46 protein-coding genes (1 of these 46 cut by a window edge) are annotated in these 46402 nt (G+C 63.2%); 19 read left to right on the top strand and 27 right to left on the bottom strand.

The window, feature by feature from the left end; all coding sequences use genetic code 11:
- Positions 1–1260 carry the 3' portion of a bifunctional folylpolyglutamate synthase/dihydrofolate synthase gene (locus tag NKJ90_RS06505; protein WP_023761148.1) on the top strand. It extends 66 nt beyond the left edge of the window, so 1260 of the gene's 1326 nt are visible here — the last part of the coding sequence; the start codon falls outside the window, past its left edge; its stop codon occupies positions 1258–1260.
- 26 nt (positions 1261–1286) lie between these two features.
- The gene (locus NKJ90_RS06510) at positions 1287–1706 is read left to right on the top strand and encodes a VOC family protein (protein ID WP_023761147.1); all 420 of its coding nucleotides are present in this window, start codon (positions 1287–1289) and stop codon (positions 1704–1706) included.
- Positions 1707–1740: 34 nt separating this feature from the next.
- Here the strand turns inward: NKJ90_RS06510 and NKJ90_RS06515 are convergent, their stop codons facing one another.
- The 15 genes from NKJ90_RS06515 to NKJ90_RS06585 form a co-directional block, all read right to left on the bottom strand.
- Positions 1741–2154: a type II toxin-antitoxin system VapC family toxin gene (locus NKJ90_RS06515; RefSeq protein WP_023761146.1), complete on the bottom strand. Its 414-nt coding sequence runs from the start codon at positions 2152–2154 to the stop codon at positions 1741–1743.
- Positions 2151–2399, bottom strand: coding sequence for a hypothetical protein (locus NKJ90_RS06520; protein WP_023761145.1), 249 nt, complete (start codon positions 2397–2399; stop codon positions 2151–2153). The genes NKJ90_RS06515 and NKJ90_RS06520 overlap by 4 nt, the downstream gene beginning before the upstream one ends.
- A gap of 72 nt (positions 2400–2471) precedes the next feature.
- The gene (locus NKJ90_RS06525; protein ID WP_023761144.1) at positions 2472–2753 is read right to left on the bottom strand and encodes a cupin domain-containing protein; all 282 of its coding nucleotides are present in this window, start codon (positions 2751–2753) and stop codon (positions 2472–2474) included.
- 226 nt (positions 2754–2979) lie between these two features.
- Entirely contained in the window at positions 2980–3303 is a 324-nt protein-coding gene (gene trxA / locus NKJ90_RS06530) for a thioredoxin (RefSeq protein ID WP_023761143.1), read from the bottom strand.
- Positions 3304–3377: 74 nt separating this feature from the next.
- Complete coding sequence (gene addA, locus NKJ90_RS06535; protein ID WP_352485831.1) at positions 3378–6896, bottom strand: double-strand break repair helicase AddA; 3519 nt, start codon at positions 6894–6896, stop codon at positions 3378–3380.
- A complete protein-coding gene (gene addB, locus NKJ90_RS06540; protein WP_023761141.1) occupies positions 6893–10027 on the bottom strand; it encodes a double-strand break repair protein AddB in 3135 nt (1044 codons plus the stop codon). Before addB ends, addA begins: the two co-directional genes overlap by 4 nt.
- A complete protein-coding gene (locus tag NKJ90_RS06545) occupies positions 10024–10752 on the bottom strand; it encodes a nucleotidyltransferase family protein (protein ID WP_352485832.1) in 729 nt (242 codons plus the stop codon). Before NKJ90_RS06545 ends, addB begins: the two co-directional genes overlap by 4 nt.
- On the bottom strand, positions 10749–12260 hold the full coding sequence (tsaE, locus tag NKJ90_RS06550; protein WP_023761139.1) for a tRNA (adenosine(37)-N6)-threonylcarbamoyltransferase complex ATPase subunit type 1 TsaE: 1512 nt from the start codon (positions 12258–12260) through the stop codon (positions 10749–10751). Before tsaE ends, NKJ90_RS06545 begins: the two co-directional genes overlap by 4 nt.
- Before the next feature lie 8 nt (positions 12261–12268).
- On the bottom strand, positions 12269–14824 hold the full coding sequence (locus tag NKJ90_RS06555; protein WP_023761138.1) for an ATP-binding protein: 2556 nt from the start codon (positions 14822–14824) through the stop codon (positions 12269–12271).
- Positions 14825–15023: 199 nt separating this feature from the next.
- Positions 15024–16424, bottom strand: coding sequence for an adenosylhomocysteinase (ahcY, locus tag NKJ90_RS06560; RefSeq protein ID WP_023761137.1), 1401 nt, complete (start codon positions 16422–16424; stop codon positions 15024–15026).
- A gap of 176 nt (positions 16425–16600) precedes the next feature.
- A complete protein-coding gene (locus tag NKJ90_RS06565) occupies positions 16601–16912 on the bottom strand; it encodes an HPr family phosphocarrier protein (protein ID WP_023761136.1) in 312 nt (103 codons plus the stop codon).
- Positions 16909–17310 carry a PTS sugar transporter subunit IIA gene (locus NKJ90_RS06570; protein ID WP_023761135.1) on the bottom strand — a complete coding sequence of 134 codons (402 nt, stop codon included), beginning with the start codon at positions 17308–17310 and terminating at the stop codon, positions 16909–16911. Before NKJ90_RS06570 ends, NKJ90_RS06565 begins: the two co-directional genes overlap by 4 nt.
- A gap of 164 nt (positions 17311–17474) precedes the next feature.
- Positions 17475–17939: an HPr kinase/phosphorylase gene (locus NKJ90_RS06575; protein WP_023761133.1), complete on the bottom strand. Its 465-nt coding sequence runs from the start codon at positions 17937–17939 to the stop codon at positions 17475–17477.
- Between the two features lie 149 nt (positions 17940–18088).
- Complete coding sequence (locus NKJ90_RS06580) at positions 18089–19873, bottom strand: sensor histidine kinase (RefSeq protein WP_352485833.1); 1785 nt, start codon at positions 19871–19873, stop codon at positions 18089–18091.
- Between the two features lie 141 nt (positions 19874–20014).
- Positions 20015–20716 (bottom strand): response regulator transcription factor, encoded by a 702-nt coding sequence (locus NKJ90_RS06585; RefSeq protein ID WP_013528337.1) that lies wholly within the window; start codon positions 20714–20716, stop codon positions 20015–20017.
- Between the two features lie 343 nt (positions 20717–21059).
- Between NKJ90_RS06585 and NKJ90_RS06590 the strand changes: the two genes are divergently transcribed.
- The 3 genes from NKJ90_RS06590 (at position 21060) to NKJ90_RS06600 (ending at position 23964) form a co-directional block, all read left to right on the top strand.
- Positions 21060–22670 carry a phosphoenolpyruvate carboxykinase gene (locus NKJ90_RS06590; RefSeq protein WP_023761131.1) on the top strand — a complete coding sequence of 537 codons (1611 nt, stop codon included), beginning with the start codon at positions 21060–21062 and terminating at the stop codon, positions 22668–22670.
- 85 nt (positions 22671–22755) lie between these two features.
- Positions 22756–23193: an alternative ribosome rescue aminoacyl-tRNA hydrolase ArfB gene (arfB, locus tag NKJ90_RS06595; protein ID WP_023761130.1), complete on the top strand. Its 438-nt coding sequence runs from the start codon at positions 22756–22758 to the stop codon at positions 23191–23193.
- Positions 23194–23334: 141 nt separating this feature from the next.
- Positions 23335–23964, top strand: coding sequence for an alpha-ketoglutarate-dependent dioxygenase AlkB family protein (locus NKJ90_RS06600; protein ID WP_352485835.1), 630 nt, complete (start codon positions 23335–23337; stop codon positions 23962–23964).
- On the opposite strand, the gene coaA is transcribed toward NKJ90_RS06600, so the two are convergent.
- The 9 genes from coaA to hisB form a co-directional block, all read right to left on the bottom strand.
- The gene (gene coaA, locus NKJ90_RS06605) at positions 23951–24910 is read right to left on the bottom strand and encodes a type I pantothenate kinase (RefSeq protein ID WP_023761128.1); all 960 of its coding nucleotides are present in this window, start codon (positions 24908–24910) and stop codon (positions 23951–23953) included. The genes NKJ90_RS06600 and coaA overlap by 14 nt on opposite strands.
- Before the next feature lie 23 nt (positions 24911–24933).
- Positions 24934–25257 carry a phosphoribosyl-ATP diphosphatase gene (locus NKJ90_RS06610; protein WP_023761127.1) on the bottom strand — a complete coding sequence of 108 codons (324 nt, stop codon included), beginning with the start codon at positions 25255–25257 and terminating at the stop codon, positions 24934–24936.
- A 73-nt stretch (positions 25258–25330) separates the two neighbouring features.
- A complete protein-coding gene (gene hisF, locus NKJ90_RS06615; RefSeq protein WP_023761126.1) occupies positions 25331–26125 on the bottom strand; it encodes an imidazole glycerol phosphate synthase subunit HisF in 795 nt (264 codons plus the stop codon).
- Complete coding sequence (locus tag NKJ90_RS06620; RefSeq protein WP_352485837.1) at positions 26122–26958, bottom strand: arginase family protein; 837 nt, start codon at positions 26956–26958, stop codon at positions 26122–26124. The genes hisF and NKJ90_RS06620 overlap by 4 nt, the downstream gene beginning before the upstream one ends.
- Positions 26955–27704, bottom strand: coding sequence for a 1-(5-phosphoribosyl)-5-[(5-phosphoribosylamino)methylideneamino]imidazole-4-carboxamide isomerase (hisA, locus tag NKJ90_RS06625; protein ID WP_023761124.1), 750 nt, complete (start codon positions 27702–27704; stop codon positions 26955–26957). The genes NKJ90_RS06620 and hisA overlap by 4 nt, the downstream gene beginning before the upstream one ends.
- 4 nt (positions 27705–27708) lie before the next feature.
- Entirely contained in the window at positions 27709–27999 is a 291-nt protein-coding gene (locus NKJ90_RS06630; RefSeq protein ID WP_023761123.1) for a DUF1330 domain-containing protein, read from the bottom strand.
- Positions 28000–28005: 6 nt separating this feature from the next.
- On the bottom strand, positions 28006–28656 hold the full coding sequence (hisH, locus tag NKJ90_RS06635) for an imidazole glycerol phosphate synthase subunit HisH (RefSeq protein ID WP_352485839.1): 651 nt from the start codon (positions 28654–28656) through the stop codon (positions 28006–28008).
- Between the two features lies 1 nt (position 28657).
- Positions 28658–29134, bottom strand: coding sequence for a DUF2628 domain-containing protein (locus NKJ90_RS06640; RefSeq protein ID WP_023761121.1), 477 nt, complete (start codon positions 29132–29134; stop codon positions 28658–28660).
- Positions 29135–29138: 4 nt separating this feature from the next.
- Positions 29139–29738 (bottom strand): imidazoleglycerol-phosphate dehydratase HisB, encoded by a 600-nt coding sequence (gene hisB / locus NKJ90_RS06645; protein WP_023761120.1) that lies wholly within the window; start codon positions 29736–29738, stop codon positions 29139–29141.
- Between the two features lie 213 nt (positions 29739–29951).
- On the opposite strand from hisB, the gene hslV reads away from it, so the two are divergent.
- The 6 genes from hslV (at position 29952) to NKJ90_RS06675 (ending at position 35382) form a co-directional block, all read left to right on the top strand.
- A complete protein-coding gene (gene hslV, locus NKJ90_RS06650) occupies positions 29952–30503 on the top strand; it encodes an ATP-dependent protease subunit HslV (RefSeq protein ID WP_023761119.1) in 552 nt (183 codons plus the stop codon).
- A gap of 53 nt (positions 30504–30556) precedes the next feature.
- A complete protein-coding gene (locus NKJ90_RS06655) occupies positions 30557–31069 on the top strand; it encodes a GNAT family N-acetyltransferase (protein ID WP_023761118.1) in 513 nt (170 codons plus the stop codon).
- Positions 31066–32220, top strand: a complete 1155-nt coding sequence (locus NKJ90_RS06660) for a hypothetical protein (RefSeq protein WP_023761117.1) — start codon at positions 31066–31068, stop codon at positions 32218–32220. Before NKJ90_RS06655 ends, NKJ90_RS06660 begins: the two co-directional genes overlap by 4 nt.
- A gap of 49 nt (positions 32221–32269) precedes the next feature.
- On the top strand, positions 32270–32869 hold the full coding sequence (locus NKJ90_RS06665; protein ID WP_023761116.1) for a DUF2585 domain-containing protein: 600 nt from the start codon (positions 32270–32272) through the stop codon (positions 32867–32869).
- 4 nt (positions 32870–32873) lie between these two features.
- A complete protein-coding gene (gene hslU, locus NKJ90_RS06670; protein ID WP_023761115.1) occupies positions 32874–34187 on the top strand; it encodes an ATP-dependent protease ATPase subunit HslU in 1314 nt (437 codons plus the stop codon).
- A 235-nt stretch (positions 34188–34422) separates the two neighbouring features.
- Positions 34423–35382: a DUF1402 family protein gene (locus NKJ90_RS06675; protein ID WP_023761114.1), complete on the top strand. Its 960-nt coding sequence runs from the start codon at positions 34423–34425 to the stop codon at positions 35380–35382.
- 27 nt (positions 35383–35409) lie between these two features.
- Here NKJ90_RS06675 and NKJ90_RS06680 read toward each other — a convergent pair whose 3' ends face one another.
- From NKJ90_RS06680 to NKJ90_RS06690, 3 genes are read right to left on the bottom strand one after another with little or no spacing between them, the layout of a single operon-like run.
- Positions 35410–36648, bottom strand: coding sequence for an NAD(P)/FAD-dependent oxidoreductase (locus tag NKJ90_RS06680; RefSeq protein ID WP_031260720.1), 1239 nt, complete (start codon positions 36646–36648; stop codon positions 35410–35412).
- Positions 36645–36959: a MocE family 2Fe-2S type ferredoxin gene (locus NKJ90_RS06685; RefSeq protein ID WP_023761112.1), complete on the bottom strand. Its 315-nt coding sequence runs from the start codon at positions 36957–36959 to the stop codon at positions 36645–36647. The genes NKJ90_RS06680 and NKJ90_RS06685 overlap by 4 nt, the downstream gene beginning before the upstream one ends.
- Before the next feature lie 52 nt (positions 36960–37011).
- Positions 37012–38103, bottom strand: coding sequence for a fatty acid desaturase family protein (locus NKJ90_RS06690; RefSeq protein WP_023761111.1), 1092 nt, complete (start codon positions 38101–38103; stop codon positions 37012–37014).
- A 168-nt stretch (positions 38104–38271) separates the two neighbouring features.
- On the opposite strand from NKJ90_RS06690, the gene NKJ90_RS06695 reads away from it, so the two are divergent.
- The 8 genes from NKJ90_RS06695 to NKJ90_RS06730 all read left to right on the top strand — a co-directional run bounded on the left by NKJ90_RS06695 (position 38272) and on the right by NKJ90_RS06730 (position 46158).
- A complete protein-coding gene (locus NKJ90_RS06695) occupies positions 38272–39303 on the top strand; it encodes a LacI family DNA-binding transcriptional regulator (protein WP_023761110.1) in 1032 nt (343 codons plus the stop codon).
- Positions 39304–39598: 295 nt separating this feature from the next.
- The gene (locus NKJ90_RS06700; protein ID WP_023761108.1) at positions 39599–40540 is read left to right on the top strand and encodes a sugar ABC transporter substrate-binding protein; all 942 of its coding nucleotides are present in this window, start codon (positions 39599–39601) and stop codon (positions 40538–40540) included.
- A 101-nt stretch (positions 40541–40641) separates the two neighbouring features.
- Positions 40642–41718 carry an ABC transporter permease gene (locus tag NKJ90_RS06705; RefSeq protein WP_023761107.1) on the top strand — a complete coding sequence of 359 codons (1077 nt, stop codon included), beginning with the start codon at positions 40642–40644 and terminating at the stop codon, positions 41716–41718.
- Positions 41719–41720: 2 nt separating this feature from the next.
- A complete protein-coding gene (locus NKJ90_RS06710) occupies positions 41721–42488 on the top strand; it encodes an ATP-binding cassette domain-containing protein (protein ID WP_023761106.1) in 768 nt (255 codons plus the stop codon).
- A gap of 168 nt (positions 42489–42656) precedes the next feature.
- Entirely contained in the window at positions 42657–43652 is a 996-nt protein-coding gene (gene iolG, locus NKJ90_RS06715; protein ID WP_023761105.1) for an inositol 2-dehydrogenase, read from the top strand.
- 37 nt (positions 43653–43689) lie between these two features.
- Complete coding sequence (locus NKJ90_RS06720) at positions 43690–44484, top strand: SDR family oxidoreductase (RefSeq protein ID WP_023761104.1); 795 nt, start codon at positions 43690–43692, stop codon at positions 44482–44484.
- Between the two features lie 91 nt (positions 44485–44575).
- Positions 44576–44830, top strand: a complete 255-nt coding sequence (locus tag NKJ90_RS06725; RefSeq protein ID WP_031260719.1) for a type II toxin-antitoxin system prevent-host-death family antitoxin — start codon at positions 44576–44578, stop codon at positions 44828–44830.
- Between the two features lie 236 nt (positions 44831–45066).
- A complete protein-coding gene (locus NKJ90_RS06730; RefSeq protein ID WP_023761103.1) occupies positions 45067–46158 on the top strand; it encodes a 3-deoxy-7-phosphoheptulonate synthase in 1092 nt (363 codons plus the stop codon).
- The last annotated feature ends 244 nt before the right edge of the window (positions 46159–46402 follow it).

Genomic DNA, 46402 nt, shown 5'->3' on the forward strand with positions numbered 1-46402 from the left:
CTTTCGCTCGACCGCATTTCGCGGCTGCTGGAGCGGCTTGACAACCCGCAGGACCGGCTGCCGCCGGTCATCCACATCGCCGGCACCAATGGCAAGGGTTCGTGCGCCGCGTTTTCGCGCGCCCTGCTCGAGGCAGCGGACTACCGCGTCCATGTCCACACCTCGCCGCATCTGGTCAATTGGCATGAGCGCTACCGGCTGGCCGCCGATGGCGGCGGCAGGCTGGTCGAGGACAGGGTGTTCGCCGATGCCATAGCGCGCGTCGCCAGGGCCAACGAAGGTGAGACGATTACCGTCTTCGAGATCCTCACCGCTGTCACCTTCCTCCTGTTTTCCGAACACCAGGCCGATGCCGCCATCATCGAGGTCGGGCTCGGCGGCCGTTTCGACGCCACCAATGTCGTCAAGGAGCCGGCCGTATCGGTGATCATGCCGGTGTCGCTCGATCACGAGGCCTATCTCGGCGACCGTGTCGAACTGATCGCCGCCGAAAAGGCCGGGATCATCAAGCCTGGCTGCCCGGTGGTCATCGGCGCACAGGAAAGCGAGACAGCACTGCAGGTGCTGATCGAAACCGCCGATCGGCTTGAGTGCCCGACCTTCGTCTACGGCCAGGATTTCCTCGCCTATGAAGAAAACGGCCGCATGGTCTACCAGGACGAGGACGGGTTGATGGACCTGCCGCCGCCACGGCTGCCGGGGCGCCACCAGTTCGCCAATGCGGCGGCGGCGATCGCCGCGGTCAAGGCGGCCGGTTTCGAGATCAGCCATCGCGCCGCCGAAAAGGCGATGATCAATGTCGCTTGGCCCGGCCGCATGCAGAAGCTGGCGCAGGGCCGGCTGGCGGAACTGGCACCGAAGGGTGCCGACATCTGGCTGGACGGCGGCCACAATCCGGGCGCCGGCATGGTGGTTGCCGAAGCGCTAGCCGAGCAGGAAGAAAAGAACCCGCGTCCGCTCTTGCTCATTTCCGGCATGATCAACACCAAGGACCAGAGCGGCTATTTCCGGGCTTTCAAAGGCCTTGCCCGGCATGTCTACACGGTGCCGGTGAGCCTCAGCGAGGCCGGCGTGCCGAACGACGAACTGGCGATCCGCGCGACGGAAGCGGGACTGACGGCCGAGCCGGTGAGTTCGGTTGCCAATGCGCTGATGCTGCTGCGCGACACCTGGGACGGCCCGCCGCCGCGCATCCTGATCGGCGGTTCATTGTACCTGGCTGGCGCGGTGCTGGCCGAGAACGGCACGCCGCCGACCTGAGGCCAGACCTTCGAGAGGAGCCAGTCATGATCAAGGTCAGGCAGCTCGCCCATGTCTGCATCTTCGCGCATGACCTGGAAGCGACGCGAAGCTTCTATCGCGACGTGCTCGGCCTCGACACCCAGTTCAATTTCCTGCGCGACGGCAAGATTTTCGGGTTCTACCTCAATTGCGGCGGCAGCAGCCATGTCGAGGTGTTTCAGAAGGACGGCACTGCTTATAGCGAGCACAACCAGATCAACCACTTTTGCCTTGAGGTTGAAAACATCGACGCGGCGATCGCCCATATCAAATCGAAAGGCGTCGATGTCACGGATAAGAAGCACGCCTGCGACGACACGTTTCAAGCCTGGATACGCGATCCCAACGGCGTGAAGATCGAGCTGTTCGAATATACCGAAAAAAGTGCGCAATTCGTCGGCGGCGATCGCATCGCCGACTGGTAGAGCATTCCGCCTTTTCCGTGAACGGTGAGACGCCCTAGAAATCCCAAGGTGAGATCAGCTCAAGGTTGGCCGGGCCGAAGTCGTTCAGGTTACGCGTTGCCAGCTGACCGCCATTCACGCGCACTATCGCTGCAATCATGCCATCGGGTGCCGACATGCCCCGGCCACGGCGCGTCGCCGTTCCCATAATCTCGCCATAAGCCAGAGCCGCCTCCTCCGTCAGCCCAAAAATGCGACCGGCAAAGCGATGGCGCCATTGGGAGAGACCTTGCTCCAGGCGATCGGCACGCTCGTCAGGTCGTATCTTTTGGATGCCGAAAGCGATTTCGGCAATCGCCACCGTAGGAAGCGCCAGTTCGGCATCGTTGCGGACCAGCCAAGCCATGACAGCCACGTCAGGCGCCTTTCTAAGGCTCTCTGAAATCACATTGGTGTCGACGAAAATCAAAGCTCCGGCCCTGTATGGACCTTGCGGCTTTCCCGGATGATTTCTTCCAGATCGATGTCGACGCCAACGCTTGCCGTCAGGCGAGAGTAGAAGGCGGATGCCGGTTCTCGCCCGGCCTCCCGAATCTCATAGGATTCAAGCGCGCGTTCGACGATATCAGCTATTGAGCGGTTTTCGCGACGAGCGAGTCGATGCGCAAGATCACGTGCTTTTGCGCTGCGGACGGAAAGCTGGGGTTCGGCCATTTCAAACTCCCTTTTGAGAAAGATATAGCCTTTTTTGCTCCTGCCATCAAGATGGCAGCTGATGGCAGTCCATCACTTCAGCTCGATCTCGATGAAGGCGTATTCACCGTCATTGGCGTTGATGACGTCGTGCTCGACGCCCTCCTTGCGGAAATAGGGCGCGCCCTTCTTCATCTCGGCGAAGGATTCGCCGTCCTTGGTCAACAGCTTTACCTTGCCGTCCATCAGCGGCACGACGACATAGTCGTGGCCGTGGCGGTGCCAGCCGGTGTTCTCGCCCGGCGCGAAGCGGTATTCGGTGACGATGACGCGTTCATTGTCGATGAAGACGGTGGCCTTGGCGGATCCGGTCATTGGGTTCTCCTATCTCCCTCAAGCAGATGACATGGAGTGGCCGGACGCGAGGGCCAGAGCGTGGCAGCGCATGACCCAGAAAATCGGAATCGATTTTCTGAAAGGATCATGCGCCAATCAAACTGCTACAGCGTCCTTTGCGCGTCCGAGGACGCGCGGCGCTGTAGACGACGCCAACAAAAAGCCCGGCGCGAGGCCGGGCTTGATATCAGGAATTTCAGATGGATCAGGCGAGGCTGCCATTGATCCAGTGCGACAGCGCGGTCTTGGGCGCCGCACCGACCTTCATGTCGGCCACTTCGCCGCCCTTGAAGATCATCAGCGTCGGGATCGAGCGCACGCCGAACTGCGCGGCAAGCTCGGGATTCTCGTCGATGTTCAGCTTGGCAATCTTGATCTTGGCGCCAAGTTCGGTGGCGATATCCTCAAGCGCCGGCGCGATCATCTTGCAGGGACCGCACCATTCCGCCCAGAAATCGACGACGACCGGTACGCTGGCGTTAAGCACATCGGCCTGGAAATTGCTCTTGTCGACCTTGACGGTGGTCATGCGGAAATCCTTTCGAAATTTTTCGTCGCACCAAATGTGGTGGTGATCGCGCCCTTCTTCAAGCAGGTGTTGTGTCACGCTCCCGTGAGTCGAGCAAGGGCGTCATCCATGGCGCCCGCCGGCAGCTCGATCAGCCGCGGCGCCTCGGTGAACAGCAAGGCCGCCTGGACCGCGCGACCGGGATAAAGCGGTTGCAGCAGGGCACGATAGAGCGCCAGCTGCAGGACATAGGCCGGCGGCACCTCGGCCAGAGAGGCGGGTGCCGGCCGGTTGGTCTTGTAGTCGACGATCGACACACTGTCCGGCGTCACCGCCAGCCGGTCGATCTTGCCGGAAATCGAGCGCTTTTTGCCCTTGACCTCCAGGCTGCCCATGATCGCGACTTCGGCACGCGACGACGGCGCAAACAGCGGACCGAAGCTGGCGTCGGCAAGGATGGCGGTCACCGAAGCCAGGCCCTTCTCCCGCTCCGACGGAGGCCATTCCGCACCCGTTCGTGCGAGGTAGCGTTCCGCCGCGCCCTGGCGCTCGTGCTCGGCAATGCCAGGCAGCATCTGCAGCAGCTTGTGCAGGGCAAGCCCGCGCAGCACGGCAAAACCTGGCTCCGCATCGGCATCGATAACCGGCGACGCCTTGTCGATCACGGCTTCCTTGCCTTCGTCGATCAGCGCCGCGGCGCCGGATGGCGACAGGGGACGCGGCAAGTCCTCGAACGGCGGCAAGGGCCGGAACAGGCCCGACGGCAAAGGCTCGAAAGCGTCGGCCTGCCGTGCCTGCTCGCTGGATACCAGTGCGACCGGCGGCAGCTTCGTGACATGGAAACGATGCGCCGGCTCGCCGCCGGCGGGATGCGGATGCTGCTGGCTCTCCGGAGCGCCGACCAGTGCACGGCTGACGATCGAGTGCCAGGTGCCGGCGTTCGGCGCCCGCTTGCCGTGATAGCCGCAGACGATCAGCCGGTCCTCGGCACGGGTCATGCCGACATAGAGCAGCCGGCGGTATTCGTCGTCGGCAAGTTCCCGTGCCCGCGCTGCCGCTGCTTTGGAAAAGCCGTTGGCGACGTCGCTGGCCGAGCGCCAGAGATAGCCCTTGCCATCCCAGGTGGCGCCGGAGCCGTCAAAGGGCATCAGGCGCGGCAGATGCTGGTCGCTGAACGGGGCGGAACCGCCATCGACCAGGAACACGACCGGCGCCTCCAGGCCCTTGGCGGCATGCACGGTCATGACCCGGACCTCGTCGCGGGTCTGGTCCATCTCACGCTTGATCTCGGGACCGGCGTTTTCCAGTGTCGACAGGAAGGCTTCCAGCCCAGGCAGGCCGGTTCGCTCCTCGGCGAGGCAGAAACTCAGGAACTCGTCGAGAATGTCACCGGCCTCAGGCCCGAGCCGCGCGATCATCTTTTTGCGCACGCCATCGCGCGCCAGCAGCCCGGCATAGAACTCGAACACCGGCTTGAAGGCGGCCTCATTTGTCCAGATGTCCAATTGCGCGACGATCTTTGTCAGTCGCTCGCTTTCGCCGGCACGCTGGCGCAGCGATGCGAGCAACGACAGCCCAGCTGCCCTCTGCGCAGCGAGCGTGAACAGCTCCTCCTCGGGCAAATCGAAGATCGGACTGCGCAGCACGGCGGCGAGCGACAGATCGTCCTGCGGCTGGATCAGGAGATGGCCAAGCGCGATCAGGTCCTTGACGGCGATATGGCCGGGCAGGCTCAGCCGGTCGGCGCCGGCGACCGGGATGTCGCGGCGTTTGAGCGCCCGGGTCAGCGCATGGACGAAGCGGTCACGCTTGCGCACCAGCACTAGCACGTCGCCAGGCCGCAGCCGCTTGCCGCGGCCTTCGATGATCTCACTGGTGCCGATCCAGCCGGCAATGGTGGCGGCGACGTTCTCGGCCACGCGCACCGCCGGCGCATGCGCATGGTCGATGGCTTGCGTCCAATCGTCGGGCTCGTCGACGACGTCGGCGCCGACCGATGGCCAGACCTCGACATAGCCCGGCGCATCGGTGCGGATCGCCTTGTGGCTCAGCGGATCGGGATCGTGACTGATGCCGCGCCGCACCAGGGGATCTGCGAAGACGCGGTCGACGGCGGCCAGAACATCGTCGGTCGAGCGGAACGACCAGGTCAGCTTGAGATCGGCGAAGGACGCCTCGGCGTCGCGCACCCTGCCAGCAAACAACAGCCGGCTGTCGGCGAAGGAATCCGGCGCCGCACCCTGGAAGGAATAGATCGACTGCTTCTCGTCACCGACGGCAAAGACCGTGCGATGGACCCTGTCGCGGGCGCCGAAGCCGGCAAAGAACTCTTCCGCCAGCCGCTTCACAACCTCCCATTGATCCGGGCTGGTGTCCTGTGCCTCGTCGAGCAGGATGTGGTCGATGCCCTGGTCGAGCTTGTATTGCACCCAGGGGCCGGCATCGGGCCGCGCCAGAAGGTTGACGGTGCGGGTGATCAGGTCGTTGAAGTCGAGAAAGCCGCGGCTGCGCTTCAGCACTTCGTAGCGGGCGATCAGCCAGTCGGCGATGGTCAGCGCGGCAACCGTGCCTTCCAGCATCCGGAACAGGGCCAGCCGATCGACGGTTTCAACGATCGTACTGGCTGCTGAGAGATAGCGCTCCGCCAGATCCGGCAGTCGGTCGACCAGCGCCTTCTTGAAGGCTTTTGCCGGGTCGTAGGCGTCGCCATCGGTCTTGAGGAAGGCTCTTGCGAGCAATTGCAGGCGGCGAATGGGATCGTTCTCGGCGAAGGCCTGGCGCGCATAGGGGAGGATGTTGTTCAGCACCGTCCTGGCATCGGCGGCATCGGCGGCCTGGGCAAAGCCGGCAAAATAATCGGGCAGGAAGCCCGGCAACGGCCAGACCGATGCCGCTATTCCTTCGGCGGTCTGACCGCGGCGGAAATGGAATTCGTCGACCAATGCCTGGAAGCGCGTGCCGTCGCGTCCGACCGCGTCGATGAAATTGCGCAAGCCGTCGCGCTTGCGCACGATCTCGCCTAGCAAGGCATCGAGCCCGGCCTCACCGCCACGGTCGAGGATGGTGGCAAAGGCCTCGGCCAGATCCCGGTCGCCGGCGGCAGTGCCGGAAATCATGTCGCGGCGCGCCGCGGCAAACAGCGAAGCCTCCATCTGGCCATCGAGCATCTCGAAATGGGCCGGGATGTTGGCCTCCAGAGGGAACTGGTGCAGCACGGATTCGCAGAAGGCGTGAATGGTCTGGATCTTCAGGCCGCCGGGCGTTTCCAGCGCCTCGGCGAAAAGGCGCCGCGCCCGGCGCATGGTCTCTGGATCCGGCCGCCGGCCTTCCAGCGCCTCGACCTTTGCCGCCAGATCCGCGTCACCAAGCGTCGTCCATTCCGACAGTGTCGAGAAAACCCGATTGGACATGTTGGCGGCGGCGGCGCGCGTGTAGGTCAGGCACAGTATCTTCGACGGATCGGTGCCGCGCAGCAGCAGCCGGATGACGCGCTGGGCCAACACATGGGTCTTGCCGGAGCCGGCGTTCGCCGACACCCAGGCGGAATTCTGAGGGTCGGCGGCGCGGGCCTGGCTGGTCGCGGTGTCGCTCGGGATGGGATAGGCCTTTTTCATGCCTCCCCTCCCTCGTCACCGGCGTCGCCGCCGGCCGACCATTCCAGCACGCGGGCAAGATGGTCGTAATCGCCATCGGTCTCGCCCTCGCGAAACGGCAGCGCGCGCGACAGGTAACCGGTCGCCGGGTCGGCATAGTGGATCAACAGCTTTTCCAGCCGCGCCCAGGCCTCTTCGGCAAGATCGGCTGCGGTGCGCGGCTGGCGGTTGTGTTCGAGGATGGATTCTTCGAACACTTCGCCATTCGGCTTCAACCTGATGAAGGCCAGTTGCGACGGTTCACGCGCGCCCAAATCCTTGAAGGCTCCGCGCCTGAGCAGCGCGCCCTCCAGCGCCAGTTGCGGCGCCAGCAGCGTGTGCGCCTGCGCCTTGGACGGCGAGGATCCGGTCTTGTAGTCCAGTATGTCGGCTATGCCGCCAGCCAGCAGGTCGACACGGTCGGCATAGCCGGACAGCGTCACGCCGGACTGGCCAACGACGGTCTTTCCGGCGCGCTCCTCGGCATGCCGCCGGATCACCGCGCCGGCGCGCGTGCGTTCCCACTCGATGATGTTGGTGGCAAGTTTTTCGAAACGCGGCCACCACACCGCTTCGACATCGGCTGGAAGGGCTGCATCGGCAAAACAGGCACGGCCCGCTGATATGAGGCCGGCGAGCGCATCGGGAGCACGTGGATCGGCGACGCGTGCCGCGAACAGGTGCAGGATGGCATGGAACAGCGTGCCGCGCTCGGCCGCACCGGGGTCGCGGATGACCGGATCGAGCGGCACCAGGCCGAGGATTCGTCTTGCGTAGACGGCATAGGGATCACGGCGCAGTGTCTCGATCTCGGTGACCGAGAAATGGCCAGGGCGCACTGACAAGGGCGGCCTCGGCTGCGGCCGCGGCGCGAAATCCTGTCTTGGACCGGAGTCGAGTGCGCGCGCCCAGGTGAGCAGTTCGTCACCACGGCGGCGCAGCGCTGCCGCCTGGTCGTTGCCGATGAACGTGAGCAGGCGCTGCAACCAGCGCGACGGCACCGCCGGTGCATCGCCGGCACGCGCCGAGCGGGCCAGCAGCACCTTCTTCGCGCCCATGGCCATCTGGAAATCATGCGCGGCAAGGCCGATGCGCCGTTCCGGCGGTTCGAGATCGATGCCAGTCTTCATCAGCCGCGACATGAAGCGGTCGCTCTCGGGCTTGCGCGGCCATACGCCCTCGTTCAGCCCGCCGATGACCAGCGTGTCGACAGTCTGCAAGCGTGCTTCCAGCGCGCCCCAGATAGCGATGTTCCTGTCGGTGCCTTGCGCCGGCTTGACCGTTTCTGGCGCGATCAGCGCCGCCATCACGTCTGGCCATTCGCTCGCCGCGAAGGACAGCGATGCGGAAGCCGCGACCAACCCGCGCAGCAGTTCGGCAAGCTTTTCGCCGGCGTCACCGGCATAGAGTTCGCCAAGGCCGCCATCGGCGGTGCGGCCGAGATTTTCGAGTGCGACGACGCTGGCTGTGACCAGCGCGGCAAGGTCGGCGTCATCCTGGCCCCGGAAAGCCGCAAGTGGCGCCAGTGCTTGCGTGAGACGGTCCAGCAAATTCCGTGCGCTTTCGATGGCGCGCACGGTCAACCGGGAAAACCAGAAGGGCGGCCGGCTGCCGCTGCCCAGGCCGGTGAGGCGAGCCTCGAATAGTTCCGGCAACGAAACGATGTCGGGACGGCCTGTGCCGCCGCGCAGCGCCACCAGTTCGACCAGTTCCGCAGCATGGCGCACATCAGCCCGTTCGAGGCCGAGGCCAAGCAGCGGATGCTTGAGCAGCGACAGCAGGCCTACCGGATCGCCTGGCCGGAACACCGCTTCGAGCGCCAGCCGGAGCAGGCTGGCCGGCGGGGTGTTGGCGAGCGAGGTGCCGCCGGAATCGTCTGCGACGACGCCGAAGCGCTGGAGCTCGACCGAGACGCGCCGCGCCAGCGCGCGGTCGCCGGTGACGAGAGCGGCCTTTTGGCCTGATACTTCGACCGCGCGCTTGAGCGCCACGGCAATGGCCACGGCTTCGTCGCGTTCGCTGGCTGCTTCGAGCAAGGTCACGCCGGCGAATGCCCCGGCGATATCGGACGTCGAAAAGCCATTGCGCGTCTCGGCCCAAAATTCGGTGGTCTCAGCCGGCCGCAGGGCTTCGCCGACAAGGGCGGCGCGAAGCGCGAGCCGTGGCACGGGCGCGCCGATCTCCTCGACATCGCCGCGCAACACCCCGATCTTGGCGATCAGCCTGGCCAGGCCATATTGCGGATGGCCTAGCACGGCCGGACGCGCACCCGGCGCGGCGATTGCCTGGAAGGACGCTTCGTCCAGCGTCCGGTCGAGGCCTGGCAGCACGATGGCGCCGCCGGGCAAGCGGGCGATCGCCGCAAGCAGCTCAGCGGTGGCCGGAATGGAGCCGGTCGAGCCGGCGGCGATGACCGGTCCAGCGGGCGGATTGCGCTGCAGCCGCGCCGCCTCGGCGCGGATCAGCGCGCTGCGATGCGCGGCTGGATTGGAGCGATCGCTTTCCGCGAGGAATTTCGGCCAGGCGTCGGTGACGATGCCGAGGAATTCAAGCGTCACCTGCCACCATCCGGCAAGATTGCCGGTCACCAGGTCGGTGAGCTTGGCCCAGTCCGTGCCTTCCGTCTCGATCTCGTCCATCAGCCTTGCCAGATCGCGCGCCAGCCAGATCGCATCGGCGGTGGAGGCCGGGATGACGATCTCCTCGGCGAAGAGCGCGGCGACATGCGCCGGCAGCCGGCGTTTCCAGGCGCGCACCAGCGGCGTCAGCAGCAACAGGCGCTCAGTCGCGGCTATCGGCGGTGCGAGATCGATCGCCGCCGCTGCCTCGGTTTCGAACGCGGCCTCATCCTCATCGAACTCGCCGAGTGGCCGGACAACCGGCAGGATCGCCGAACCGCCGCCGCCGCGTGCCGCCAGGCTGTCGACGAAGACACCCCGCAGCGCGCGCGCGGCGCGGCGCGTCGGCACATAGATGGTGACATCGGCCAAAGCGAGCGGATCGCCGTCGAAGCGAAAGCCAGGAACAAGGCGGCCGGCAAGCAGCGCTTCGGCAAGCGTCGGTAGAAACGGCGCCCCGGGGGGGATCGAGAAAACGCGGCTTGAGCCGCTCATTGAGACTCGATTAGCGCGCCGGCGACCGCCGCTTCGGCGAGCGCAATGGCATCAGGCGTACCGACGGTGATCCACTGGCCGTGCATGGGCATGCCGAACAGTCGGCCGGCGGCGATGCTCGAATCGAAATAGGCGTTGAGCGAGTGCGGCCCGGCCGCTGCTTGCCTGAATAGGCGCGGATGGACGATCGCCGCTCCGGCATAGATCAGACCCGCCGGATCGCCTTTCGAGCGCTGCAAGGCTCCATCCGGCGCCACCAGGAAGTCGGTGCTGCCGTAGTGTCCGGTCGCCTGATTAAGATCCGCCAGCATCAGCAGAATATCCATTTTCGCCGCGTCCCATGCAAGGGCGAGGCGCTTGAGATTGAGTGGACCGTCGTCGATCCAGAAGGTGTCCGCGTTGAGGATGTAGAAGGGCTGCTCGCCCAATTCCGGCAACGCCTTGATGATGCCGCCGGCGGAATCGAGAAGTCTTTCGCTCTCATCGGAGATAACAATCTTCGGCGACTGGCGCGCCGCGACATGGGCGACGATCTGGTCGGGAAAATAGTGAACGTTGACCACCGCCTTGGCGACACCGGCGGCGGCCAGGCTGTCGAGGCTCCAGTCGAGCAGCGTCTTGCCGGCGATCCTGACCAGCGGCTTGGGAATGGTGTCGGTGATCGGCCGCATGCGTTTGCCGAGCCCGGCGGCAAGTACGATGGCAGTGTCCGGTTTTGCTGTCACAGCGCTCGCTCCTCCAGCAAACCGTTGGCGTTGTAGAAATCGCGCATGCTTGCCAGCGCCGGATGAGACAAGGCCCGGCGCAGATAATCGCGAATGCGCGGGAGATGCTTCAGATAATAGGGTTTGCCGTCGCGCTTTTCGAGACGGACGAAGATGCCGAGGATCTTGGAGTTCCGCTGCGCCGCCATGATTGCGTAGGATTCCAGGAAACTTGCCTCGTCGAAAGCGCCGGCTGCGTGGCGCGCCGTGATGTAGGCATCGAGCGTCTCTCTCTCGATCTCGGGCGACATCGTGACGCGCGCGTCCATGGCGAGCGAGGCGACGTCATAGGCGGACGGGCCGATCAGCGCATCCTGGAAATCGACGATGCCCAGCCGGTCATGACCGAAAAGATCGCCGCGCCAGATGATGTTGGGCGAATGGAAGTCGCGCAGCATCAGTGTGACTTCGCGGCCGTGCAGCCGGTCGAGAAGCGCATTCCACTCCCTGTGGTAGCCGGCGCGCAAGCTGTCGCTTGCCGGGCTGCCCGATAGCGCCGGCACGTACCAATCGACCAGCAGATCGACTTCGATCATCATGGCATCACGGTCGAAAGGCGGCACGTCGTGGAAGCCGCCGTGCCCTGTTTCCAGGCGCTGCGGCCAGGCTCTGCCATGCATCATGGCCAGCAGTTCGGCTGCCGCCGCATAGCGCTCGGCCAGCGGCTGGCCATCGCTGCCGAGAAACCCTTCCGAACCAAGATGTTCGAGCAGCAGGAATCCCTGCTCCTGGTCCTCGGCATGGATTTCCGGAACGGTGACGCCGCCGGCCTTCAAGGCGCGGTCGATGGCGACGAAGGCGGAGACCGACTGGGCGGTATGAGCGATCTCGGCATAGGGTCTGCCGTCGCGCACGGGTGGGCCGAGCACCAGCCGGGGGGAATTCATCAGCACTCGCGGCTTCCGGTCCGGCAGCGAAACGATCTCGTAGGAGCGGGCCGAAGCATCGCCAATGAAATGGCGGCGCTGCGCTTGCCCCCAGCCGGCGTTCACGAGAAAGTCGCGCATGGCCAGCGATCGTGCCGCCCGATCGAAGGCAGCGCCCTGCCCCGACAATCTCGCCAACCGGCCGTCGCCATGCTGGACGAGCTCGATCAGGACCGTGGTTTTCGGCAGATAATCTTCCGCCCGTTCCGGCCATTCGACCAAAGCGGCGCCTTGGGTCAGGGCTTCGTCGAAGCCGAGCTCATCGATCTCGGCCGCCGAGGACAGGCGGTAGAGATCGAAATGATGGACCGGGATGCGCGTGTCGTAGCTCTGCACCAGCGTGAAGGTCGGGCTCGGAACATCGAGACCGGCATCGTCGGCCAAGGTCCTGATCAAGGCCCGCGCCAACGTCGACTTGCCGGCGCCGAGATCGCCCTTGAGGGCAAGCACATCACCCGGGCGCAGCGACAGGGCAAGATCTTCGCCCAGCCGTGCTGTCTGTGTCTCGTCGGCGAGCAAACGCTCCAGCACCAATCCCGTCATCGAGCGTGCTACTCGGCCGCGGCGCGGATGCCCGGCATGTCGGGAAAGGTGCAGATGACGGTCGTGCCCTTGTCCTTGCCGGTTTCGATGCGAACGCTGCCTCCATGCAGCTCGACAAAGCTTTTGACGATCGACAGGCCGAGACCGGCACCGCGCCGGCGGCCGCCATTGGCGCGCGGCTCGAAGCGGCGAAACACAGAATCGAGCAGGTCCGGCGGCATGCCGGGGCCGTCGTCATGAACCGAGAATTCCACCCCGTCCGCCAGATTGCGGCAAGTGAGCCGGATGGTGCTGGCTTCCGGCGCGTAGTTGGCGGCGTTGCTAAGCAGATTGTAGAGGATCTGGCGGACGCGGATTTCGTCGCCGTGGAACGTCTTCGGCGCAGCACTGGCGTCGACCTCAAGCCTGATCGAATGCTCTTCCAGCCGGTCGGCGACCAGTTCGGCCGCGGCCGCAATGGTGCGATCGACGTGCACCTCGGAAATGTCGAGCTGCATGATGCCGGCGTCCACCGTGGCCAAATCGAGGATGTCGTTGACGATGGTGAGCAGCACCGAGGACGACGAGCTGACATGCTCGACATATTCGCGCTGTTTCTGCGTCAGCGGACCGGTCGTGGGCTGCGACAGCAGTTCGGTGAAGCCGATGATGTTGGTCAGCGGTGAGCGCAGTTCATAGGAGACGTGCTGGACGAATTCGTTCTTGAGCTGGTCGGATTTTTGCAGCGCCTCGTTCTTGTCCTTCAGCGCCCTTTCGACATTAACGCTGTCGGTAACGTCGACGAAGGTCATCATCACCTGCCCGTTGGGTAACGGGATCATGGCGTAGCTCAGCACATTGCCGTTGTTGAGTTCGGTCTGGCCATGGCGGTCGCGGCGCTCGTCGTCGAAGCCGGTGATGGCGGCGACGAAGCCTGGCCAGGGACTGTCCGCCGCCTGCCGGTCGCAAAGGTCGCGGACCGTGGAGACGTGGACATTTGGCTTGGCCGCTTCGCCGCTCAAACCCCAGAGTGTGGCAAAGGCGGGATTCGACAGCCGAAGCCTGCCGTCGGGGCCGAACACCGCCACGCCTTCGGCAAGATTGTCGAGCGTCTCGCCCTGGACCCGCACCGCTGTCTGGTAGCGGCTTTCGAGGTCCATCTTCTCGGTCAGGTTCTCGAACACCCAGGTCACGCCACCCTTGGGCTGCGGGTTGGCGACGACGCGGATGGTCTTGCCGTCCGGCAGATGCCACCAATGCTCCTGCGATTCCACGGCACGATAGGCGCCGAGCAAACCTTCCTTCCAGCGGCGCCATTCCGGTTGCTCGGCGATCTTGCCCTCGCTGCGCAGCCGGTCGAGCAGCAGCGCATTGTCGGGAGCGCTGTGCAGGAAACCACTGTCGAGGCCCCATAGCTTCTGAAAGGCCTGATTGAAGAACCGCAGCTTCTCGTCGGTGTCGAAAATGGCGACCGCCGTATTGAGCTGATCGAGCGTGTCGGCGTGGCTCCTGACGGTCCGCTCGTATTCGCCGCGAACCGTCTCGATAGCGCTGGTGTCGCAAGCAAGGCCGGCCGAGCCATCGCTGCCGGCGAAATCGGTGACCGCAAACACACGGCGATCACCTTCGATCACGGTGGAAAGCGACTGTTCGAAGACCGGATGTGTCTTGTGCTGGGCGGCAATCGTGTCGCGTGCCTGGCCGCCGAGGAACTCTTTTGCCTCCCGAACCGCGGTTTCGGCATTTTCGGATTCGACCGCATTGGCATAGGCCCGGTTGACCCACTTCAGCCGCCCATCCGCGCTGCGAAGCCAGGCCGGCATGTTCAGCGCGTCGAGCAGGCCGATCATCGTATCATGGTCGGCGGCCAGCCGCTGGTTCTCGATCTTCAGCCTGGCCTGGCTGCGCTGCGTCTCCGAAAGCGAGATAAAACGTACGAGCACATGCGCCGCGCTCTTGCGGCCATGCACTTCGAGCGGAGCGCCGGCCTGCGATTCGATGACGAGGTCGAAGGGTTTGGCTTTTTCGCGCAATCCCGCAACGGCATGTTCAAGTGCTGCCGCCGAACGCGGCATCAGCCAGCGGCCGAAAGCAAGAAAAGCGGCCCGGTCCTCCGGAGCGCCGCTTTCGACGGGCAATGTGCCGATGAGTTCCGGCTTCTTGTTTTCCGCGGCCCAGACGACCACGCGCTGGTCGCGCAGATTGAGCAGCGCCTCCGAGCGGCGGAGCGCCGCGTTGATATCGGCGAGGCGGCTCCTGAGCTCGACATTTTCCGCCGAGGTGCGGGCTCTTTCGCGGATGAGAACGATGGCCGAGAGAAGGGCAGCGCCCGTCACCCCGACAAACACGGCAAGCTGCATCACCTCTACGGCGCTCATCGACAATCCGGCGACGGCGGAACCAGCGGTCTCGGCATGCGCGACAGCACCTGCCAAAGGGCCGGCAAGCGCGGAGGTGGCAAGGAAGATCGACGCACGGACGCGCCAGGACACGCCCCCGCTTTGCAAGGCGGAGCCAGTGATCCTCGAATCGTCATGGCCGCCGGAAACGGCCCGTCCCGCTCTGTGCGGGTGTTGCCCCGGCATGTCTTGGTCCTCTCCGCCGCCTGAATGCAAGACCGCCCTGATGCACACCTCTCTTGAACCCCTCTCGGGCTGGAAGCGTCGCGAATCACCTGACAATAAACCCTCGCCGAATCGTCGTGAAGGCGATTGCGCGCAAAAATAAAGCCGGGCGAAAAGTCAATCGCCCGGCCTCAATATCTGGTAGCAATTTTAGATTTGGTTAATAGCGGTAGTGTTCCGGCTTGAACGGACCCTGCGGCGTGACGCCGATATAGGCCGCCTGCTCACCGGACAATTCGGTAAGACGGGCGCCAAGCTTGTCGAGATGCAGGCGCGCGACCTTTTCATCGAGATGCTTGGGCAGGACATAGACCTGGTTCTCGTACTGGCCGGGCTTGGTGTACAGCTCGATCTGGGCCAGCACCTGGTTGGTGAAGGATGCCGACATGACGAAGCTCGGGTGGCCGGTGGCGTTACCGAGATTGAGCAGGCGGCCTTCGGACAGAAGGATCATCCGCTTGCCGTCCGGGAAGGTGATCATGTCCACCTGCGGCTTGACGTTGGTCCATTTCAGGTTGCGCAGCGCGGCCACCTGGATCTCATTGTCGAAGTGGCCGATGTTGCCGACGATCACCATGTCCTTCATCGAGCGCATGTGGTCGAGGGTGACGACGTCCTTGTTGCCGGTGGTGGTGATGACGATGTCGGCGGTGGGTGCCGCGTCTTCCAGCGTGACGACTTCAAAACCATCCATCGCCGCCTGCAGGGCGCAGATAGGATCGACCTCGGTAACCTTGACGCGGGCGCCGGCGCCCTTGAGCGAGGCCGACGAGCCCTTGCCGACGTCGCCGTAACCGCAGACGACGGCTACCTTGCCGGCCATCATCGTGTCGGTGCCGCGACGGATGCCGTCGACGAGCGATTCCTTGCAGCCGTATTTGTTGTCGAATTTCGACTTGGTGACCGAGTCGTTGACGTTGATGGCGGGGAAGGGCAGCAGGCCCTTCTTCTGCAGCTGGTAAAGCCGGTTGACGCCGGTCGTCGTCTCTTCGGTGACGCCACGGATCGCCGCCTTCTGCTTGGTGAAGAAGCCGGGCGAGGCCTTCAGGCGCTTCTTGACCTGCGCGTAGAAGTATTCCTCTTCCTCGCTCTGCGGGTTGGACAGCACGTCCTCGCCGGCCTCGGCGCGGGCGCCGATCAGGATGTACATGGTGGCGTCGCCGCCATCATCGAGGATCATGTTGGAGAGGCCGCCGTCGGCCCACTGGAAAATCTTGTCGGTATAGTCCCAGTACTGCTCGAGCGACTCGCCCTTGACGGCGAACACCGGGATACCGGCCTCGGCGATGGCCGCGGCCGCGTGATCCTGGGTCGAGAAGATATTGCAGGAGGCCCAGCGGAGATCGGCGCCGAGCGCCTTCAGCGTCTCGATCAGGACCGCGGTCTGGATGGTCATGTGCAGCGAGCCGGTGATGCGCGCGCCCTTGAGCGGCTGCTTGTCGCCGAATTCCTCGCGGCTGGCCATCAGGCCCGGCATTTCGGTCTCGGCGATCTCGATTTCCTTGCGACCCCAGCCGGCAAGCGAGATGTCGGCGACCACATAGTCCTTGCTACCCGTCATGGCAGTGCTCCGAAGTTTTGTGCTGCGAATTGGTTGCGGATGCGCCCACGCCGGCAGGCGCGTCGAAGGGCGCGAATTGCCGGTCTGACTAGCAGATCGGCACCGAGACGACAATGGGATATAAAGAAATCTTTATTCGTGCATGTCTCTCGGACATGCGTTCGCAGTGTGGCGGATCAGCTTTCCTCGCCGAAGCGGGACGCCACCAGCTGCTCCAGAGCGTCGATGACCTGCCGCGCCTGCGGCCCGCTGGCGGTGACGCGGATCGAGTAGCCGGGGCTTGCCGCCAGCATCATCAGGCCCATGATCGAGGTGCCGCCGACCTTGACGCCGTCCTTCTCGACATGCACCGAGGCGTCGAAACCGCTGGCCAGCTGGACGAATTTCGCCGAGGCGCGGGCGTGCAGGCCGCGCTGGTTGATGATGGGGAAGTCCCTCGTGATGGTATCTTTGGCGATCTGATCTTTTTCCGGGGACAGCGCGTTCATTTGCTGCTCAGAAGCTGACTGGCGACGTTGATATATTTGCGGCCGGCCGCCTGCGCCTCATCGAGCGCCGCCGCCATATTGTCGCCCTTGCGGATCGAGGAGAGCTTGATCAGCATCGGCAGGTTCATGCCGGCGATCACCTCCGTGCGGCCGGACTCCATCACCGAGATGGCAAGGTTGGAGGGCGTGCCGCCGAACATGTCGGTCAGCACGATGACCCCCGCCCCGGTGTCGACACGGGCAACAGCGTCGACGATATCGCGGCGACGCTGCTCCATATCGTCATCGGCGCCGATCGCCACGGTTTCGAAATTGTCTTGTGGCCCGACGACATGTTCCACGGCATGTCGAAACTCGGCGGCCAGTTGACCGTGCGTTACAAGCACGAGTCCGATCATTCTTTGGTGGCTCCCGTCATCGCCGCTTCACAGGCGCATTTTATGCTCGCCAGCCATTCCAGGCGGCGGGAGCGCTATCTTGTCGACGCACGGCCCGTTGACAAGCCCAAAATTGCGCAGGTCCATGCCATTTTGACGCATTGCAGCAAAAAAGCCGGGGCGGATCATAGAAAAGGCGCGATCGACAGCCGCGCCATCACGGCGGGCAGTGCCGTGGCGGCGTTACGCTCGGCAAGGTCGATACGCGGCACCGGGCAGCCTGCGACAGGCTCGCTGATTTCCTCCTCCTGGAAACGGGCCATCTCTGCCTTTGGCACCAGCCTCACATGCAGGTCGATCACTCCGCCCGGCTCGAACGGCAGCGGTCGCGGCAAGAACCCAGGCACTTCGGCGAGACCGGCGATGGTCGCCGGCACGCGACAGACCAGCCGCCCGGCGCGGGCGGCGGCAAGCAGCCTGTCGTCGCCGATCAGCCGCGAGAACAGTCCGCGCGCGCGGCAATGGTCCAGGAGTGTCAGCGCCAACGTCGTCTTACCGGCGCCGGACGGCCCGGTGATAAGGACGCCGCGCTCGCCGATCAGGATCGCGGTTCCGTGAATGTTTTCTGGCTGCGCAACTGGATCAGGCACGATCTTGCACGATCATGTTTTTGGATGAAGCATGATGATCTTGTCCGAAAACCGTTTTCCACTTTGCTGGATCATGCCTGTTGGATGAAGCATGATCTCTGGACGAACGGAACCGTTCGTCCGAGAAAACCGGTTTCCACTTTTCGGGATCATGCTTCGGCCGGCAGCGTCACGACAAAGCGCGCGCCCTTGATCTCGCCGGGTTTGGTGCCGGGGATGTTCTCGGCGGTCAAGGTGCCGCCATGGGCCTCGACGATCTGCCTGGATATCGACAGGCCAAGGCCTGAATTCTGGCCGAACGCCTCGCCGGCCGGCCGGTCGGTGTAGAACCGTTCGAAGATGCGGTCGATGTTGTCGGCGCGGATGCCGGGACCATTGTCGTCGACCGTGATGATGTTGAACTTGCCGGCGCGTGCCAACGACAGGCCGATGTGACCATGGTCCTCGGGAACGAAGGAGCGAGCGTTCTCGATCAGGTTGGTGATCACCTGGCCGATGCGCAGGTCATGCCCGACGACGAAATAGCCTTTGACGCCCTGCGGCAGTTTGGCGATCTTGAACTCGATCTCGACCGCCTTCTTGTTGCGCGTGGCTTCACGCGAAACGACGACGAGATCGGTGATAAATTTCTTCAAGTCGACGGTCCCGGCATCTTCGCGCGCGAGCTCCGCATCAAGACGGGAGGCATCGGAAATATCGGTGATGAGCCGGTCCAGCCGCCTGACATCGTGCTGGATCACGTCCATCAGCCTGCCGCGCGAATCGTCGTTCTTGGCCAGCGGCAAGGTTTCCACCGCGCTGCGCAGCGACGTCAGCGGGTTCTTCAATTCATGCGACACGTCGGCCGCAAAGCTTTCGATCGCCTCGATGCGGGCGTAGAGAGCCTTGGTCATGTCGCGTATCGCGATCGAGAGATTGCCGATCTCGTCCTGGCGGTCGGAAAAGTCGGGGATTTCCTCACGGCTCTTGACGCCGCGCCGCACCCGCACCGCCGCCGCCGACAGCCGGCGCAGCGGATTGGCTATGGTGGAGGCGAGCAGCATCGACAGGATGGCGGTGACCAAGGCCGCGATGCCGAAGACGCGCAGGATCGCCTTGCGCTCTGCGGCGACGATCTTGTCGATGTCGCCGCCTTCAGTCGACAGCATCAGAACGCCGAGAACCGCTCGGAAGCGCTGGATGGGCACCGCCACGGAAACGATCTGCTCACCCTGTTCCGATATGCGCACGATGGTCGACGGGCTGCCGGTGAGCGCCTTGACCACCTCCGGGAAGGCGGCGCCATTGCCGCCCGGCTGCTCGTGATAGACCGGCAGCTCGGTGTTGCGGAAGAAGTCGAAGACGAATTTCTGGATGCGCTCGAGCAGATCGGGCTGTTCCTCTTCCACCGGCGGCAGGTCGTAGCGCAGGATTTGGCCGCGCGAATAGAGATGGCGTGAATCGAGCAGCAGATTGGCGTCGCGGTCATAGATGCGGGCGCGGGTCCGGGTCGGCGAGATCAGCCTTCTCAGCACCGGCGCGACACGTTCCGGGTTGATCGGGAAGTCGAGATTGTCGAGTTGGTCGGAGCCCGGTCCAAGGCTTTCGCCGGCCTGCAGCTCAAGCAGCTTTTCCGGGTCGATGCTGATCGAATCCGTCTCGACCGTCGCCGACGCCGCGATCGCGCCGGCGATGATCTCGCCCTGCGTCATCAGGCTTTCGACGCGGGCGTCGATCAGCCCGTCGCGGAAGGTGTTGAGATAGAGAATGCCGGTCACCAGGACGGCAAGGCCGGCAAGGTTGAGGAAGAGGATACGTCGCGTCAGGCTGGAAAAGATATGATGGCCGAGGAAGCGGCGCATCGGGACCGTGATCTTCGACACGAAGGACGGCATGATCCGCGACGGCCGCCTCGAGGCGCCCGCCGGTCTGCTTCGCTGTGCCTCGACTGCCATCGAATAGCAGCTCCCGCCTAGTCTCTAGTTAGATGCATGTCGTCATCCCAAACCGGGACCACTTTTGGGCGACATGAAATACCTTGCTCTGGTGCATGTCGTCACCCCAAAAACCGGGACCACTTTTGGGCGACATGCACCTTACGCCTCGCGGAACCGGTATCCGACTCCGTAAAGGGTTTCGATCATCTCGAAGTCGTCGTCGACGGCCTTGAATTTCTTGCGCAGCCGCTTGATGTGGCTGTCGATGGTGCGGTCGTCGACATAGACCTGTTCATCATAGGCCGAATCCATCAGCGCATCACGGCTTTTTACGACGCCGGGACGCTGCGCCAGCGAATGCAGGATCAGGAACTCGGTGACGGTGAGCGTCACCGGCTCGCCCTTCCAGGTGCAGGTGTGGCGCTCCTGGTCCATGACGAGCTGACCGCGTTCGAGCGAGCGGGCTTGCTGGCTGGGTGTCTTGGCGGCGGCCTCGCGGGCACTGGCACGGCGCAGCACGGCGCGCACCCGCTCGACCAGCAGACGCTGCGAGAACGGTTTGCGGATGAAATCGTCGGCGCCCATCTTGAGGCCGAACAATTCATCGATCTCGTCGTCCTTGGAGGTCAGGAAGATCACCGGGAGGTCGGACTTCTGGCGCATCCGGCGCAGCAGTTCCATGCCGTCCATGCGCGGCATCTTGATGTCGAGGATGGCAAGGTTAGGCGGGCGTGCCGCCAATCCCTCCAGCGCTGACGCACCATCCGTATAGGTCTCGACGCGATACCCCTCGGATTCGAGCGCGATCGACACCGATGTCAGAATGTTGCGGTCGTCATCGACAAGCGCGATTGTTGCCATTTCAAGCGGCTCCCTCATGAGCTGTCCCTTCTTTCGTAGAGAAGGGGCTTTTGCAGGACAAATTAGGTACAAAATGTGGCATACGCCTTGCCCGCTGTCACGCGCGGCATGCCGGCGGCCACAATCCTACCTCGATATGGATTGGACGAACGTACATCGCCAATCCTTTGGGCAACCGCCGAACTTTTTGCACATATAAACGATTTAAACAACTTTCAAAATTTTTAAATCGATTAATGATTTGATATCATTCGGCTTTTCTGTTTCTGAGCATTTCAGTCCGCGGTGCGGGCTTGTCGGAAACACGCCGGCAAAGATGCGGCAAATCCAAGAAGGGACACCCATGTCGGAAGTCGGCAAACGCAATCCTGCCTGCGCTATCGATCATATCGGCCTGAAAACCACCGGCGTGGTGCGCTATAATTTCGGTGCGGCAGCCCTTTATGAGGAATCGATCCGACGCGGCGAAGCCAGGCTGACCGCGCACGGCGCGCTGCTCGCCGAGACCGGCCAGCACACCGGCCGCTCGCCCAAGGATAAATTCGTCGTCCGCGACGGCGCCACCGAGCCGCACATCTGGTGGGACAACAACAAGGCGATCTCGCCGGCCCAGTTCGACGCGTTGCTTGCCGATTTCCAGGCGCACGCCGCCGACAAGGATATTTACGTCCAGGATCTGGTTGGCGGCGCCGATGAAGAGCTGAAGCTGCCCACCAGGGTCATCACCGAGTTTGCATGGCACTCGCTGTTCATCCGCAATCTGCTCATCCGGCCGAATGCCGCCGAGCTCGAGCATTTCGTACCGGACATGACCATCATCGACCTGCCGTCCTTCCGTGCCGATCCAGCCCGCCACGGCAGCCGTACCGAAACGGTGATCGCCGTCGACCTCACGCGCAAGATCGTGCTGATCGGCGGCACCTCCTATGCCGGCGAGATGAAGAAGTCGGTGTTCACCATGCTCAACTATCTGCTGCCGGCGAAAGGCGTGATGCCGATGCATTGCTCTGCCAATGAGGGCGCGGCCGGCGATGCAGCCATCTTCTTCGGCCTGTCGGGCACCGGCAAGACGACGCTCTCGGCCGATCCCTCGCGCACGCTGATCGGCGACGACGAGCATGGCTGGGGGCCGCATGGCATCTTCAATTTCGAAGGCGGCTGCTACGCCAAGACGATCAAGCTGTCGTCGGAAGCCGAGCCGGAAATATTTGCCACCACGCAGCGCTTCGGCACCGTGCTGGAAAATGTCGTGCTCGATGTCGACGGCGTGCCGGATTTCAACGACGGGAGGCTCACCGAAAACACGCGCTGCGCCTATCCGCTGGACTTCATCCCCAACGCCAGCAAGACGGGACGCGCCAACCACCCCAACAACATCATCATGCTGACCGCCGACGCCTTCGGCGTGATGCCGCCGATCGCGCGGCTGAGCCCGGCGCAGGCGATGTATCATTTCCTCTCCGGTTACACCGCCAAGGTGGCCGGAACCGAAAAGGGCGTGACCGAGCCCGAGGCGACGTTTTCCACCTGTTTCGGCGCGCCGTTCATGCCGCGCCATCCATCCGAATACGGCAACCTGCTGCGCGAGCTGATCGCCCGCCATGGCGCCGATTGCTGGCTGGTCAACACCGGCTGGACCGGCGGCGCCTACGGTACCGGCAAGCGCATGCCGATCAAGGCGACGCGGGCCTTGCTTGCCGCCGCACTCGACGGCTCGCTGAAGACGGCCGAGTTCCGCACCGACCCTCATTTCGGTTTCGAGGTGCCGGTGGCGGTTCGCGGCGTCGACAGCGCCATTCTCGACCCGCGCTCGACCTGGGCTGACAAGGCCGGCTATGACCTGCAGGCGGCAAGACTGGTCGGCATGTTCGCCGTCAACTTCGAGAAATTCGAACGCCATGTCGACGCCGTGGTGCTGGGCGCCGCGCCGCGCATGCAGGAAGCGGCGGAGTAACCACGCCATCGGACTAAGCCGTCGTTGAAAGGCCCGGTCTCGATCGGGCCTTTTCTTTTTTGATCCGCCGCGCCATGACTGCGGCATGGCGAGCGACGACAACATCATCATTGCCGACGATGCGGTGATCTACCCGGGCGACCTGCACGAGGACTTCATCCGTTCGTCCGGTCCAGGCGGCCAGAACGTCAACAAGGTGGCGACGGCGGTGCAGCTGCGCTTCGATGCGGCCAACGCAACGGGCCTGTCGGAGCGCGTGCGCGAGCGCACGATCAAGCTTGCCGGCCAGCGTGCCACCAAGGACGGCGTCATCGTCATCGAGGCAGGCCGCTTCCGCACCCAGGAACAGAACCGGGCGGACGCACGGGCACGACTCACGGCGCTGGTCGCCAAGGCCGCCGAACCGCCACCGCCGCCGCGCAAGAAGACGCGGCCGTCGAAGGGTGCGGTGGAGCGGCGGCTGAAGAGCAAGGCCGGACGCGGCACGATCAAGAAACTGCGCGGCCGGGTGGAGAATGATTAAGCACTACACACCCAATGGCGAGCACACAAAACAACTTCCAATTTCGAACCGCAAATGACATGAGCGGCGACTTTCAGGTCGCCGTTTTCATTTGGCGATGGCATGCTTGACTTTTGACGAACGGATCTAGCGACCAAGCCTATGCTCGTCCTGCCCAAAGGCGTCCGCCACATGCCAGCTTACCTGTCACGCAGCGTGCAGGAAGCGCTGGTCGATGAGGTGAGAAGCATCGTGCAGCAGGCGCCGCTATTCGTGCCAGCCATGCCGCGCACCGGCAAGGAGATGAGCGTGCGCATGACCAATTGCGGCCCGCTCGGCTGGGTTACCGACAAGGAGCAAGGCTACCGCTACCAGCCGACGCATCCAGTGACCGGAGCGCCATGGCCGCCAATCCCGAACAGCCTGCTCGAGCTGTGGCGGCAGGTCTCGGGCTATCCGCATCCGCCGGAAGCGTGCCTGGTCAATTTCTACACTCCAGAGGCAAAGATGGGCCTGCACCAGGACCGCGACGAGGCCGATTTTTCGGCGCCGGTGGTTTCCGTCTCGCTCGGCGACGATTGCCTGTTCAGGGTTGGCCAAGTGACGCGCGAGGGCGGCACAAAGTCGTTTCGACTGAAAAGCGGCGATGTCGTGGTGCTCGGCGGCGAAGGCCGCCTGTGCTTCCACGGCGTCGACCGGATCTATCCCTCGACTTCGGCGCTGCTGAAAAATGGCGGCCGCATCAATCTGACGCTGAGGCGGGTGACGAAGCCGGCCGTCACAGCTTCCTGAGCGCCACTTCCTCGACCCGGTGGTCGGCGCCCTTGCGCAGGATGAGGTCGGCGCGGGCCCGCGTCGGCAGGATGTTCTCGCGCAGGTTCTTCAGGTTGATGTTGGTCCACAGACCTTCGGCGATGGCGCGCGCCGAACCCTCCGAGAGCTGCGAATAGCGGTGAAAGAAGGACTCCGGGTTGCGGAAAGCGGTCTCACGCAGCCGCATGAAGCGGGAGATGTACCAATTGTGGATCAGCTTCTCGTCGGCATCGATATAGATGGCGAAGTCGAAGAAATCCGACAGGAAGGGCACGATCTTGCCGTCCTGCGGCAGCTTGCCGGGCTGCAGGACATTGATACCTTCGAAGATCAGGATGTCAGGCCGATCGATGGTGACGAACTCGCCGGGAATGACGTCATAGGTCAGATGCGAATAGACCGGCGCGCGGACATCGGGCAGCGCCGACTTGATCCCCGAGAGGAAGCGCAGCAGCGCGCCGACATCGTAGCTGTCCGGAAATCCCTTGCGTTCCATCAGGTTCTCGCGGCGCAGGACCTCGTTGGGAAGCAGGAAGCCGTCGGTGGTGATAAGGTCGACCTTGGGGCTCGACGGCCAACGCGCCAACAGCTCCTTCAACACGCGCGCCGTGGTCGATTTGCCGACCGCGACGGAACCGGCAATGCCGATGATAAAAGGCGTCTTGACGATGTCCACCGCGTTGAAAAAGGCCTGGCGTTGCCTGAACAGCAGCTGGCTCGCCTCGACATGCGCGGACAAGAGCCGCGACAACGACAGATAGATGCGCTTGACCTCTTCGAGGTCGATCGGGTCGTTGAGCGAGCGCAGGCGGCGGAATTCGTCCGCGCTTAGCGTCAATGGCGTGTCGGCGCGGAATTGCGACCATTGCTCGGCGGAGAAGAAGCGAAAGGGGGAATATTTCTCGGTTGGCGCGAGCTGATCCATCGAGATACCTGCCTTCCTCGCGGTCAGCCCTTGGGCCGTGACGCCTTCTCGGCGATGCCCGAATGCCCGGTGCGGCGTTCGAGTTCCCTAAGCACGTCGCTCAGCGGAACCCCGGAGAGGCCGAGAACGACGAGCCAATGATATACAAGATCGGCGCTTTCCGAAACGAGGGCCTGTTTATCGCCCTTGACGGCGGCAATGACGGTCTCGACCGCTTCTTCGCCAAGCTTCTGCGCCGCCTTGTCGATGCCGCGCGCAAACAGGTTTGCAGTCCAGGAGTCCGGATCACCGGAATGGGCGCGTTCCCCAACGATTTTTTCCAGATCGGATAGCGAAAACTCGGTCATGACCGTCATCTATCTGCTTGTTTCAGCATGATCTTTTTGCCGAAAACCGGTTCCCACTTTTCGGGATCATGCTTTAGGACCGATTGCCAAGCGAGTCCAGCCGCATCGGCAGCCCCGCAGCGGCCATATGCGCCTTGGCCTGCGCTATCGTATAGGTGCCGAAATGGAAGATGGAGGCCGCCAGCACCGCGCCGGCATGGCCATCGCGAATGCCTTCGACCATGTGATCGAGCGTGCCGACACCGCCGGAAGCGATGACCGGCGCCCGCACCGCGTCGGCAATGGCGCGGGTCAGCGCGATGTCGTAGCCGGCCTTGGTGCCGTCCCGATCCATCGAGGTCAGCAGGATCTCGCCGGCGCCGCGATCGACCATTTTTCGCGCGAACTCGACCGCATCGATGCCGGTCTTCTCTCGCCCGCCATGGGTGAAGATCTCCCAGCGATCGGCCTCGCCGGCGCCCGACACTTTCTTGGCATCGATGGCGACGACGATGCACTGGTTGCCGAACTTGTCGGCCGCCTCGGCGACGAAATCCGGGTTCTTCACCGCCGCCGTGTTGATCGACACCTTGTCGGCGCCGGCCAGCAGCAGCTTCCTGATATCGGCGACCTGGCGCACGCCGCCGCCGACGGTCAGCGGCATGAAGCATTGTTCGGCGGTGCGTGCGATGACGTCGAAGATAGTCTCGCGATTGTCCGACGAAGCGGTGATGTCGAGAAAGCAGAGCTCGTCGGCGCCGGCGGCGTCATAGGCTTTGGCCGCCTCGACCGGATCGCCGGCGTCGATCAGATCGACGAAGTTGACGCCCTTGACGACGCGACCGTTCTTGACGTCGAGGCAGGGGATGACACGGGCTTTCAGCATCAGCGGCCCTCTATCGTGGCGATGAGATCGTTGAGCAACTGACCGACCAGCGGCGGGACATCGCCCTGCGCGTCGAAGGCCGGATCATAGGCGGAAACAGTGATGCCGACGACCGGCACAGCAAGTGCCGCGGCGCAAGCCGCGTCGCGCAACTGTTCCGGGCTCGGCCCGCCGGAACTGACGTAGCGGTTGGCCTGCAGCTGCTTGGGGTCATGCACGTCGAGGTCGAGATGCATGTGCACGCGTCTGGCACCGGCGACCTTCAGTCTTTCGGTCGCCTGGGCCACTCCCGGACATTCCGTCCGGATGATCGGCAATGTCTCGAGGAGCTGCTTTTCCGCGGCATCGAGATCGCGTGCGTTGATGAGCACGCAGCGGGACGGATCGATCGGCTTGAAGCCGGGAATGGCCGCCGCCATCGGGCGCCAGCACAGGCCCAGAACAGTGGCCAGCGCCATGCCGTCGAGAAAGCCATACATGGATGTCTCGGGCGTGTTGAGGTCACCATGCTGGTCGGCCCAGATGATCGCATCGGCGTCCTCACCGGCGACCGCGCCAGCGCTGGTCAGGCAGTTTCCGGCAAGAACGATGGGAAAACGACCGGCGTCACGGGCAAAGCGAACCTCGGCGGCAACCGCGTTGCAGACGGCAAAGCCGGTGGCGATCTCGCGCTCCTGAATGTCTCCGACCTTGCCGATGTCTTCCACGGCAACATCGTGGCCAGCTATGGTCAGCGCGTCCACGAGACCGCCCGATATCAGCGAATCCGGACCTTGGCCCATGCCGCCATGGTAGTGGCCGCTGTCATAAGAGGCCAGAATGATGGAGATTTTCACGACCGCGTCTCCGCCGCAGGCCGGCCTTTCAGGATCGCCAGCGCCTCGGTCGGATCGATGCGGCCATCATAGAGCGCGCGGCCGGAGATCGCGCCCTCGAGCTTTTTCGCGTCGGGCATGGTCATGCGCACGATGTCCGCGATCGAGGCGAGGCCGCCGGAAGCGATGACCGGGATCGACACGGCGTCGGCAAGGTCGATGGTGGCATCCCAGTTGATGCCGGTCAGAACGCCGTCGCGGTCGATGTCGGTGTAGATGATGGCGGCGACGCCGGCGCCCTCGAACTTCTTCGCCAGTTCGATGACGCCGAGGCTCGACGCCTCGGCCCAGCCTTCCACGGCAACCTTGCCGCCCTTGGCATCGATGCCGACGGCCACCTTGCCGGGGAAAGCCATGCAGGCCTGCTTGACCAGGCCGGGGTCACGCACCGCCACCGTGCCGAGGATGACGCGGGCCAGCCCGCGATCGAGCCAGTCCTCGATCTGCGCCAGCGTGCGGATGCCGCCGCCGAGCTGGACCGGATTCTTCGTCGCCTTGAGGATGGCGCCGACCGCCGCGCTGTTGACGCTCTGGCCCTGGAACGCGCCATTGAGGTCGACGACGTGCAGCCATTCGAAGCCCTGTTTTTCGAAGGCCTTGGCCTGGGCCGCCGGATCGTCATTGTAGATGGTCGCGGTGGCCATGTCGCCGTGCTTGAGGCGCACGCATTGGCCGTCCTTGAGGTCGATGGCTGGGAAAAGGATCATCCGTTCAGGCGCCTTCAACGATGACGAAATGGCCTGATGAGGCGGCAAGCCGAAACTTCGAGGCGTGCTGATACTCCGGCGAATGATAGCATTCGACCGCCTTGTCGTAGGACTCGAACTCGACCAGCACGTGACGGTTGCCGGTCGGTCCTTCGGGGCTCTCGTAACGACCGGCCCGCACTGGGAATTTCGCGCCGTATTTCGCGAAGGCGACGGCATTCGCCTCGATGTACTGCTTGTACACATCGGGATCGCGGACATCGATCATCGCCATCCAGTAGCCCTTCTTACTCATGGTGTTTCAGGGCCTCCAGCGTAGGAAATTCGTGATCAGTGCCAGGCCCAGCGCCTGGCTCTTTTCAGGATGGAACTGCGTACCGACGAGATTGTCACGGGCGACCGTGGCCGTCACCGGGCCGCCATAGTCGGCGACCGCCAGGACCTCGTCCGCTTGGCGCGCATCAAGATGGTAGGAATGGACGAAATAGGCATGCAGCCCGTCCGGCCCGGTCGGAATGCCGGCAAACAGCGGATGCCGGCGTTTGAGGTCGATCGTGTTCCAGCCGATCTGCGGGATCTTCAATGCCGGATCGGCCGGCCTGATCTCCTTGACGTCGCCTGATATCCAGCCGAAGCCGTTGGTGACAATCTTTTCCAAGCCGCGCTGCGACATCAGCTGCATGCCGACGCAGATGCCCAGGAAAGGCCGGCCCTTGGCAATCGCGACCTCCTCGACCGCCTCCCACATGCCTTCGACGGCATGCAAGCCAGCCGCGCAGTCGGCATAAGCGCCGACGCCGGGCAGGACGATGCGATCGGCCGTGCGCACCCTCTCCGCATCGGCGGTCAGGTCGATGTCCGCGGATATGGCGGCTTCACGCGCGGCGCGCTCGAAAGCCTTGGTGGCAGAGCGCAGATTGCCCGAGCCGTAATCGATGATGGCAACGCGCATGTCAGCGTCTTCCCGGAATATGGGTCAGCCCCAGCGCGATGCCCGGCTGCGATGGCCGCGCCAGGGCAGCGTCCGGGACCATGCGCGGTCCCGGTGCGGGCTGATCGGAAAGCGCTTCCGCCTCGAGCGCATAGCGCGTGTCGGCGTCATCGAGCCATCCGGCCTCGACCACGCCCCATTCGTGCCAGCCGCGCCGGCGAAGTGCCGATATGCGCAGCCCCTGCCCTTCCAGTCCGACATACAGCGAAACCAGCAGCGACAGCAGCGATGCGGCCGGGCCAAGGCCGAGCTTTTGGCCAAGCATAGAAAGCAGGCCCATGACCACGAAGGCAAGGGCTGCCTCGATCCACAGCCGATGCCAGGCGAACCAGAGTGGCGGCACCAGAAAACCCAGCCAGGTGAAGCCGTCGCGGACAAAGGCCGTTGTATCGGCCCTCTCGCTGCGGCCGGGCGGTTCCATGACGACATAGGCGGTCATGACGCTATCCCTTCAAAGATCCCTTGGTGGAGGGTACCGCGTCCGGCTGGCGCGGGTCGCGTTCAAGTGCCGTGCGCAGCGCACGCGCCACCGCCTTGAAGCAGGTCTCGGCGATGTGGTGGTTGTTGGCGCCGTAATGATTGGTGACATGCAGCGTGATGCCGGCATTCTGCGCCAGCGCCTGGAAGAACTCGCGCACCAGTTCGGTGTCGAACGTGCCGATCTTAGGCGACGAGAAGGAAACGTTCCAGACCAGGAAGGGACGGCCGGACACGTCGATCGCCGCACGCGTCAGCGTCTCGTCCATGGCAAGGTCGATCGAGGCATAGCGCATGATGCCGCGCCGTTCGCCGAGTGCCTTGGCCAGCGCCTGGCCGAGCGCGATGCCGGTATCCTCGACCGTGTGGTGGTCGTCGATGTGCAGGTCGCCCTTGGCCTTGACCGTCATGTCGATCAGCGAGTGGCGGGAAAGCTGGTCCAGCATATGGTCGAAGAAGCCGACGCCCGTCGAAATGTCTGATTTGCCCGAACCGTCGACATGGACCGATACCGCGATATCGGTTTCCTTGGTCTTGCGGCTGGCTTCGGCGGAACGGGGCGACATGACCTTGTCCTTGTCCCAGGGTTTTCATGCGTTCCAAGCCTTCACCGGCTTGAAAACGAGAGCCTTCTAGCAGCATGATCCGGCGATTGCCAGTTGCCATCCCGGTCGGGTATCGAGCGGTTTGCAATCACCGGGCCCATGCATACATATGGCCGATCAAGTCACTCGTACGCGCCAATCGCCTATTGGGATAGCGCTGCTCGGAGCCAGGAAATGTCGAATGAACTGACCATGCACGCCACGACCATCGTGACGGTGCGCAAGGGCAACAAGGTGGTGATCGCCGGCGATGGCCAGGTCAGCCTTGGCCAGACCATCATGAAGGGCAACGCCAAAAAGGTGCGCCGCATCGGCAAGAGCGGCAATGTGATCGCCGGTTTCGCCGGCGCCACGGCGGACGCCTTCACCCTTCTGGAGCGGCTTGAAGCCAAGCTCGAACAATATCCCGACCAGCTGACGCGCGCCTGCGTCGAACTCGCCAAGGACTGGCGCACCGACCGCTATCTGCGCCGGCTGGAAGCGATGATGCTGGTTGCCGACAAGTCGGTCTCGCTGGCGCTGACCGGCACCGGCGACGTGCTCGAGCCCGAACATGGCGTCATGGCCATCGGTTCTGGCGGCAATTTCGCGCTGGCCGCGGCGCGCGCCCTGATGGACAGCGACAAGGACGCCGAGGAGATCGCCCGCAAGGCGATGCAGATCGCATCCGATATCTGCGTCTACACCAACAACAATTTCGTCATCGAAACGCTCGATGCCGGCTGACCCGGCCGCCGACCATGATCCCGAAAAGTGGAGACCGGTTTTCGGGAAAGATCATGGTTGAACAAGAAGATAGATATGATTTTCGGCCGGTGACCGAGAAAGACCTGCCGATGATCGCCGGCTGGCTCGCCGAGCCGCATGTGGCAGAGTGGTGGGACGATCCCGAAACGGAAATCGCCGAGATTCGCGATCATATCGACTCGATTTCCGTCGAGCCGCTGATCGTCGAACTCCACGGCAAGCCGATCGCCTATCTGCAGAGCTACGACCCGCATCTGGAAGACGACCACCCCTATGCCGACCAGCCTTACGGAACGCTCGGCATCGACCTGTCGATCGGCCGGCCGGAGCTGCTCGGGCTCGGCCATGGCTCGGCAATCGTGCGCCAGTTCGTCGAACAGCTGTTCGAGGAAGGCGTGCCGCGCGTCATCATAGACCCGGATCCCGCCAACGGGCGGGCTATCCGCGCTTATGAAAAGGCTGGCTTTGTTGCCTTTGACACCAGAATATCGGAATACGGGCCAGCATTGATGATGGCGCGCGACGCGCCACAGGAGCCCGATTGATCCGCGCGGAAACACTCGACAAGGCGATCGCCGCGGGTCTGATTTCGCAGACGCTGCGGGATCAACTTGAGGCCATGGAGCGCGCGGGCGCGGCTGGGGCCCAGCGCGCCGATGATGAGGGTGACGAGGAAAACCTGCGACTGGTCGGCGGCGGCAATGATCTCTTCATCACCGTGGGGACTGTTCTGCTCAACGCCGGTATTTTCTTCGTCCTCATCACCATGCTTCCTGGTCAGACGTTCTGGATTGCCGGCATTCTTGCGGTTTTCGCCTGGGCACTCGCCGAAATTGTCACGCGCCAGCACCGGATGAAATTGTCTTCTTCCGTGCTTGCCCTGATCTTCATGGTCGCCATCCTGGTCGCGCTGGCGCTGGGGGTTAGGGCCAGCTTTGACATCCGCATGCCGGAGACCATCTGGCAGCTATTGGCGTTGCGCCAAACGGCTTCCCGGGCCGGATATCTGTTTCTCGGCGGGGGAATAGCGGCGGCGGTGATCTATTTCTGGCGCTTTCGCGTCCCCGTCCTTGCCGGGGTCATCGCCATCGCCTTCACCCTACTTGCTTTCCTGCAAACGGCGATAGTCCTGTACGACGGCGTGACGACAGGCGCGGTTGCGCCGCCAAGCCTCGAGGATGTTCCCGAATTGCTCCGCGCGGCACTCTACATGCCGCTGATCTGCGGCCTGATCGTATTCTCGACGGCCGTGGCTTTCGACATCCACGACCGAGATCGACGCAAAATCTGGTCCGATTGTGCGTTCTGGCTGCATGTCGTATCGGCGCCCATGCTGGTGCATCCGCTCTTTATCATGGCAACTGGCCAGAACGTCGCATTCGGACATATCGCGCCCGATGCCAATGCGACCATCATGCTGACGATCCTGATCCTTGGCTTCGTTTATGTTGCGCTCGCCATAGACCGCCGTTCGCTGTTGGTTCCCACATTGGCCTATTTCGGCTCGCTGGGCATCTACTATCTGGTCAACTCCGCCTCCCATTCGACTGGCATTCCGCCTTTTGCCTTGATCTTGGTCGTTGTCGGCGCGTTGATCGTCCTTTTCGGGGCGGGCTGGCAGCGTATCCGGCGAATTGTCGTCAAGCCTACTTTGCCGGCGGCCGTAATCCGCTGGCTGCCGCCGCTGAAGGCGTAGCGGGCTGTGATGACCGAAGAGCACGATGGGCATGAGGGGGAATGACGGCATGAAAGCATCCGGCGAGGACAAAGACCTCTCGGCCTACGAAAACAGTTGGCGGATGGGGGTTCTCATCGTGCTTGGGCTGATCATCGTCCAGGCCGTCACGCTCTATTTGATGGGACGGACACCGATCTGCACCTGCGGCTACGTCAAGCTCTGGCATGGAATCGTGCAGAGTTCGGAGAATTCCCAGCATATTTCCGACTGGTACACGCCATCGCATTTCATCCACGGCTTCCTGTTCTATGCCTTGGCGCGCTTCCTGTTTCCGCGCTCACCGATCGGCCTGAGGCTGGCATTCGCCGTTTTCATCGAAGGCGGCTGGGAACTGGTCGAGAACAGCCCGTTCATCATCGACCGCTACCGCGCCGGCACCATTTCTCTCGACTATTACGGCGACAGCATCATCAATTCGGTCTCGGACACACTGGCCATGGTGCTGGGATTTGTGATGGCACGAACGCTACCTATATGGGTGATCGTCAGCCTCGCCGTCATCTTCGAACTGGGTACCGGCTATCTGATCCGGGACAATCTGACACTCAACGTGATCATGCTGCTGCATCCGTTAGAGGCCATCAAGCAGTGGCAAAGTGGAATTTAGTCATATGAGCACATTTTCTCCCCGCGAAATCGTTTCGGAACTCGACCGCTTCATCATCGGCCAGAAGGACGCCAAGCGCGCCGTGGCCATCGCCCTGCGCAACCGCTGGCGCCGCCAGCAGCTGGAAGGCCAGATGCGCGAAGAGGTGATGCCGAAGAACATCCTGATGATCGGGCCGACGGGCGTCGGCAAGACCGAGATCTCGCGCCGCCTGGCGCGGCTGGCCGGTGCGCCTTTCGTCAAGGTCGAGGCGACCAAGTTCACCGAAGTCGGCTATGTCGGCCGTGACGTCGAGCAGATCATCCGAGACCTGGTCGAGATCGCCATCGGCCTGGTGCGCGAGAAGATGCGCGAGGACGTCAAGGCGCGCGCCCACATCAACGCCGAGGAACGGGTGCTGGAATCGCTTGTCGGCAAGACAGCGAGCCCGGCGACGCGTGATAGCTTTCGCAAGAAGCTGCGCGACGGTGAGCTCGATGACAAGGAGATCGAGATCGAAGTCGCCGACACCGGCACTGGCGGCATGCCCGGCTTCGAGATTCCCGGCATGCCGGGCGCCAATATCGGCGTGCTCAACATCAACGACATGCTGTCGAAGGCGATGGGCGGCAAGAAGACCAAGTCGCGCAAGACGACGGTCAAGGAATCCTACGCGCTGCTGGTCAACGATGAGTCCGACAAGCTGCTCGACCAGGATGAGGTGGTGCGCCGGGCGCTCGATGCGACCGAAAATGACGGCATCGTCTTCCTCGACGAGATCGACAAGATCGCGTCGCGTGAAGGCGGCATGGGCGCTGGAGTTTCTCGCGAAGGCGTGCAGCGCGACCTGCTGCCGCTGATCGAGGGCACGACGGTGGCGACCAAATACGGACCGTTGAAGACCGACCACATCCTGTTCATCGCCTCGGGTGCGTTCCATGTGTCGAAGCCGTCCGACCTGTTGCCGGAATTGCAGGGCCGCCTGCCGATCCGCGTCGAGCTGCGGGCGCTGGAGAAGGACGATTTCGTCCGCATCCTGACCGAGACCGAGGCCAGCCTGATCAAGCAGTATATCGCGCTGATGAAGACGGAAGGCGTCGACCTGACCTTCACCGACGACGCCATCGATTCGCTGGCCGGCATCGCCGTCGACCTCAACGCCAGCGTTGAGAACATCGGCGCAAGGCGGCTGCAGACGGTGATGGAGCGAGTGCTGGATGACATCTCCTATGACGCGCCGGACCGCAACGGCACGAGCGTCACAATCGACGCCGCCTATGTGGAAAAGCATGTCGGCGATCTGTCGCGAAACACAGATTTGTCGCGATTCATCCTTTAAACGACGGCGCCGGGGTCATTCCGGCGCCGGTCCGGACGACACGGTTCCGGCAAACAGTTTGGGGTGTGGCCAGATGGTACCATCTGGCCATCTTTCGTAGTGCTGGGCGAAGGGGTGCTCTCGACTCGATCAAGAGCTTTACCTAGTTTGCGCGGCATTCTCGATCTCTTGGTTGACGCAATTCCGGGCGGAAACCCGTTTCACACTTTTCCTGGAATTGCTTGGGCGGCGGCGCATGAAAAAACTGATCCTGCTCATTCTCGGCTTGACGCTGGCGGCGACGCTGTTCGCCACTGAAGCGGCGACATTGGTGCCGGCGGGAAACCGTAATGCCGTACAGCCGGACATTCCCGGCGCTTCAAGCCGGCGCACGCAGGCGACCAACACCACCTTCCAGGCGAAGTACCGCAAGGTCTACGCCCTGCTGCAGAACGACGCCGACCTGCGCGGCAAGATCAAGAAGGCAGCAGCCACCTACGGCATTGATCCGATGCACATCGTCGGCGCCATCGTCGGCGAGCACACCTACAATGTCGACGCTTACGACCGGCTGCAGACTTATTACGTCAAGGCGATCTCTTACCTGTCGAGCAAGCTGTCCTTCGCTTATGACGGCGAGGACGTCACTGATTTCGTGCAGCGGCCGGAATTCAAGAAATGCGCCGGCGTCTCGGACAGCTATGATCTGTGGGAATGCCGTGAGCAGGTGTGGAACCATTCGTTTCGCGGCAAGAGCGTCGGCGGGACAAGCTTTCCAGACGACCGCTTCGGCGCCACCTTCTTCCAGCCCTATTATGCCGGCCAGACCTTCGGCCTCGGCCAGCTCAATCCGCTGACCGCCTTGCAGATGAGCGATCTCGTGCACAGGGTTTCGGGCCTGCCGAAGCTCGACGTCGCCGACCCCAATTCGGTCTACAAGACCATCATGGATCCCGACCTGACGCTGCCTTACGTCGCCGCGACGATCAAAAAATCGATCGACGCCTACAAGAGCATTGCCGGCTTCGATATTTCGGGCAATCCGGGGCTGACCGCCACGCTCTACAATGTCGGCAATCCGGAGCAGCGCGCCTACGCGCTGAAGGCGGAGAACGACAGGCGCCGCGCCGCCGGCGAGCCGGAGAAGCTGCCGGAGGAGAACTATTACGGCTGGCTGGTCAACGACAAGCTGCCGGAGCTGAAGGCACTGTTTTAGGGCCTCGGCCCTCCATTCTTCGCAAGCTCAAGCCGCCAGCAACGACTTCAGCTTGACGGTTTGCGATCCCAGCGCTTCCGGCGTCGGCTTCGCCCGCTTGGCGATCAGCATTTCGGCCAGCCGGATGTCGCGGGCGACCGTGTTGCCGGGACCGATGCCGCTGGCCGCCACCAGCCTGCCATCCTCGGCCAGGTGGAAGAGGATGAAGGCGCCATCGCCGAGGTCGCGGCGCACAGTGCTGCGGCCCTCGTCCGAGAGGCCCGCGATCTGCAGGGACAGACCATATTGATCCGACCAGAACCACGGCACCGCTGCGTGCACCTCGCCGGCGCCCAGCATGTTCCTCGCCGCCAGCGCGCCCTGCTCCTGGGCGTTGCGCCAGGCTTCCAGCCGCACGCGGCGACCGCCATAGACCGCGAGCGGAAACGAGCAGCAATCGCCGGCGGCAAAGATATCGGGATCGCTGCTGCGCAGCTCGGCATCGACAGCGATGCCATTGTCGATCATCAGGCCGGCTTCGGCCGCAAGCCCGGTCACCGGCACGGCGCCTATGCCGATGACGGCGAGATCGGCTGATATGTCCTGTCCGCCGGCAAGCGCAATGCGCACCTCGTTGCCATCGTCGGCAATGGACACGATGCCGTCGCCGCACAGGATCTTCACGCCTTCGGCGACATGCGCATCATGAATGATCTGGGCGATCTCGGCCGGTACGCCGCGCATCAGTATGCGCGGCTGCGCCTCGATGACGGTGACCGACGCTCCGAGCTTGCGTGCCGCGGCGGCGAGTTCGAGGCCTATGAAGCCGCCGCCGATGATGGCGATACGATTGCCTGCCTTGAGATGCGCGCGAATGGCGAGCGCATCGACGAAGGTGCGGAGATAAACGCAGCGCCGACCCAGTCCCGCCATCGGCAGCTTGCGCGGCGTCGAACCGGTCGCCAGCAGGAGCTTGTCATAAGGCAGGACCGAACCGTCCGACAGGCGCACCATATGCGCCGCGCGATCGATCGCCACGGCCTGAACGGAATGGATATGCCGGATCGATTTCTCGGCCAGAATTGCGTCGCTGGCGATCGCCTTGATCTCGGGCGCGTCGCTGGCCATCGCGTCCTTCGACAGCGGCGGGCGTTCGTAGGGCAGATGCGGCTCGTCGCCGACCAGCGTCACAGGCCCCTCATAACCGAGATCGCGCAGTGCCAAAGCTGCTCGCCCACCGCATTCGCCGGCGCCGACAATGACCATTCCCCGCGCCATATCGGTCATCCGACCTGGATCAGGACTTTGCCGGCATCGACCTTGACCGGATAGGTTTTCAGGTTGACGCAGACCGGCGCGCCGCGGGCGTCACCCGTCTTGTAATTGAAGCGGCCATTGTGCTTGGGGCATTCGATGATGTCGTCCATCACCAGCCCGTCGGCCAAATGTGCCTTCTCATGCGTGCAATAGCCGTCGGTGGCGAAGTACTCGTCATCCGGGCTGCGATAGATGGCGAAGGTGCGTCCGCCATGATCGAAGCGCATCACATCCTCCTCGTCGATGTCGCCGGTGTCACAGGCCTCGACCCAGTCGCTCATAGATTCCTCCTCAACAATCGGGGCTCGCCTGGAAATCCGGATGACCGAACGATCATTCCGCCGCGACCGCGACGGCATCGTTGTGGAATTCCTCGCGGTATGGCCTGGCGGTCGGCGGCAGCTCGCGCTTGAGGAAATAGTCCTCGTTGCGCAATTGGCGCAGGAAGACCGGGATCATCTCGTGGTAGCCGGCCAGGATCGACGGTGTCGGCGCCGGCAGATCGTGCTTGATCAGTTCGTGCAGCTTCGGCAGCGCATGATAGGGCACCATCGGGAACATGTGATGCTCGACATGGTAGTTCATGTTCCAGTAGATGAAGCGGCTGATCGGGTTCATGTAGACGGTGCGGCTGTTGAGCCGGTGGTCGGTGACATTGTCGGCCAGGCCGCCATGCTGCAGAAGGCCGACCATAACGTGATGCCAGGCCCCATAGAGCCTGGGCAGGCCGATCAGCATCAGCGGCAGAAACGAGCCGGTGTAGAACGCCAACACAGTGGTCGCGGCATAGGTCGACGTCCAGATGCGGGCGACGCGGATCGCCCTTGGCTGCTCCTGCTCGGGAATGAAGGTCTTTTCCGCGGCGCTGATGTTGCCGGCGGCGTTGCGCAGCATGTCGCTCATCGCATGCCAGGCGTCGAGCACACCGACGAACCCCAGGACGACGCGGACCAGGTCCGGCGGTCGCATGACCGAGATTTCCGGGTCGCGGCCGACGATGATGGTGTCGGTATGATGGCGCGTGTGGCTCCAGCGCCAGGTCACCGGATTGCGCATGATCATGAAGCAGGCGATCTGGTAGACCGCATCATTCATCCACTGCGTCCGGAACGCGGTGCCATGGCCGCACTCGTGCCAGCGTGAATCCGTCGAGGAGCCGTAGAGAACGCCGTAGACGAAGAAGAACGGCACGCACCACCATGTGCCCCAGAACCAGGCACCGCCGGCGCCGCTGACGATCAGGGCAGCGAGCCAGATGATGGTATCGCGGATCGCCGGCCCGTCGGAGCGCTGCATCAGCTCCTTTATCTGCTTGCGCGGAATCTCGGTGTGATACCATTCGGCCGCCGACAGCCCGGTCTCGACGGCGAGCTTGGCGTCGCGGCCGATCAGGCTGTAGTCACGCCGGGACGGCGCAGCATGCATGGTTGCCTCCCTCGGCGAGGCACTCGTCGGAACGAACGCCCGAAATCCATTTGGCTTCGAGCCTGAAAAATAGTGCCAGATCATGATAGACTCAACATCATAAAGATAGTTTCTATCATTTCCCATCAGAATGGTGTAGGAAGCCTCAGGCGATCCAATGAGGCAAGCATGGCGAAACGGCCCACCATCACCGATCTGGCGCGCGTCTCGGGCGTCAGTGTCGCCACCGTCGACCGCGTGCTGAACAACCGGCTGCCGGTGCGCGAGGAGACCGCGCGCCGCGTCTACGAGGCCGCTACCGATATCGGCTATCACGCCGCCGGACTTATCAAGCAGCGCATGCGCCAGGAATTGCCGGAATACCGGCTGGGCTTCCTGCTGCTACGGGGCAATGATGCCTTCTACGGTGACTTCGCGCGGGAACTCGAACTGGCCATCTCGCAATCGCAGCGCTTCCGTGGCGTTGCGACCATCGACTTCGCCAGTTCCCTGGCTCCCGACGAGATCGCATCCCAGATGCGCAGGCTGGCGGCAAAATCGCGGGCTATCGCCGTTGTCGGCCCGGACCATCCGACCCTGACAGCGGTCGTGGAAACCTTGAAGGCGAGAGGCCAGCCGGTCTTTTCGGTGCTGTCCGACTTTGCCGCCGGCATCCGGGAGGGCTATATCGGCCTCGACAACCGCAAGGTCGGGCGCACCGCCGCATGGATGATCTCCAAGGCAGCGAAGGAACCCGGCAAGGTCGCCCTCTTCGTCGGCAGCCACCGCTTCCACGGCCACGAGCTGCGCGAGATCGGCTTTCGCTCCTTCTTCCGCGAGCATGCGCCGGACTTCAGCGTGCTTGAAACGCTGGTCAATCTGGAAGCCAACCAGGTGACCCATGATGCGATGATCGATCTTCTGGCGTGTTATCCGGATCTTGTCGGCTGCTACGTCGCCGGCGGGGGCATGGAAGGTGCGGTGTCGGCGCTGCGCGCAGCAAAGCCCGCGAACATGCCGGTGGTCGTTTGCAACGAGATCAACGCCGAATCGCGCGCGGCACTCGCCGACAACATCCTCACCATGGTGATCTCGACGCCGCTCGCCGCTCTATGTCGTGAGCTTGTCGACCTGATGGCGCATGCCATCGAAACCGGCGCCGCCAACGCTCCAGGCCAGACCTTCCTGCCCTTTGACATCTATCTGCCGGAAAACATCTAGCTGCCGCCGCGCGAGCCGCCGAGGCAAATGATAGAATCCATCAGGGCGATGCGCAAATAGGCCCGCAGGCCGCTGAATTGCCCTTGACGCCCCGATGTGAAATGGAATAAATATTTCATCAGCTACGTATTTTGGTCCTTTCGTTCCGGACATCTGTTTCAAAACTGGGAGCCTGGCGTTCCCCTAGGAAAACGCCATCCGGAACAGAAAAGGCCGTGGGAGAGATTCCCCGGGGAGATCGGGGATTCCGGATAAATCGGTGAAACCGGACACCAATATGTGGAGGAGAAACACAATGAAGAAACTGCTTTTGGGCGTCGCCTTCGCGGCGCTGATGAGTTCATCTGCCATGGCCGCCAAGGTCGGCGTGTCGATGGCCAAGTTCGACGACAACTTCCTGACCGTGCTGCGCAACGGCATGATCGCTCAGGCCAAGGGCATGAGCGGCGTCGAGCTGCAGGTCGAAGACGCGCAGAACGACGTTGCCAAGCAGCTCGACCAGATCAAGAACTTCGCCGCCTCGGGCGTCGACGCCATCATAGTCAACCCGGTCGACACCTCGGCCACGCAGGCGATGTCGGACGCTGCCGCCGCAGCCAAGATCCCGCTGGTCTACGTCAACCGCGAGCCGGTCAATGTCGACACGCTGCCCGACAACCAGGCCTTCGTCGCCTCGAACGAGGCGGATTCCGGCACGCTCGAGACCAAGGAAGTCTGCCGCTTGTTCAAGGAAGCCGGCAAGAAGGAAGCCAATGTCTATGTGATCATGGGCGAGCTCTCCAACCAGGCCGCCGTGCAGCGCACCAAGGATATCGAAGAGGTGATCGCGACGCCGGATTGCAATTTCATCAAGATCATCGACAAGCAGACGTCGAACTGGAACCGCGACGAGGCGCAGAACCTGATGACCAACTGGCTGTCGACCGGCAAGCCATTCGACGGCGTCATCGCCAACAATGACGAAAGCGCGATCGGCGCCATCCAGGCGATGAAAGCCGCCAACATCGACATGAAGTCGGTCGTCGTCGGCGGCGTCGACGCCACCCAGGACGCGCTTGCCGCCATGCAGGCGGGAGACCTCGACGCAACCGTGTTCCAGGACGCGGCCGGCCAGGGCGCCGGTGCGCTGGATGCGGCGCTCAAGCTCTCCAAGGGCGAAAAGGTCGAACACAAGGTCTACGTCCCCTTCCAACTGGTGACGCCGGCGAACATCGACAAGTTCCTGAAGAAGAACTGAGCAGCGGACATGCGGAGCGGCGCTCTCACTGCGCCGCTCCTCTTCCCCTCAGCGCCGGCAAGGCAGCAAGGGGAGAACTGCGGCTGACGGAGGAAAGAACGATGGCACAGACATCTCATGGCGTCGGCGGCCTCACCTATGATGCGAAGAAGCGCGCATGGCCTGCCGAACTCAACGTTTTCCTGGCGCTCGTCATTCTTGTTGTCGTCTTCGAATTGATCGGCCGGCTCTTTCTTGGCGACAGCTTCCTGTTCAACACCCGCAGCGACGTCAGCGCGATCTTCAATGAAGCCCGGCTGCAGATCATCATCCTGCAGGTGTCGATCGTCGGCATCATCGCCATCGGCGTGACGCAGGTGATCATCACCGGCGGCATCGACCTGTCCTCGGGTTCGATCGTCGGCGCGACGGCAATGATTGCCATGAGTTTTGCCCAGGTGGCGACCGTCAACGGCAATCCCAACCCCAAGGCGATGTTCCTCGCGCAGGGCTGGACCGACCTGCCGGTGATCGTGCCGGTGCTGGTCGCTATCGGCTGCGGCCTGTTTGCCGGCCTGATCAACGGTGCCTTGATCGCCTACACGCGCATTCCGCCGTTCATCGCCACGCTCGGCATGATGGTGACCGCGCGCGGCATCGCCAAATGGTGGTCCAAGGGCCAGCCGATCTCGTTTCCCACCGAGAGTTTCGCGGCGATCGGCAAAGGCCTGATGCCGGTCATCATCTTCCTGTCTCTGGCGGTGCTGTTCCAGCTGATCATGAGCTACACAAGGTACGGCAAGCATTGTTACGCGATCGGCTCCAATGAGGATGCCGCGCGCATGTCCGGCATCAAGATCGCCAACCACAAGATCCTTGTCTACGTCATCGCCGGCGTGCTCGCCGCGCTCGCCGCCGTGGTGCTGAGCTCCAAGAACCTCACCGCACAGTCGGGCATGGGAGTGATGTACGAACTCGACGCCATCGCCATGGCGGTCATCGGCGGCGTCTCGCTGTCAGGCGGCCGTGGCTCGATCATTGGCACGGTGATAGGCTCGCTGATCTTCGGCGTCATCATCTCCGGCTTTACCTTCCTGCGCCTCGACGCCTACTACCAGGAGATGGTCAAGGGCGTGATCATCGTCGGTGCTGTCGTTCTCGACCAGTGGCGCCAACGCCTGCGGGCAATGAGGGCTTGACCATGTCAGACATCGTCCTGAAGACCGAAAACCTGACCAAGCGCTATGGCGGCGTGCATGCGCTGGAAGGCGCGAACTTCGAGCTGCGCAAAGGCGAGCATGTCGCCATCATGGGCGACAACGGCGCCGGCAAATCGACCTTCGTGCGCCAGATCACCGGTGTCGAGCAACGCACCAGCGGCCAGATCTGGTTCGATGGCAAGGAAGTGAATTTCACCGGGCCGATCGAGGCGCGCGAGGCGGGCATCGAGACCGTGTTTCAGAACCTGGCGCTGGCCGACGACCTCGATGTGCCGTCGAACCTGTTCCTCGGCCGCGAAAAGGTGCTGTTCAATCTCGGCCCGTTCTCGATTCTCGACCGCAAATACATGCGCAAGGCGACCGAGGCCGCACTTGTCCGCACGGCGGTGAAGATCCCCAATTTGTCAAACACCATCCGCCATATGTCGGGCGGCCAGCGCCAATGCGTGGCGATCGCCCGGACCGCGACCTTCGCGTCAAAACTGATCATCATGGACGAACCGACGGCCGCACTTGGCGTGCAGGAGACAGCACAGGTCGAAAACATCGTCCGCACGCTGAAGGACAATGGCGAGCCGCTGATCCTGATCAGCCACAACATGCGCCAGGTGTTCGATCTTTGCGACCGCATCGTCGTGTTCCGGCGCGGCCGAATCGTCGCCAATTTGCGCAAGGAGAACACCGACGGAAACGATATCGTCTCCTACATTACCGGCGCCAAGACCGGGGAGGCAGAGCTCGCGGCCTAAACAGGATGATCACCCGGTTTAGCAACAATCTGGCGCGTTGAGCAATTCCGGGAAAAGTGTGAAACGGTTTTCCGGTCGGAATTGCGCCAAAAAAATACGCCTGCCACCTTTCCCTGACAGGAAGGTGGAGACACCACTCTCTCGAACCCATCCCTAGAGGAAATTTCCATGATTCTCCGCTTCGCCCTCCTCGGTGCCGGCCGCATCGGCAAGGTCCACGCCCGCGCCGTCGGCTCCAATCCGCAGGCCACACTGGTTGCCGTCGCCGACGCGTTCGAGAAGGCGGCGACCGAGTTGGCGAGCGCCTATGGCGCCGAAGTGCGCACAATCGACGCCATCGAGAAATCCAAGGACATCGACGCCGTCGTCATCTGCACGCCGACCGACACCCATGCCGACCTGATCGAGCGTTTCGCCAAGGCCGGCAAGGCGATCTTCTGCGAGAAGCCGATCGATTTGAACGCCGAGCGGGTCGAGAAATGCCTGGCGGTGGTCGACAAGACAAAGGCGACGCTGATGGTCGGCTTCAACAGGCGCTTCGATCCGCATTTCGCCGCCGTGCGCAAGGCGATCGACGACGGCGCGATCGGCACCGTCGAGATGGTCACCATCACCTCGCGCGATCCGGGTGCGCCGCCGATCGATTACATCAAGCGCTCGGGTGGCATTTTTCGCGACATGACCATCCATGATTTCGACATGGCGCGCTTCCTGCTCGGCGAGGAGCCGGTGGCTGTCAGCGCGCATGCCTCGGTGCTGGTCGACAAGAAGATCGGTGAGGCCGGCGATTTCGACAGCGTCAGCGTCATCCTCGAAACCGCATCCGGCAAGCAGGCCGTCATCTCCAACTCGCGCCGCGCCACCTATGGCTACGACCAGCGCATCGAGGTGCACGGCTCGAAAGGCATGATCGCGGCCGAGAACCAGCGCCCGGTGTCGATCGAACTGGCCAACGAGAAGGGCTATACGCGCCCGCCGTTGCACGACTTCTTCATGACCCGCTATCTCGATGCCTATGCCAATGAGATCGCTGCCTTCATCGCTGCGGCGACGTCGGGCAAGAAGGCGGCGCCAAGCGGCGCGGATGGCCTCGTGGCACTGAAGCTGGCGGACGCGGCACTAAAGTCCGCGACATCGGGCAAGACCGTCCGCCTCGACAAGTAAGAACCGGATTTCGGACCCCAGACACAGGAGCATAGCGATGAGCGCATCAGCCGATCGCAATTCACAGACACGCGCCATCGTCACCGGTGGTGCGCAAGGCATCGGATTTGCCGTTGCCGAGGCGCTGGCAGACGAGGGCTGCCGGGCGCTGGCGCTCATCGGCCGCTCGCAGGAGAAGGGCGACAAGGCCGTTGCCCATTTCAGGAAATTGGGTGTCGACGCCATCTTCATCAGCGCCGACGTCTCCAAGGTCACCGACTGCAAGCGCGCGGTCGCCACCGCGATCTCGCATTTCGGCACCATCAACGCGCTGGTAAACGCCGCCGCCACATCGGCGCGCGGTTCGCTGGTCGAAACGAGCGAAGAGCTTTTCGACCAGATCTTCGACACCAATGTGCGCGGCCCGTTTTTCCTGATGCAGGGCCTGGTGGCGCATCTGCTCGATCGCAAGGCGCCTGGCTCGATCGTCAATGTGCTGTCCATGTCGGCGCATTGCGGGCAGTCTTTCCTGACGCCCTATTCCACGAGCAAGGGCGCGCTGATGACGCTGACCAAGAACGTCGCCAATTCGTATCGACGCAATCGCATCCGCTGCAACGCCGTGCTGCCCGGCTGGATGGACACCGAGGGTGAGGATATCGTCCAGAAGAAATGGCACGACGCGCCGGACGACTGGCTGGCAAAGGCCGAAGCCGCGCAGCCGATGGGCCAGTTGGTGAAGCCGGACCAGCTGGCTCGGCTGATCAGCTACATGGTGAGCCCGCAATCGGGCGTCATGACCGGATCGCTGGTCGACTACGACCAGGGTATTGCCGGGTCGGCGCCGGAATAGCGCCGGCGAGTCCAGCGGAAACGCCCGTCACCCGCGCCCTGTTGCCGACGCATCGCTATTCCATGTAGTCAGGATGGTCACGGAGGTCGAGATGCCATCTGCACCCAAAGAGGGTACCAACTGGACGGTCGCCGGAGCAAAGGCCCGGCTCTCGGAGGTTATCGAGCGCGCACAGTCCTCACCGCAGACGATCACCAGAAACGGCAAACCAAGCGTGGTTGTCGTCTCGGCCGAGGAATGGCATCGCAAGACCGCGCGCAAGGTCACGCTTGCTGAGTTCCTGCAGGGCTCGCCGCTGCGCGGCGCCGATCTTGACCTTGAGCGCCGGCGCGACGAACCCGCGTGATCTGCCGTTGTGAGGCTGCTGCTCGGTTGCCATCGGGGCACGTGACAAACACTTCGGCTTCGACTATATGAGTTTCATGATCAACCTGACCGCCACGTATTGGTACTTTAGGAGCTCGCTGGCGGCGGGAGGATTGCGCTCGATCTGAAGATTGCAGCAACAAGATCCGAACAGCCGCCATACCTGGCGGCTTTTTTGTTTCAGCCGGCAGGTTCCCCAAACAGGAGCAGAAAGCCGTGTTGACCACTACAGATGATCTTCGGGTCAAGGAAATCAGGGAATTGAGTACGCCGGACCAGGTGATGCGGGAAATACCGCGCACGCTGACGGCGACGCGCACCGTCAGCGCTTCACGTAATGCCATCCACGCTATCTTGAACGGCACCGACGATCGGCTGCTCGTCATCGTCGGCCCGTGTTCGATCCACGATCCGGTCGCTGCGGTAGACTATGCCAGCCGTCTGGCGGCGCTGCGCGAGAGCCTGTCGGACCGGCTTGAGATCGTGATGCGGGTCTATTTCGAGAAGCCGCGCACCACAATAGGCTGGAAAGGCCTGATCAACGATCCCGATCTCGACGGCAGCTTCAACATCGACAAGGGACTGCGGATGGCGCGCAACGTGCTGTCTGCCGTCAACAATCTCGGCCTGCCGGCTGCGACCGAATTCCTCGACATGACCACGCCGCAATACATTGCCGACCTCGTCGCCTGGGGTGCCATCGGCGCGCGCACGACCGAGAGCCAGATCCACCGCGAACTGGCATCGGGCCTGTCCTGCCCGGTCGGCTTCAAGAACGGCACCGACGGCAATCTGCGGATCGCTGCCGAGGCAGTGAAATCCGCCGCCCAGCCGCATCATTTCATGGCGGTGACCAAGGGCGGCCGCAGCGGCATCGCGACGACCACCGGCAACGAGGACTGCCACGTCATCCTGCGCGGCGGCGTTCAGCCGAATTATGACGCGGCGAGCGTCGAAGCCGCTAGCACGGAACTTACCCGCATCGGTGTCGCGCCCCGTTTGATGATCGATGTCAGCCACGCCAACTCAGCCAAGAAGCCCGAGAACCAGCCCAAGGTGGCGGCCGATGTCGCGGGCCAGGTCGCGGCGGGCGACGAGCGCATCATCGGCGTGATGATCGAGAGCAACCTCGTCGCCGGCCGGCAAGACATCGTGCCCGGCAAGCCGTTGGTGTATGGCCAGAGCATCACCGATGGCTGCATCGACTGGGCGACCACCGAGACGGTGCTGCACGGCCTTGCCGGCGCCGTCGAGTGGCGCCGCTCGGTGCGCCGCGCCATGATCGATAGCCGCCAGGGAGCCGCCTAAGCCACTATTGCCGGCCTTTGCCCGGCACGGACCCCCGCCCCTAACCCCTCCCCACAAGGGGGAGGGAGACTCCAGTCGGCGCTGACAACGGCAAACTGCCAACGTTCAGGCGCCAAAAGGATCGAATTGGAGTGCGCGGCAGTGTTCCCTCCCCCTTGTGGGCAGGGGAATCGCATATGAGTAAGAGTAAGTCTTGCGTTGAGTGGAAAGGTTGATTCTTTAGGGGCCTTCTCTTTGAAGAGGA

The organism is Mesorhizobium sp. M0051, assembly GCF_040323235.1.
Taxonomy (GTDB): domain Bacteria; phylum Pseudomonadota; class Alphaproteobacteria; order Rhizobiales; family Rhizobiaceae; genus Mesorhizobium.

Excerpts from the sequence above, each read along its gene's own strand:
- NKJ90_RS06510 (WP_023761147.1), top strand. The coding sequence starts at position 1,287 with ATGATCAAGGTCAGGCAGCTCGCCCATGTCTGCATCTTCGCGCATGAC.
- NKJ90_RS06520 (WP_023761145.1), bottom strand. The coding sequence starts at position 2,399 with ATGGCCGAACCCCAGCTTTCCGTCCGCAGCGCAAAAGCACGTGATCTT.
- NKJ90_RS06525 (WP_023761144.1), bottom strand. The coding sequence starts at position 2,753 with ATGACCGGATCCGCCAAGGCCACCGTCTTCATCGACAATGAACGCGTC.
- trxA (WP_023761143.1), bottom strand. The coding sequence starts at position 3,303 with ATGACCACCGTCAAGGTCGACAAGAGCAATTTCCAGGCCGATGTGCTT.
- addA (WP_352485831.1), bottom strand. The coding sequence starts at position 6,896 with ATGAAAAAGGCCTATCCCATCCCGAGCGACACCGCGACCAGCCAGGCC.
- addB (WP_023761141.1), bottom strand. The coding sequence starts at position 10,027 with ATGAGCGGCTCAAGCCGCGTTTTCTCGATCCCCCCCGGGGCGCCGTTT.
- tsaE (WP_023761139.1), bottom strand. The coding sequence starts at position 12,260 with ATGACGGGATTGGTGCTGGAGCGTTTGCTCGCCGACGAGACACAGACA.
- NKJ90_RS06555 (WP_023761138.1), bottom strand. The coding sequence starts at position 14,824 with ATGCCGGGGCAACACCCGCACAGAGCGGGACGGGCCGTTTCCGGCGGC.
- ahcY (WP_023761137.1), bottom strand. The coding sequence starts at position 16,424 with ATGACGGGTAGCAAGGACTATGTGGTCGCCGACATCTCGCTTGCCGGC.
- NKJ90_RS06565 (WP_023761136.1), bottom strand. The coding sequence starts at position 16,912 with ATGAACGCGCTGTCCCCGGAAAAAGATCAGATCGCCAAAGATACCATC.
- NKJ90_RS06570 (WP_023761135.1), bottom strand. The coding sequence starts at position 17,310 with ATGATCGGACTCGTGCTTGTAACGCACGGTCAACTGGCCGCCGAGTTT.
- NKJ90_RS06580 (WP_352485833.1), bottom strand. The coding sequence starts at position 19,873 with ATGGCAGTCGAGGCACAGCGAAGCAGACCGGCGGGCGCCTCGAGGCGG.
- NKJ90_RS06585 (WP_013528337.1), bottom strand. The coding sequence starts at position 20,716 with ATGGCAACAATCGCGCTTGTCGATGACGACCGCAACATTCTGACATCG.
- NKJ90_RS06590 (WP_023761131.1), top strand. The coding sequence starts at position 21,060 with ATGTCGGAAGTCGGCAAACGCAATCCTGCCTGCGCTATCGATCATATC.
- arfB (WP_023761130.1), top strand. The coding sequence starts at position 22,756 with ATGGCGAGCGACGACAACATCATCATTGCCGACGATGCGGTGATCTAC.
- NKJ90_RS06600 (WP_352485835.1), top strand. The coding sequence starts at position 23,335 with ATGCTCGTCCTGCCCAAAGGCGTCCGCCACATGCCAGCTTACCTGTCA.
- coaA (WP_023761128.1), bottom strand. The coding sequence starts at position 24,910 with ATGGATCAGCTCGCGCCAACCGAGAAATATTCCCCCTTTCGCTTCTTC.
- NKJ90_RS06610 (WP_023761127.1), bottom strand. The coding sequence starts at position 25,257 with ATGACCGAGTTTTCGCTATCCGATCTGGAAAAAATCGTTGGGGAACGC.
- hisA (WP_023761124.1), bottom strand. The coding sequence starts at position 27,704 with ATGATCCTTTTCCCAGCCATCGACCTCAAGGACGGCCAATGCGTGCGC.
- NKJ90_RS06630 (WP_023761123.1), bottom strand. The coding sequence starts at position 27,999 with ATGAGTAAGAAGGGCTACTGGATGGCGATGATCGATGTCCGCGATCCC.
- hisH (WP_352485839.1), bottom strand. The coding sequence starts at position 28,656 with ATGCGCGTTGCCATCATCGATTACGGCTCGGGCAATCTGCGCTCTGCC.
- NKJ90_RS06640 (WP_023761121.1), bottom strand. The coding sequence starts at position 29,134 with ATGACCGCCTATGTCGTCATGGAACCGCCCGGCCGCAGCGAGAGGGCC.
- hisB (WP_023761120.1), bottom strand. The coding sequence starts at position 29,738 with ATGTCGCCCCGTTCCGCCGAAGCCAGCCGCAAGACCAAGGAAACCGAT.
- hslV (WP_023761119.1), top strand. The coding sequence starts at position 29,952 with ATGTCGAATGAACTGACCATGCACGCCACGACCATCGTGACGGTGCGC.
- NKJ90_RS06655 (WP_023761118.1), top strand. The coding sequence starts at position 30,557 with ATGGTTGAACAAGAAGATAGATATGATTTTCGGCCGGTGACCGAGAAA.
- NKJ90_RS06665 (WP_023761116.1), top strand. The coding sequence starts at position 32,270 with ATGAAAGCATCCGGCGAGGACAAAGACCTCTCGGCCTACGAAAACAGT.
- hslU (WP_023761115.1), top strand. The coding sequence starts at position 32,874 with ATGAGCACATTTTCTCCCCGCGAAATCGTTTCGGAACTCGACCGCTTC.
- NKJ90_RS06675 (WP_023761114.1), top strand. The coding sequence starts at position 34,423 with ATGAAAAAACTGATCCTGCTCATTCTCGGCTTGACGCTGGCGGCGACG.
- NKJ90_RS06680 (WP_031260720.1), bottom strand. The coding sequence starts at position 36,648 with ATGACCGATATGGCGCGGGGAATGGTCATTGTCGGCGCCGGCGAATGC.
- NKJ90_RS06685 (WP_023761112.1), bottom strand. The coding sequence starts at position 36,959 with ATGAGCGACTGGGTCGAGGCCTGTGACACCGGCGACATCGACGAGGAG.
- NKJ90_RS06690 (WP_023761111.1), bottom strand. The coding sequence starts at position 38,103 with ATGCATGCTGCGCCGTCCCGGCGTGACTACAGCCTGATCGGCCGCGAC.
- NKJ90_RS06695 (WP_023761110.1), top strand. The coding sequence starts at position 38,272 with ATGGCGAAACGGCCCACCATCACCGATCTGGCGCGCGTCTCGGGCGTC.
- NKJ90_RS06700 (WP_023761108.1), top strand. The coding sequence starts at position 39,599 with ATGAAGAAACTGCTTTTGGGCGTCGCCTTCGCGGCGCTGATGAGTTCA.
- NKJ90_RS06705 (WP_023761107.1), top strand. The coding sequence starts at position 40,642 with ATGGCACAGACATCTCATGGCGTCGGCGGCCTCACCTATGATGCGAAG.
- NKJ90_RS06710 (WP_023761106.1), top strand. The coding sequence starts at position 41,721 with ATGTCAGACATCGTCCTGAAGACCGAAAACCTGACCAAGCGCTATGGC.
- iolG (WP_023761105.1), top strand. The coding sequence starts at position 42,657 with ATGATTCTCCGCTTCGCCCTCCTCGGTGCCGGCCGCATCGGCAAGGTC.
- NKJ90_RS06720 (WP_023761104.1), top strand. The coding sequence starts at position 43,690 with ATGAGCGCATCAGCCGATCGCAATTCACAGACACGCGCCATCGTCACC.
- NKJ90_RS06725 (WP_031260719.1), top strand. The coding sequence starts at position 44,576 with ATGCCATCTGCACCCAAAGAGGGTACCAACTGGACGGTCGCCGGAGCA.